General features: G+C 66.3%; 53 protein-coding genes, 2 tRNA genes and 1 pseudogene (1 of these 56 cut by a window edge). 36 read left to right on the forward strand and 20 right to left on the reverse strand.

Translation table 11 applies throughout. The features are described 5' to 3' along the window. Positions 1-6: 6 nt before the first annotated feature. Positions 7-1062: a bifunctional nicotinamide-nucleotide adenylyltransferase/Nudix hydroxylase gene (locus ROV93_RS09345; protein ID WP_088496981.1), complete on the reverse strand. Its 1056-nt coding sequence runs from the start codon at positions 1060-1062 to the stop codon at positions 7-9. Positions 1063-1295: 233 nt separating this feature from the next. On the opposite strand from ROV93_RS09345, the gene ROV93_RS09350 reads away from it, so the two are divergent. Both ROV93_RS09350 and ROV93_RS09355 read left to right on the forward strand, forming a co-directional pair. Continuing rightward, positions 1296-3143 carry a patatin-like phospholipase family protein gene (locus ROV93_RS09350; RefSeq protein ID WP_072167427.1) on the forward strand — a complete coding sequence of 616 codons (1848 nt, stop codon included), beginning with the start codon at positions 1296-1298 and terminating at the stop codon, positions 3141-3143. Between the two features lie 276 nt (positions 3144-3419). Further along, positions 3420-4771, forward strand: a protein-coding gene (locus ROV93_RS09355; RefSeq protein ID WP_312538352.1) for an IS3 family transposase whose coding sequence is annotated in 2 segments (ribosomal slippage) — positions 3420-3867 and positions 3867-4771 — 1353 coding nt in all. Because the reading frame shifts where the segments join, the coding sequence is not laid out codon by codon here. 164 nt (positions 4772-4935) lie between these two features. Here the strand turns inward: ROV93_RS09355 and ROV93_RS09360 are convergent. Then, positions 4936-6303: a short-chain fatty acyl-CoA regulator family protein gene (locus tag ROV93_RS09360; protein WP_072168740.1), complete on the reverse strand. Its 1368-nt coding sequence runs from the start codon at positions 6301-6303 to the stop codon at positions 4936-4938. Between the two features lie 115 nt (positions 6304-6418). Between ROV93_RS09360 and ROV93_RS09365 the strand changes: the two genes are divergently transcribed. The 5 genes from ROV93_RS09365 to mmsB are packed head-to-tail and all read left to right on the forward strand — an operon-like array spanning position 6419 to position 11958. Continuing rightward, entirely contained in the window at positions 6419-7924 is a 1506-nt protein-coding gene (locus tag ROV93_RS09365; protein ID WP_005420657.1) for a CoA-acylating methylmalonate-semialdehyde dehydrogenase, read from the forward strand. Positions 7925-7938: 14 nt separating this feature from the next. Beyond that, positions 7939-9105: an acyl-CoA dehydrogenase family protein gene (locus ROV93_RS09370; RefSeq protein WP_072168739.1), complete on the forward strand. Its 1167-nt coding sequence runs from the start codon at positions 7939-7941 to the stop codon at positions 9103-9105. Beyond that, positions 9102-9899: an enoyl-CoA hydratase gene (locus ROV93_RS09375; RefSeq protein WP_072168738.1), complete on the forward strand. Its 798-nt coding sequence runs from the start codon at positions 9102-9104 to the stop codon at positions 9897-9899. The genes ROV93_RS09370 and ROV93_RS09375 overlap by 4 nt, the downstream gene beginning before the upstream one ends. Next, positions 9896-11071, forward strand: coding sequence for an enoyl-CoA hydratase/isomerase family protein (locus ROV93_RS09380; RefSeq protein ID WP_072168737.1), 1176 nt, complete (start codon positions 9896-9898; stop codon positions 11069-11071). The genes ROV93_RS09375 and ROV93_RS09380 overlap by 4 nt, the downstream gene beginning before the upstream one ends. Next, the gene (gene mmsB / locus ROV93_RS09385; protein ID WP_005420650.1) at positions 11068-11958 is read left to right on the forward strand and encodes a 3-hydroxyisobutyrate dehydrogenase; all 891 of its coding nucleotides are present in this window, start codon (positions 11068-11070) and stop codon (positions 11956-11958) included. The genes ROV93_RS09380 and mmsB overlap by 4 nt, the downstream gene beginning before the upstream one ends. 231 nt (positions 11959-12189) lie before the next feature. Here mmsB and ROV93_RS09390 read toward each other — a convergent pair whose 3' ends face one another. Further along, positions 12190-12615, reverse strand: coding sequence for an organic hydroperoxide resistance protein (locus tag ROV93_RS09390; RefSeq protein WP_004153735.1), 426 nt, complete (start codon positions 12613-12615; stop codon positions 12190-12192). Positions 12616-12726: 111 nt separating this feature from the next. After that, the gene (locus tag ROV93_RS09395) at positions 12727-13707 is read right to left on the reverse strand and encodes a cation transporter (protein WP_072168736.1); all 981 of its coding nucleotides are present in this window, start codon (positions 13705-13707) and stop codon (positions 12727-12729) included. 208 nt (positions 13708-13915) lie between these two features. Here ROV93_RS09395 and ROV93_RS09400 point away from each other — a divergent pair, with 208 nt between their 5' ends. The 7 genes from ROV93_RS09400 (at position 13916) to ROV93_RS09430 (ending at position 23086) form a co-directional block, all read left to right on the forward strand. After that, positions 13916-15370: a SulP family inorganic anion transporter gene (locus tag ROV93_RS09400; protein ID WP_072168735.1), complete on the forward strand. Its 1455-nt coding sequence runs from the start codon at positions 13916-13918 to the stop codon at positions 15368-15370. 421 nt (positions 15371-15791) lie between these two features. Further along, the gene (locus ROV93_RS09405) at positions 15792-16403 is read left to right on the forward strand and encodes a lysozyme inhibitor LprI family protein (RefSeq protein WP_088497261.1); all 612 of its coding nucleotides are present in this window, start codon (positions 15792-15794) and stop codon (positions 16401-16403) included. A gap of 60 nt (positions 16404-16463) precedes the next feature. Next, positions 16464-19166, forward strand: coding sequence for a peptidoglycan-binding protein (locus tag ROV93_RS09410; RefSeq protein ID WP_080376954.1), 2703 nt, complete (start codon positions 16464-16466; stop codon positions 19164-19166). Positions 19167-19260: 94 nt separating this feature from the next. Beyond that, positions 19261-20292 carry a tRNA dihydrouridine(20/20a) synthase DusA gene (dusA, locus tag ROV93_RS09415; protein WP_072168733.1) on the forward strand — a complete coding sequence of 344 codons (1032 nt, stop codon included), beginning with the start codon at positions 19261-19263 and terminating at the stop codon, positions 20290-20292. Between the two features lie 212 nt (positions 20293-20504). Next, complete coding sequence (locus tag ROV93_RS09420; protein WP_005420623.1) at positions 20505-20879, forward strand: hypothetical protein; 375 nt, start codon at positions 20505-20507, stop codon at positions 20877-20879. 73 nt (positions 20880-20952) lie between these two features. After that, positions 20953-21636, forward strand: coding sequence for a response regulator transcription factor (locus ROV93_RS09425; RefSeq protein ID WP_004136763.1), 684 nt, complete (start codon positions 20953-20955; stop codon positions 21634-21636). A 25-nt stretch (positions 21637-21661) separates the two neighbouring features. After that, entirely contained in the window at positions 21662-23086 is a 1425-nt protein-coding gene (locus tag ROV93_RS09430; RefSeq protein WP_065185596.1) for a sensor histidine kinase, read from the forward strand. 85 nt (positions 23087-23171) lie between these two features. Here the strand turns inward: ROV93_RS09430 and ROV93_RS09435 are convergent, their stop codons facing one another. Together ROV93_RS09435 and ROV93_RS09440 are read right to left on the reverse strand one after the other, a co-directional pair. Beyond that, a complete protein-coding gene (locus tag ROV93_RS09435; RefSeq protein ID WP_171956254.1) occupies positions 23172-23963 on the reverse strand; it encodes a M90 family metallopeptidase in 792 nt (263 codons plus the stop codon). Further along, entirely contained in the window at positions 23930-24214 is a 285-nt protein-coding gene (locus ROV93_RS09440) for a hypothetical protein (protein WP_072168732.1), read from the reverse strand. Before ROV93_RS09440 ends, ROV93_RS09435 begins: the two co-directional genes overlap by 34 nt. A gap of 144 nt (positions 24215-24358) precedes the next feature. On the opposite strand from ROV93_RS09440, the gene birA reads away from it, so the two are divergent. From birA to ROV93_RS09460, 4 genes are all read left to right on the forward strand, one after another. After that, on the forward strand, positions 24359-25327 hold the full coding sequence (gene birA / locus ROV93_RS09445) for a bifunctional biotin--[acetyl-CoA-carboxylase] ligase/biotin operon repressor BirA (RefSeq protein ID WP_053498755.1): 969 nt from the start codon (positions 24359-24361) through the stop codon (positions 25325-25327). Further along, positions 25324-26055: a type III pantothenate kinase gene (locus ROV93_RS09450; RefSeq protein ID WP_053498757.1), complete on the forward strand. Its 732-nt coding sequence runs from the start codon at positions 25324-25326 to the stop codon at positions 26053-26055. Before birA ends, ROV93_RS09450 begins: the two co-directional genes overlap by 4 nt. 9 nt (positions 26056-26064) lie before the next feature. Then, positions 26065-26913 (forward strand): SPOR domain-containing protein, encoded by an 849-nt coding sequence (locus ROV93_RS09455; RefSeq protein WP_072168731.1) that lies wholly within the window; start codon positions 26065-26067, stop codon positions 26911-26913. Between the two features lie 40 nt (positions 26914-26953). Continuing rightward, positions 26954-27029, forward strand: a tRNA-Thr gene (locus tag ROV93_RS09460). A gap of 101 nt (positions 27030-27130) precedes the next feature. On the opposite strand, the gene ROV93_RS09465 is transcribed toward ROV93_RS09460, so the two are convergent. Next, positions 27131-27472 (reverse strand): hypothetical protein, encoded by a 342-nt coding sequence (locus ROV93_RS09465; protein WP_312540228.1) that lies wholly within the window; start codon positions 27470-27472, stop codon positions 27131-27133. Between ROV93_RS09465 and ROV93_RS09470 the strand changes: the two are divergent. Then, positions 27411-27674: pseudogene (locus tag ROV93_RS09470) on the forward strand (DNA methyltransferase); the annotation flags it as partial. The gene ROV93_RS09465 and the pseudogene ROV93_RS09470 overlap by 62 nt on opposite strands. Positions 27675-27757: 83 nt before the next feature. Here ROV93_RS09470 and ROV93_RS09475 read toward each other — a convergent pair. Further along, positions 27758-28132, reverse strand: a complete 375-nt coding sequence (locus tag ROV93_RS09475; protein ID WP_005420601.1) for an ASCH domain-containing protein — start codon at positions 28130-28132, stop codon at positions 27758-27760. Next, positions 28104-29171 carry a GNAT family N-acetyltransferase gene (locus ROV93_RS09480; RefSeq protein WP_005420600.1) on the reverse strand — a complete coding sequence of 356 codons (1068 nt, stop codon included), beginning with the start codon at positions 29169-29171 and terminating at the stop codon, positions 28104-28106. Before ROV93_RS09480 ends, ROV93_RS09475 begins: the two co-directional genes overlap by 29 nt. 509 nt (positions 29172-29680) lie before the next feature. Here ROV93_RS09480 and ROV93_RS09485 point away from each other — a divergent pair. From ROV93_RS09485 to ROV93_RS09495, 3 genes are all read left to right on the forward strand, one after another. Continuing rightward, positions 29681-29761: transfer RNA gene (locus ROV93_RS09485), tRNA-Glu, on the forward strand. Positions 29762-29932: 171 nt separating this feature from the next. Next, a complete protein-coding gene (locus ROV93_RS09490; protein WP_005420599.1) occupies positions 29933-30220 on the forward strand; it encodes a type II toxin-antitoxin system RelE/ParE family toxin in 288 nt (95 codons plus the stop codon). 58 nt (positions 30221-30278) lie between these two features. Next, on the forward strand, positions 30279-30581 hold the full coding sequence (locus ROV93_RS09495; RefSeq protein ID WP_005420598.1) for an addiction module antidote protein: 303 nt from the start codon (positions 30279-30281) through the stop codon (positions 30579-30581). A gap of 174 nt (positions 30582-30755) precedes the next feature. Here the strand turns inward: ROV93_RS09495 and ROV93_RS09500 are convergent, their stop codons facing one another. Next, positions 30756-31157, reverse strand: coding sequence for a hypothetical protein (locus tag ROV93_RS09500; RefSeq protein ID WP_072168730.1), 402 nt, complete (start codon positions 31155-31157; stop codon positions 30756-30758). Positions 31158-31743: 586 nt separating this feature from the next. On the opposite strand from ROV93_RS09500, the gene ROV93_RS09505 reads away from it, so the two are divergent. Then, entirely contained in the window at positions 31744-32514 is a 771-nt protein-coding gene (locus tag ROV93_RS09505; RefSeq protein WP_072168729.1) for a DUF3011 domain-containing protein, read from the forward strand. Between the two features lie 74 nt (positions 32515-32588). On the opposite strand, the gene ROV93_RS09510 is transcribed toward ROV93_RS09505, so the two are convergent. Next, positions 32589-33104, reverse strand: coding sequence for a hypothetical protein (locus ROV93_RS09510; RefSeq protein WP_312539532.1), 516 nt, complete (start codon positions 33102-33104; stop codon positions 32589-32591). Positions 33105-33312: 208 nt separating this feature from the next. On the opposite strand from ROV93_RS09510, the gene rocF reads away from it, so the two are divergent. The 3 genes from rocF (at position 33313) to ROV93_RS09525 (ending at position 34963) form a co-directional block, all read left to right on the forward strand. After that, positions 33313-34233, forward strand: a complete 921-nt coding sequence (gene rocF, locus ROV93_RS09515; RefSeq protein ID WP_005420594.1) for an arginase — start codon at positions 33313-33315, stop codon at positions 34231-34233. Positions 34234-34396: 163 nt separating this feature from the next. Continuing rightward, complete coding sequence (locus tag ROV93_RS09520; RefSeq protein WP_005407710.1) at positions 34397-34534, forward strand: entericidin A/B family lipoprotein; 138 nt, start codon at positions 34397-34399, stop codon at positions 34532-34534. 207 nt (positions 34535-34741) lie between these two features. Beyond that, positions 34742-34963: a CsbD family protein gene (locus ROV93_RS09525; RefSeq protein ID WP_004153772.1), complete on the forward strand. Its 222-nt coding sequence runs from the start codon at positions 34742-34744 to the stop codon at positions 34961-34963. Between the two features lie 73 nt (positions 34964-35036). On the opposite strand, the gene ROV93_RS09530 is transcribed toward ROV93_RS09525, so the two are convergent. Beyond that, on the reverse strand, positions 35037-35837 hold the full coding sequence (locus ROV93_RS09530) for a hypothetical protein (protein ID WP_061478774.1): 801 nt from the start codon (positions 35835-35837) through the stop codon (positions 35037-35039). Between the two features lie 108 nt (positions 35838-35945). Here ROV93_RS09530 and ROV93_RS09535 point away from each other — a divergent pair, with 108 nt between their 5' ends. From ROV93_RS09535 to ROV93_RS09550, 4 genes are all read left to right on the forward strand, one after another. Beyond that, positions 35946-37241 carry a tryptophan--tRNA ligase gene (locus ROV93_RS09535; protein WP_072168728.1) on the forward strand — a complete coding sequence of 432 codons (1296 nt, stop codon included), beginning with the start codon at positions 35946-35948 and terminating at the stop codon, positions 37239-37241. A 191-nt stretch (positions 37242-37432) separates the two neighbouring features. Then, positions 37433-37735, forward strand: coding sequence for a hypothetical protein (locus ROV93_RS09540; protein ID WP_032954673.1), 303 nt, complete (start codon positions 37433-37435; stop codon positions 37733-37735). Positions 37736-37891: 156 nt separating this feature from the next. Next, complete coding sequence (locus tag ROV93_RS09545) at positions 37892-38824, forward strand: MBL fold metallo-hydrolase (RefSeq protein ID WP_069138047.1); 933 nt, start codon at positions 37892-37894, stop codon at positions 38822-38824. 105 nt (positions 38825-38929) lie between these two features. Continuing rightward, positions 38930-40582 carry a M28 family metallopeptidase gene (locus ROV93_RS09550; protein ID WP_072168727.1) on the forward strand — a complete coding sequence of 551 codons (1653 nt, stop codon included), beginning with the start codon at positions 38930-38932 and terminating at the stop codon, positions 40580-40582. Between the two features lie 112 nt (positions 40583-40694). Here ROV93_RS09550 and ROV93_RS09555 read toward each other — a convergent pair whose 3' ends face one another. Together ROV93_RS09555 and ROV93_RS09560 are read right to left on the reverse strand one after the other, a co-directional pair. Continuing rightward, on the reverse strand, positions 40695-41030 hold the full coding sequence (locus ROV93_RS09555; protein WP_227836902.1) for a hypothetical protein: 336 nt from the start codon (positions 41028-41030) through the stop codon (positions 40695-40697). A 31-nt stretch (positions 41031-41061) separates the two neighbouring features. Beyond that, on the reverse strand, positions 41062-42396 hold the full coding sequence (locus ROV93_RS09560; RefSeq protein WP_005420583.1) for an MFS transporter: 1335 nt from the start codon (positions 42394-42396) through the stop codon (positions 41062-41064). Positions 42397-42619: 223 nt separating this feature from the next. Between ROV93_RS09560 and yedA the strand changes: the two genes are divergently transcribed. Both yedA and rarD read left to right on the forward strand, forming a co-directional pair. Continuing rightward, positions 42620-43525 (forward strand): drug/metabolite exporter YedA, encoded by a 906-nt coding sequence (gene yedA / locus ROV93_RS09565; protein ID WP_072168725.1) that lies wholly within the window; start codon positions 42620-42622, stop codon positions 43523-43525. Next, complete coding sequence (gene rarD, locus ROV93_RS09570) at positions 43522-44418, forward strand: EamA family transporter RarD (RefSeq protein WP_072168724.1); 897 nt, start codon at positions 43522-43524, stop codon at positions 44416-44418. The genes yedA and rarD overlap by 4 nt, the downstream gene beginning before the upstream one ends. Before the next feature lie 120 nt (positions 44419-44538). Here the strand turns inward: rarD and ROV93_RS09575 are convergent, their stop codons facing one another. Then, on the reverse strand, positions 44539-47364 hold the full coding sequence (locus ROV93_RS09575; protein WP_072168723.1) for a TonB-dependent receptor: 2826 nt from the start codon (positions 47362-47364) through the stop codon (positions 44539-44541). Positions 47365-47808: 444 nt separating this feature from the next. Between ROV93_RS09575 and ROV93_RS09580 the strand changes: the two genes are divergently transcribed. Beyond that, entirely contained in the window at positions 47809-48021 is a 213-nt protein-coding gene (locus ROV93_RS09580) for a YrhB domain-containing protein (RefSeq protein ID WP_231114006.1), read from the forward strand. Positions 48022-48095: 74 nt separating this feature from the next. On the opposite strand, the gene ROV93_RS09585 is transcribed toward ROV93_RS09580, so the two are convergent. The 4 genes from ROV93_RS09585 to ROV93_RS09600 form a co-directional block, all read right to left on the reverse strand. After that, the gene (locus ROV93_RS09585) at positions 48096-49412 is read right to left on the reverse strand and encodes an ABC transporter permease (protein WP_065178983.1); all 1317 of its coding nucleotides are present in this window, start codon (positions 49410-49412) and stop codon (positions 48096-48098) included. Between the two features lie 12 nt (positions 49413-49424). Next, on the reverse strand, positions 49425-50582 hold the full coding sequence (locus ROV93_RS09590; RefSeq protein WP_072168722.1) for an ABC transporter permease: 1158 nt from the start codon (positions 50580-50582) through the stop codon (positions 49425-49427). Between the two features lie 14 nt (positions 50583-50596). Further along, positions 50597-51286, reverse strand: a complete 690-nt coding sequence (locus tag ROV93_RS09595) for an ABC transporter ATP-binding protein (RefSeq protein WP_005420572.1) — start codon at positions 51284-51286, stop codon at positions 50597-50599. Positions 51287-51388: 102 nt separating this feature from the next. Beyond that, positions 51389-52636, reverse strand: coding sequence for an efflux RND transporter periplasmic adaptor subunit (locus ROV93_RS09600; RefSeq protein ID WP_072168721.1), 1248 nt, complete (start codon positions 52634-52636; stop codon positions 51389-51391). Between the two features lie 202 nt (positions 52637-52838). Between ROV93_RS09600 and ROV93_RS09605 the strand changes: the two genes are divergently transcribed. The 3 genes from ROV93_RS09605 to ROV93_RS09615 are packed head-to-tail and all read left to right on the forward strand — an operon-like array spanning position 52839 to position 54786. Next, a complete protein-coding gene (locus ROV93_RS09605; protein ID WP_258012601.1) occupies positions 52839-52967 on the forward strand; it encodes a hypothetical protein in 129 nt (42 codons plus the stop codon). Then, the gene (locus ROV93_RS09610; protein WP_072168720.1) at positions 52964-54187 is read left to right on the forward strand and encodes a sensor histidine kinase; all 1224 of its coding nucleotides are present in this window, start codon (positions 52964-52966) and stop codon (positions 54185-54187) included. The genes ROV93_RS09605 and ROV93_RS09610 overlap by 4 nt, the downstream gene beginning before the upstream one ends. Then, positions 54184-54786: a response regulator transcription factor gene (locus ROV93_RS09615; RefSeq protein ID WP_312539543.1), complete on the forward strand. Its 603-nt coding sequence runs from the start codon at positions 54184-54186 to the stop codon at positions 54784-54786. Before ROV93_RS09610 ends, ROV93_RS09615 begins: the two co-directional genes overlap by 4 nt. A 375-nt stretch (positions 54787-55161) precedes the next feature. Here the strand turns inward: ROV93_RS09615 and ROV93_RS09620 are convergent, their stop codons facing one another. Next, positions 55162-55602: the 3' portion of a cytochrome b gene (locus tag ROV93_RS09620; protein ID WP_072168719.1), read on the reverse strand. Its footprint extends 96 nt past the window's final position; 441 of the gene's 537 nt are visible here — the last part of the coding sequence; the start codon falls outside the window, past its right edge — the gene reads right to left on this strand; the stop codon is at positions 55162-55164.

Raw genomic sequence — 55602 nt, forward strand, 5'->3', positions numbered from 1 at the left:
GGCAGGTCAGCCGCGGCCGAGGAAATACTCCAGGATGTGCAGGTGGTCTTCGAACAATTGCGGGCCCATGTCCAACGCCTCACTCACCGGTATCCAGCGCGCCTTGTCGGCGTCGTCGCCACCGCGCACCGGCGGCAGGTCACCGGCCGGGAATTCGAAGTGGAAACCGTGGGTGATGGTGCGGCCGCGCTGGCTGCGGTCGGGGTGGTCGAATACCTGCTGGCCCTTCAGCGAACCCTTCAGCACCGGCAGCGGAATCTTAAGGCGGGTTTCCTCGCGCAGTTCGCGCAGGCAACTGTCCAGCAGGCTCTGCTCCTGGCCAACGAAACCGCCGGGCAGCGCCCACAGGCCCTTGCCGGGCTCCGAACGGCGCCGTACCAGCAGCACGTGGCCCGAATGCACCACCACCGCATCGGTGGTGACGAAGGTGGGCGCGTAGGGCGCATCCTTCCAGGCGGCCTTGTACTGTTCGATGAAGCGGTACTCGGCCACCAGCTGGGCATACGCAGGCGCGCTTTTGCGGAACGCTTCGAGCATGTCGTACACCGGCGCCGGCACATTGCCACGCAGCATCAGCAGCGCGCCGTGGAAGTCGACGTCGCCGGCTTCGAACAGGTAGCGCCGCAGCTCGGTGGCCGACAGGGTGGCGGTGTGCTGCACGTCCACCAGCGGCCATTGCGGGAACTCCCGCAGGTAGTAGCTGGAGGCATCCTTGTCCATGCCGATCAGGCCCACCTTTGCATCGGCGGCGGCACCGTCGTTGCGCAGGGCGTCGGCCACCTGGCGCTGCACATTGGCGATCCACTGTGCTTCGTTGTACAGGTGGTCACGCAGCGGGCGGATCAGCAGGCGGTCGGTGTGGCCATCGAGGGCGGCCTGGATCATCACGGCGCGTTCGGCCACGGTCCAGGGATTGCGGAGGCTGCGGGGGGTATCGGCAGAGCCGACCAGGAAGATCAGCTTGCGGGCCCGGCTCAGGGCCAAGCGGGCAACGGCGGCGTGGCCGTTGTGGAAGGGCTCGAATCGCCCGATGAAGACGAGATAGTCGAATTCCATGAGAATCCCTCATGTCGTTGTGGCAGCCGCGGGTCTGTCCCTTGGCTTGCTGCAGATGCTACGCCGATGGTGGAGCCGGTCAAGCCTGCAGGCCTGCCATCTGCTGAACGCCGCAGATTCCTGCCCGGACTGCGGTGGTGTTCTCAGGCCCTGAGAAGCCGCTGCGCCATACTGGCATCCACGCGGCGGACGGTAGGCTCGGGGGCAAGACGGTGGCGGACAAGTACTGCGATCTGGTCATGAAAGGCGGCATCACCAGCGGCATCGTGTACCCCAACGCGGTACTGGCGCTGGCACGCGAGTATCGGTTCAAGAGCATCGGCGGCACCTCTGCCGGCGCCATCGCTGCGGCGGTGGCGGCTGCGGCGGCATACGGTGATCGGCGCCAGCAGGCCGGCGAGCACCTGCCCGGTGATGCCGGTTATGGCGGGCTGTCGGCGGTGTCGGCGCAGTTGTCGCGGCGGGGGTTCATCTACAGCCTGTTCCAACCGGCGCGGGGCGCGCGTGCGGCCTATCGGCTGCTGGTGGTGCTGACCGGCAATGCCAGCTTGCCGCACAAACTGCTGTGCCTGGCGGTGGCGGTATTCGAGATCGCGCCGCTGGAAGTGCTGGTGTCGCTGGCGCTGCTGCTCGGTCTGGGCGGGTGGGGCGGTGGTTGGAGCGGCGTGGCCGCGACGCTGCTGCCGTCGCTGCTGTGCGCCTACGGTGCAGGCGTGGCCGGAGCCGCGCTGCGCGTGGCGCGCGTGGCCCGGCGCAACCTGCTGGGCCTGTGCAGTGGCCTCGGTCGCGATGCACGTAAACCGGCATTGACCGAGTGGCTGCATGAATGCCTGCAGCAGTTGTCCGGCAAGCCGCTGGATGCACCGCTGACCTTTGCCGACCTGCATGACGCGCCGCGCTATGCCGGCGAGCCGGACAGCCCGCATGCGATCAGCCTGCAGATGATCACCACCTGCGTATCGCACAACGAACCACGCACACTGCCGCTGGGCGGCGCGCAGTTCTGGTTCCTGCGCGAGGAGTTCGAGCAGTTGTTCCCCGCCAGCGTGGTGCAGTGGCTGGTGACGGAGGCCGGCCCGCCGCTGGAGGTGGAAGGGCGCCGGTACTACCACCTGCCGCAGGGTCCGAAGCTGCCGGTGCTGGTGGCCACGCGCATGAGCCTGAGCTTCCCGTTGCTGATCAGCGCGGTGCCGCTGCATGAGCCCTCGCGCCGCGAACGCCGCTGCGAACCCACTGCACCTGCCGCCGATCAGGAACACAACGTGGCCGACAGCATGGAAGGGCTGACCAGCGCCGGGCAGACCTGCGGCCCGGTGATTACCGCGTTCCGCATCTGCTGGTTCTCCGATGGTGGCATCAGCAGCAACTTCCCGATCCATCTGTTTGATGCCGCGCTACCGCGCTGGCCGACCTTCGCCATCAACCTGGTCTACCCGCAGCATGCCGAGGACGTGGGCCGTGGCAGTGATGGCCGACAGGCGCTGGAACGTGCCGTGTTCCTGCCCACCGAAAACCGCCACGGTTGGCAACGGCATTACCAGTCCATTGCCACGCCGCTCGCCGCAGCCGAGCTGGGGCGCTTCCTGTTCGCAGTCGTGGCGACCATGCAGAACTGGCGTGACCTGCTGCAGGCACGCGCGCCGGGTTACCGCGACCGTATCGTGCACGTCAGCCTGCAGGGCGACGAAGGCGGCATGAACCTGGACATGCCGCAGGAGGTGCTGACCCGCATCGCCGACAAGGGCAGCCTGGCGGGCGCGCGCTTCTGTTCGTTCTCGTTCGGGAACCACTACTGGATCCGCTGGCGCAACCTGGCCTCGGCCTATCAGCGCTACACGCTGGAAGTGGCGCGTACCGACGACCCGGCGCAGCAGGTGCTGGCCTATCGCGCGGCGTACTCGATGGTTGCCCGTGGCGAGCCGGCACCGCCGTCGTACAAGCTCGGCTCGGAAGACAAACGTCGCGGCTCGCAGCAGCTGTGGGCGCAGATGGTCGAGCAGGGCCGCACGTGGGAAGACCTTGGCCCGGACCTGACCGACGGCGCACCGCGCCCGCTGCCGCAGATGAAGGTCACGCCGATCTACTGACCCGGTAGTAGATCCACGCCATGCGTGGATGAACGTCCATCGAAATCGAATATTTCGAACATTCATCGAAGAGCATCCACGCATGGCGTGGATCTACCGCGTCGACCAAGGTCGACACCTACCAGAGCAATACGTCGTTCCGACAGATGGAAGGAAACTGTCGAAGGCGGGGTGGTGTCGGATTGCGGGGTGTCCGCGGCATGGATGCCGCGGCCAAGCCCCCAGGGATGAAGTGACCCCCGGGAGTTGGACATCAGATCCGACCCCGAGGGATACATGAACAGATACGACGCGCGTTTCAAACTGCAGGTCGCCAAACAGGCCTGCAAGACCTCCACATCGGTCAAAGCCGTTGCTCGTCGCTACGGCCTGGAGTTCTCCACGGTCAGGCGCTGGGTGGCGACCTATCGGCTGCATGGTTGGCGGGGATTTCATCGCCAGTCCCAGTCCTATGACCTCGCATTCAAGCTGGCTGTCCTGAAGAAGATGGGCCAGGACGGCATGTCCGGGCGGGAGGCCACCACTTACTTTCAAATTGGCGATGCCGGCGCGGTGGGTCGGTGGCGTCGCCTGTATGCTCAAGGCGGTGCCCAAGCGCTGGCACCACCTCCGCCGCCGCCCCGAAAGCCGATGAAAAAGACCCGTTCGTCCAAGCCACCTGAGGAAATGAGCCGCGATGAGCTGCTCAAGGAAGTTGCCTATCTGCGTGCGGAGACCGACTACCTAAAAAAACTCGATGCCTTGATCCGGGAAGAGCAGGCGGCGCAGGACGCAAAGCGCAAGCCATCCAAGGATTGAGGCAGGTTCATCCGCTGTCGCTTCTGCTCGAAGCGGCAGAGCTGTCACGCAGTACGTTCTATTACCAGAACCATGTCCTGGCCCATCCGGATCAGGATGAGGCAGCCCTGTGCGAGCGCATCCGGGCAATCTACGATCAAAGCCAAGGGCGCTATGGGTATCGCACGGTGACGCTGGAACTGGCCAATCAGGGCCATCGGACCAATCACAAGCGGGTACAGCGCCTGATGGGGGAGATGGGCCTGAAATCACGGGTACGCGTGAAGCGCTACCGGTCCTTCAAAGGGGCCGCCAATGTTGTGGTTGGCAATGACCTCAATCGCCAGTTCCATGCCGAGCGGCCCAACCAGAAGTGGGTGACTGACGTCACCGAGTTCAAGGTGCAAGGCATGAAGCTGTACCTGTCGCCGATCATGGACCTCTACAACGGTGAAATCGTGGCTTATCAGATCAAGCGCCAGCCTGTGTTCGATCTGGTAGGTCAGATGCTGGAGGAGGCCATCAAGAAGCTTTCGCCGGATGAGCGGCCAATGATCCACTCCGACCAGGGCTGGCAGTACCAGCATGAGAACTACCGGCACATGCTGGAAAAGCACTCGTTGAAGCAAAGCATGTCCCGACGTGGCAACTGCTTGGACAATGCGGCAATGGAAAGCTTCTTCGGGACGCTGAAGTCGGAGTTCTTCTACCTGAACAGCTTTGACAGCATCGAAAGCCTGGAGGCCGGGCTGGTGGAGTACATCAAGTACTACAACCAAGAGCGAATCAGATTGAAATTGAAGGGGCTAAGCCCGGTAAAGTACCGGGAACAGGCCCAAGCAGCCGCCTGACCCCACCGTCCAAGTCTCGGGGGTCACTTCAGGACGGGTTCACGGCGTCCCCGCAATCCGACACCGCCCCGCAATCCCACGGAATGCCAGCTTTTGCTGTTGCTTCGGCTTCGGCTTCGGCTTCGGCTTCGGCAGGTGCAGGGCGCAGCCCTGCCGAACCAACCCTACCTGCCCGGCAACTGCGCGAACGCGCGCTGCATGCAGTCCTCGCGCGGGCACACGCGGCAACCCGGCCCGATCGATACCGAATTGCCCGGGCTCTGCACATCCAGCCCCAGTGAATACACCAGCCGCTCGGCATGCTGCAGATCGCAGCCCAGCGCCACCGCGAAGGTCTTGCGCGGCTGGCCATGGCCCACCGGGCCACTGCTGACCTGCCGCGCCAGCCAGAAATGACGGCGGCCATCGGGCATGCGCGCGGTCTGGGTAAGGATGCGCCCGGGCTGGTTGAACGCCTCGTAGACGATCCACAGCGGGCACGAGCCGCCCACCTGCGAGAAATGGAAGTCGGTGGCCGAATGGCGCTTGGACACATTGCCGGCACGGTCTACGCGGATGAAGAAGAACGGCAGGCCGGGCGCACTGCGCCGTGCCAGCGTGCTCAGCCGGTGGCAGACCGCCTCGAAGCCGACGCCGAACTGGTGCGCCAGCAGTTCGATGTCGTAGCTGCTGGCCTCGGCCGCACGCAGGAAGCGCATGTAGGGCATGACCAGCGCGCCGGCGAAGTAGTTCGAAAGACCCACCCGCGCCTGCGCGATGCGCGCGTCATCGGTGAAGCCCGCACGCGCCACCACCGCGTCGATCTGCGGCAGGTAGCCGTGCAGGGCCAGTTCGGCGGCCATCTGGAACGCCTGCTGGCCTGGCTCCAGGTAGTCCGGCAGCCACAACCGGCGCGTGCCGGCATCGTAATGGCGCTTCTCGCGCCCGGCCTGCAGTGCGGCCACTTCCACCAGCACGCCGTGGCGGTCGGCCAGCAGCTGGCGCAAGCGCGGCGCCACATGCCCAGGCGATAGCCCCCACTCGGCGAACAGGCGCTCGGCCAGTTCGTCCAGCTCGGGAATATGGTTGTGCATGCGGTTGAAGAACTCGCGCACCTGGTCGCCGGCCGGCAGGGTGCTGCCGGCGCCGGGCTCGCCCAGCTGGAACTCCAGCGCGGCGGCATGCTCGCGCAGTGCCAGGTGGCGGCGGTGCAGGTCCAGCAGCGCACGGCTGACCTGCGGCAGGTTGCCCGCCAGGGCGCGCAGTTCGGTGGCACTGACTTCGGCCAGGCCCAGGTCGCGCAGGGTCTCGCCCAGCGCTTCCTGCAGCGCGGCGGGCTCATCTTCGTCGAACAGCGCCGAAACATCCCCGAGTACCTGGCCCAGCTTCTTCTGCACGGCCGGGGTCAGTGGACGCTTGTTGCGCTCAATCTGGTTCAGGTAGCTGGCCGACAACCCCAGTGCCCGCGCCAGGTCAACCTGGCTGTAGCCGCGCTGTTCGCGCAGCCGCAGCAGGCGCAGGCCGAGTTGCCGCTGGGGAGCTGAGGGATTCACAGAATTAACAGGAATCGTGGGGCGTGTTGGCCAGATTAAGCGGATTCAGCCCGGAAATCGAGGTGGATGCTGTGAATAATGCCAAGCATCTTTCGCACCCTGTGGGATTGTCGTCATGACTGTTGCAGCGCCCCGTATCCGCATGCTGATCGATGGCCAGTTCGTTGAATCGGCCACCTCCCACTGGCAGGACGTGATCAATCCGGCCACCCAGGACGTGCTGGCCAAGGTGCCCTTCGCCACCACCGGCGAAGTGGACGCCGCCGTCGCCGCCGCCAAGGAAGCTTTCAAGACCTGGCGCAAGACCCCGATCGGCACCCGCGCGCGCATCTTCCTGAAGTACCAGCAGCTGATCCGCGAGAACATGAGCGAGCTGGCCCACATCCTCACCGCCGAACAGGGCAAGACTCTGCCCGACGCCGAAGGCGATGTGTTCCGCGGCCTGGAAGTGGTCGAGCACGCCGCCGCCATCGGCAACCTGCAGCTGGGCGAGCTGGCCAACAACGTGGCCAATGGCGTGGACACCTACACGATCATGCAGCCGCTGGGCGTGTGCGCTGGCATCACCCCGTTCAACTTCCCGGCGATGATCCCGCTGTGGATGTTCCCGATGGCGATTGCGACGGGCAACACCTTCATCCTCAAGCCGTCCGAGCAGGACCCGATGGTCACCATGCGCCTGGTCGAGCTTGCCCTGGAAGCCGGCATTCCGAAGGGCGTGCTGAACGTCGTCCACGGCGGCGAGGAAGTGGTCAACGCGATCTGCGACCACCCGGACATCAAGGCCGTGTCGTTCGTCGGTTCTACCCGCGTCGGCACCCACGTCTACAACCGCGCCTCGCTGGCCGGCAAGCGCGTGCAGTGCATGATGGGTGCCAAGAACCACGCCGTGGTGCTGCCGGACGCCAACAAGGAACAGACCCTCAACGCGATGGTCGGTGCCGCCTTTGGTGCCGCGGGCCAGCGCTGCATGGCCGCCTCCACCCTGGTGCTCGTCGGTGAGGCGCGCAACTGGGTGCAGGACCTGGTCGAAAAGGCCAAGACGTTGAAGGTCAGCGCCGGCACCGTGTCCGGCACCGACGTCGGCCCGGTCATTTCCTGCAGCGCCCGCGAGCGCGTGGAAGGCCTGATCGCCTCGGGCGTGGAGCAGGGCGCCAAGCTGGTACTCGACGGCCGCAACCCGCAGGTCGATGGCTTCGAGAAGGGCAACTTCGTCGGCCCGACCATCTTTGCCGGTGTCACCACCGACATGCGCATCTACCAGGAAGAAATCTTCGGGCCGGTGCTGGTCATCCTCGAAGCAGAAACGCTGGAAGACGCCATCGCGATGGTCAACAGCAACCCGAACGGCAACGGCACCGCACTGTTCACCCAGTCCGGCGCGGCCGCGCGCAAGTTCCAGGAAGACATCGACGTCGGCCAGGTCGGCATCAACGTGCCGATCCCGGTGCCGGTGCCGCTGTTCTCGTTCACCGGTTCGCGCGCCTCCAAGCTGGGTGACCTGGGCCCGTATGGCAAGCAGGTGGTGCTGTTCTACACCCAGACCAAGACGGTCACCGCGCGCTGGTTCGATGACGAGACGCTGAGCCACGGCGTCAACACCACGATCAGCCTGAAGTAACGGCAGGAGCAGCCATGAGCCACTCGATGACGACGGAACTGGAAGAAGCGCAGCAGGCGTACCGCGAGGCGGCGCGCGACTTCGCACAGGCCGAACTGGCGCCGCACGCCGCGCGATGGGATGCGGAGGGCATCTTTCCGCGCGAGGCGATCGCCAAGGCCGGTGAACTGGGCTTCTGCGGTCTGTACATGGACCCGGACGTGGGCGGCAGCGGCCTGAGCCGGCTGGACGCCGCCGTCGTCATCGAGGAGCTCGCCAACATCGATCCGTCGACTGCGGCCTACATCAGCATCCACAACATGGCCTCGTGGATGGTGTCCACGTGGGGCCAGCCAGCACTGCGCGATGCGTGGGGCACTGACCTGTCCTCGGGCAACAGGCTGGCCTCGTACTGCCTGACCGAACCGGGTGCCGGTTCCGATGCGGCCTCGCTGAAAACCACCGCCGTGCGCGACGGCGATCATTACGTGCTGAACGGCTCGAAGGCCTTCATCTCCGGCGCCGGTGCCACCGAACTGCTGGTGGTGATGGCACGTACCGGCGGTGCCGGTGCCGGCGGCGTCAGCGCCATTGCAGTGCCGTCGGACCTGCCGGGCATCAGCTTCGGCCGCAAGGAAGAGAAGATGGGCTGGAACAGCCAGCCCACCCGTGGCATCACCTTCGAAAACGTCCGCGTGCCGGTCAGCCACCTTCTGGGAGAGGAAGGCGGCGGCTTCAAGTTGGCGATGAAGGGGCTGGATGGTGGTCGCATCAACATTGCTGCCTGCTCGCTGGGTGCCGCGCAGGGCGCGCTGGATGCCGCGCGCCGCTACATGGGCGAGCGCCGCCAGTTCGGCAAGGCGCTGGCCGAGTTCCAGGCGCTGCAGTTCAAGCTGGCCGACATGGTCACCCAGCTGGTGGCCGCGCGGCAGATGGTGCACACCGCCGCACGCAAGCTCGATGCCGGTGCCAGCGATGCCAATGTGTGGTGCGCGATGGCAAAGCGTTTCGCCACCGATGCCGGTTTCAGCGTCTGCAACGAGGCGCTGCAGATCCACGGTGGCTACGGCTACATCCGCGAGTACCCGATCGAGCGCCTGCTGCGTGACTGCCGCGTGCACCAGATCCTGGAAGGCACCAACGAGATCATGCGGGTGATCGTTGCCCGTCACCTGCTCAACACCGAAGAGGAACTGCGATGAAGGATTGGCGTACCCAGGAGCACGTGGGCCTGAAGGTCGAGGCCGACGGCCATACCGCCGTGGTCACCCTGAACAACCCGCCGGCGCACACCTGGACCGTGCACAGCCTGTCGGCGCTGCGCGACCTGGTCGGCGCGCTCAACGCAGACCGCGACATCTACGCGCTGGTGATCACCGGTGACGGCGAGAAGTTCTTCTCCGCCGGTGCCGACCTCAACCAGTTTGCTTCCGGCGACAAGGCCGCAGCGCGCGAAGCCGCGCGCCGTTTCGGCGAAGCGTTCGAGGCGCTGTCCGGTTTCCGTGGCGTGTCGATCGCCGCGATCAACGGCTACGCGATGGGCGGAGGCCTGGAATGCGCACTGGCCTGCGACCTGCGCATCATCGAAGAGCACGCCCAGGTGGCGCTGCCGGAGGCCACCGTCGGCCTGCTGCCGTGCGCTGGTGGCACCCAGAACCTGCCGCGCCTGGTCGGCGAGGGCTGGGCCAAGCGCATGATCCTGCTGGGTGAGCGCATCAACGCCGAGACCGCGCTGCGCATCGGCCTGGCCGAAGAAAAGGTCGGCAAGGGCGAAGCCAAGGCACTGGCGCTGGAATGGGCGAAAAAGGCCGGCAAGCAGAGCCCGACCAGCATCGCCGCCTGCAAGACGCTGGTACAGGCCACCCGCACCGGCACCCACGCCTCGGCGCTGGTGGCCGAGCGCGAAGCCTTCGTCGACCTGTTCGACACCGCCGACCAGGTCGAGGGCGTGACTGCCTTCCTGGAAAAGCGCGCCGCGCAGTGGAAGAACGCATGAGCACCGACACCGCTGCCGACGACGCACCGGTGCTGTTCGAGGAGCGCGTGGCCGGTAACGGCATGCGCATCGGCATCGCCACGCTCAACGCGCCGCGCACGCTCAATGGCTTCTCGCTGCCGATGGCACACCTGCTGCTGGAGCAGTTGAACGCCTGGGCCGACGACGACGGCATCGCCATGGTGGTGCTGCAGGGTGCTGGCGAAAAGGCATTCTGCGCTGGCGGCGACCTGCACAGCCTGTACAAGGCCATGGTCGCCTTCCGTGAGGCCGGCCGCAGCGACATCCGCGAGAACGACTACGCCGCCGAGTTCTTCGACGTCGAGTACCGCGTCGATTACCTCATCCACACCTATACCAAGCCGATCCTGTGCTGGGGCCACGGCATCGTGATGGGCGGCGGTATCGGCCTGATGTCCGGCGCCAGCCACCGCGTGGTCAGCGAGCGCTCCAAGCTGGCCTTCCCGGAAATCACCGTTGGCCTGTTCCCGGATGTCGGTGGCAGCTGGCTGCTGCCGCGCGTGCCGGGCAAGGGCGGCCTGTTCCTGGCCCTGACCGGCGCGTTGCTCAATCCGGGCGATGCCATCTATGCCGGCCTGGCCGATGTGCACGTGGCTGAAGAACGCCGCAGCGCTGTGTTCGATGCGCTGCTGCAGGTGGCCTGGTCCAGTGATTCCGCACACAACCACGAACGCCTGACCCATCTGCTGCAGTCGCATGCCAGTGATGCTGCGACCGGTCCGCTGCTGGCCAACGCGGCGCAGGTCGATGCGTTGTGCGAAGGCGATGACCTGCCCGCGATCATCAAACGCATCAGCGCGCTGCAGACCGACGATGCCTGGCTGCAGGCGGCACAGAAGACGCTTGCCGCCGGCGCGCCCGGCTCGGCACGTCTGGCGTTCGAGCTGCAGCGCCGCAGCGCCGGCCAGGACCTGGCCAGCGTCTACCGGCTGGAGTACATCACCGCGCTGCACTGCGCCGCCCACGGCGATTTCGCCGAAGGCATCCGCGCACTGCTGATCGACAAGGACCGCAATCCGCAGTGGAACCCGGCCACCCTGGCCGAGGCCACCGGCGCGTGGGCCGACACCTTCTTTGCTTCCCCCTGGGCCGCTGCCGCGCATCCGCTGGCCGACCTGGGCACTCCCCTTGTTGAAAGGAGCCTTGCATGAGCCGCATTGCATTCATCGGGTTGGGCAACATGGGTGGCCCGATGGCCGCCAATCTGGTCAAGAACGGCCACACCGTGCGCGTGTTCGATCTGGTCCCGGCTGCGGTGCAGGCCGCCGTCGATGCCGGTGCCAGCGCGGCGTCGTCGGCACGCGACACCCTGGCCGATGCGGAAGTCGTGATCTCGATGCTGCCGGCCAGCCGCCACGTCGAAGGCGTGTACCTGGGCGATGACGGCATCCTCGCCGCCATCCCAGCGGGTGCACTGGTCATCGACTGCAGCACGATCGCACCGGCCAGTGCCCGCAAGGTTTCCGAAGCGGCCGCCGCGCGTGGCCTGCAGATGATCGACGCGCCGGTCTCCGGCGGTACCGCGGGCGCCCAGGCCGGTACCCTGACCTTCATCGTCGGTGGCGAAGAGGACGCGCTGGAACGCGCTCGCCCGGTGCTGCAGGCGATGGGCAAGAACATCTTCCATGTCGGCGCCAGCGGTGCCGGCCAGGTCGCCAAGCTGTGCAACAACATGGCGCTGGGCGTGATCATGGCGGTGACCGGTGAAGCCATCGCGCTGGGTGTTGCGCACGGGCTGGACCCGAAGGTGCTGTCGCAGATGATGGCGGTCAGCACCGGCCGCAGCTGGGCCACCGAAGTGTGCAACCCGTGGCCGGGCGTGCTGGAAAATGCGCCGGCCTCGCGCGGCTACAGCGGCGGTTTCGGCAGCGATCTGATGCTGAAGGACATGGGCCTGGCGGTGGAAGCGGCGATGAGTGTCGGCGCCTCGATCCCGCTGGGCGAAGTGGCCCGCAACCTGTACTCGATGAACCACCAGGCCGGCCGCGGCAAGCTGGATTTCTCCAGCGTCGTGCAGCTCATCACCAGCGACCGGTAACCGGTCGCTGGTCCGCGCATTCCACCTTATCCCCGCGCCGTTGGCGCACCCCCTTGAACAACAAGGGGGCTCTCCTCCAGAAGGATGGATGCGCGCCGTAGCGAATGCGTCCCCGGCCACGTGCCGGGGCCCACCCGAGGTGGGATGGGCGGATGCTCGGTTTCGACCGGCATCCGCCCATTTTTTTTCACCGCGCGCGGGTAGTGCCGGCCGTTGGCCGGCAGCACCGCATCAGGCAACGATCAGCGTCACGTCGATGTTGCCGCGGGTGGCATTCGAGTACGGGCACACGATGTGCGCCTTCTGCACAAGCTCTTCGACCTGCTCGCGCGGCACGCCCGGCACGTTGATGGTCAGCTCGGCCTCGATGCCGAAACCGGTCGGGATCTGACCGATGCCGACCTTGCCGGTGACGGTGGTGTCGGCCGGCAACGCGACCTTGGCCTGGCCGGCCACGAACTTCAACGCGCCCAGGAAGCAGGCCGAGTAGCCGGCGGCGAACAGTTGTTCCGGGTTGGTGCCCGGGCCGCCGGCGCCGCCCAGCTCGCGCGGGGTCGACAGCTGGATGTCCAGCACGTTGTCGGAGGAGACGGAACGGCCTTCGCGGCCGCCGGTAGAGGTGGCCTGGGCGGTGTACAGAACCTTTTCGATGGACATCGGGATGCTCCTGGTCAGTGGGTGGGTGTTGCGTTGGAGCCTACTTTGCCCGCTTTCCGCGTACGTTGGGTTGCAACGCGTACGAAAAACTTGATCGATCGTCCTGCCGGCCTAGATCGTCCACTCGCGGTCGGTGGTGAACATGATGGTCAGCCAGCGGTCCGGCGAGGCCTCGCCCAGCGCTTCGCCGATCTCGTCGCGCAGCCGGTCCCATTCGACCAGGGGCCGCGGCGGGTCGTCTTCCGGCACCACAAAGAACAGCTCGATCTGCTCGCCACGCCCCACCTGCGCGACGTAGCTGCGGTGCTCGACGAAGCCGTGCCTGGCCACGATCGCGCGTGCCACCGCATCCACATGCGCCTGCAGTTCCGGCGGGGTGACCAGCAGGATGCCGGCCAGCGCCCGGCGCACGGTGCCGAGCGGGGCGATCATCACCAGCACGCAGACGAAGGCGAGGATGGCCGGGTCGATGTACGGCCCGACCCACGCCAGCGAGGTGCCCTGCACCAGCACGCCGCCAAGGAAGGCCAGCAGATAGCAGGCCGACATGCTGGCGGCGATCACCCAGTTCTTCGCGTCCAGTGCGATGAACTCCGAACCGATGCGGCGGTTGGCGCGCAGCACGAACCAGGCCAGCGCACCTTCGCCGACGATCGACAACCCGGCGAAGGCGATGGCCGGACCGAGCGCGATGTGGCGACCGCCGGACATCAGCGCGTCGACCGCATTGACCAGCGCATACAGCGCCGCGCCGATCATCAGCGTGCCGCTCACCCCCAGCACGATCGGCTCCAGGTGCCAGAAACCCATGGTGAAGCGCTGGTTGAGCCGCGACTGCAGCGCGTCGGTGCTGGTGGACAGTGCGATCAGCCGCGCGACCAGCAGTGACAGCCAGGTCATCACCACATCGATCAGGCCGTAGATGCCGTCGAAGATGATCAGCGAGGAATTGGCCAGCAGGCCGAACACCACCGCTGCCGCGGCCAGCAGCAGTGAGGCGGCGATGGACAGGCGCAGCACGCCTTGTTCGGTGGCGGGATCGAAGAACTGTGCGTGGTCGGTGGCCATGGCGCGATTGTAGAGCGGAGCCATGCTCCGCTGCCGTTGCGGACTGTCGACGCTGTCCCTTGGCAGCCCTGTGCCGTAGACTGCGTCCCCCCCACGTACCGATTCCCGCCTGCAGTGATCACGCCACCCTGACCCTTGCCGCACCTCGGCAGCCGGCCCGCCCGGCTCAGGAACCCGCGTCTTTCCACTGCAGCGCCATGCGGCCACGCCCGCGTGCGCGCGGAGTTTTTCCATGCAAACGTCCTACCCCCTGCGCCAGCAATGGCTCGGCAACATCCGTGGTGATCTGCTGTCCGGCATGGTCGTCGCCCTGGCCCTGATTCCCGAGGCCATCGCCTTCTCGCTCATCGCCGGCGTCGACCCCAAGGTCGGCCTGTACGCCGCGTTTTCCATCGCGGTGGTCACCGCCATCGCTGGCGGCCGGCCGGGCATGATCTCCGCCGCCACCGGTGCAATGGCGCTGGTGATGGTCGACCTGGTCAAGGACCATGGCCTGCAGTACCTGTTCGCCGCCAGCATCCTGGCTGGCCTGCTGCAGGTGCTGGCCGGTGTGTTCAAGCTTGGGTCGCTGATGCGATTCGTCTCGCGCTCGGTCATCACCGGCTTCGTCAACGCGCTGGCGATCCTGATCTTCCTGGCGCAGATGCCGGAACTAATCGGCCGCGGTCCCGCCGTCTACGTGCTGTGTGCCGCCGCACTGGCGATCATCTACCTGCTGCCGCGCCTCACCCGCTCTGTGCCTTCGCCGCTGGTGGCAATCGTCGTGCTCACCGCCGTAGTGATCGGCTTTGGCGTGGACGTGCGCAGTGTTGGTGACATGGGCCAGTTGCCGGACAGCCTGCCGCAGTTCCTCATCCCCGATGTACCGCTCAGCTGGGAAACGCTGCGCATCCTGCTGCCGGTGTCGGCCACGCTGGCCGTGGTCGGCTTGCTCGAATCGATGATGACCCTGCAGATCGTCGAGGACATCACCGAGACGCCCAGCGAGCGCAACCGCGAATGCGTCGGCCAGGGCGTGGCCAACACGGTCACCGGGTTCCTCGGTGGCATGGCCGGCTGCGCGATGATCGGTCAGTCGGTCATCAACGTGACGTCTGGTGGCCGCGGCCGCCTGTCCTGCCTGGTGGCCGGCGTGCTGCTGCTGGTGCTGGTGGTGTACGGCAGCGACCTGGTGCGGCAGATCCCGATGGCTGCGCTGGTGGCGGTGATGATCATGGTCAGCATCGGCACTTTCAGCTGGCGCTCGCTGCGCGACCTGCGCACGCATCCGCGCAGCTCGTCGGCAGTGATGCTGCTGACCGTGGTGGTCACCGTGGCCACCCACGACCTGGCCAAGGGTGTGCTCAGCGGCGTGCTGTTGTCTGCCCTGTTCTTCGCCCGCAAGGTGGGCCGCATGCTGGAGGTGCAGCGCGAGGATGCCGGAGACACGCAGGTCTACCGCGTACGCGGGCAGGTGTTCTTTGCGTCCGCCGGCCAGCTGGGCGCGGCGTTTGACTACCAGCACGTCGCGCCGAAGGTGCAGATCGACCTGCGTGACGCCCACCTGTGGGACCTGACCGCAGTGGCCGCGCTGGAACGTGCGCAGGAAAAGCTGGCCGCACATGGGGCGGAGGTGGTGGTGGTGGGCCTCAATGTGGCTAGCCAGACGCTGATCGAACAGGTGGGCGGGCGCGCGGGCGGGCATTGAGGCTTACGCTTCCTGCTTCTGCGACGAGGTGCACGCATTCTGAATCCGGTCAGGCACCTGAAACCGGCGCTGTCGTAGCATTGCCCGCGTGATGGGGGTCGATGGACGGCCCCTCCCTGCCGGCACCCGCTGGCGACACGCAAGGGAGAAACAGGCAATGCAGGCAATGGACGCGCTTGGGCGCAACGAACGGGTCGGCGTCGGCCGTGGGTGTTGGAAGGTGTTGGCCCTGTGCCTGGCGCTCACCGCATGCCAGGCGCCTTCTTCCCAGGCATCGACCGAAACGGCGGCCCCCGCGTCGATTGCTGCGGCATCGCCGACAGCCCCTTCCGGCCCGGCATCGGCAGAATCCCCCCACTACCCGGATGCGTCCTATACCGAGGGTCGCCTGCGCCCAGCCTATGGCTGGTGTGTGGATGGGGTGGAAGATGCAGGCAAGCTCCAGGCCTGCGGCAAGGACGAACTTGCCTACCAGGAAGCGCGTCTCGAAGCGGCGGCCAGCAAGGCGCTGGCCGGGCTCGACGCTGCTGCCCAGATGGCGTTCCAGGCCAGCCAGGCGAGCTGGCGCAGCGATACAGACCGTTATTGCCGCGATGTTCCCAACGGCAGCGTGCAGCAGCTGCAGGGCGCGCAGGAATGCCGCCTGTACCGTGTTGCCAACCGTGCCGACCAGTTGCTGGCGCAGAGCGCGCCGCCGGATACCTCGTTTACCCAGGCAACGCTGCGTCCGGAATACACCCGTTGCGTGCAGGACGCCCGCGGCATGGACGACCAGCTGGAAGCCTGCGATACGGCCGAGCTCGCCCACCACAAGGCGCTGCTGGAAGCACAGGTCGCGCGACTGATGGACGGCCCCGACGGCCCGGCCAAGGACCGCTGGATGGACGAGCAGGCCAACTGGGCTGCAGATACCGAAAAGCGCTGTGCACCTTCCAGCGACCATGTGGGGCCGATGCTGGATGCTCAGTCGTGCCGCATCAACCGGTATGCCAACCGCGCTGTCGAGCTGCACACGCGGGTGCTGACGCCCTGATCCACGGTCGCCAGCAGGCAACTGCAACCGGTCAATCCTCCACGGACAAGGAAGTAAGACATGCCAAACAATATTGACACCCGCAACCTGGACGCCACTGCCGGCGCGGTGTTCTTTGCTGTCGGACGCGGCACCGAAGGTGGTGGATCGTCGTACCACCTCAGCATTGCTGGCATCACCAAGCACCTGAACGAGCCGCAATGGGGCACGGTCAGTGCGGTAAGGGACAACAGCGGCTATTCACTGGGCACCATTCAGGTGGATTTCGGCCAACGTGGCGAGTGGCCGCTGGGCGCGACGCAGGCGCGCAAACTGAAGCCGGGCGAGACAACGTATGTCGATGGGGTCATTGACCAGGCCAGCGCCTACGCCAAGGCACACAACCTGCCCTTCACGCATGATCGCACTGACCTGCGTGCGGATCTGCTCAGCCACGGCAATGGCGAGGGAAAGCGCTCATCCATCCGCTTCATCGATGCACCAACGCGTGACAGCATCAATGCTTGGGCCGGCTCGGCGGAAGGCAAGCAGTGGATTCACACCCACATCGATTACCCGCAGGTGCGCAATGCCACGAATATCGCCATGACCATGCTGGACAAGCATGGCAGCGGCATTGCCGAAGACAAGCGCTTCGAGGCCATCGCATTGATTGCCAAGACCGCCAACCAGCTGCCGGGTCGTCTGGATAACCTGGAAGCGGTGCTTAAGCGCGGTGGTGACTACCAGGAACTGCGCGACCAGGCCGCTGCCATCCGCCAGCGCACCCCTTCCTATGCCGGGTTGGCTGCTGCCGATGTCGCTGCCAGGTATGAAGATGCCTATGCGCAGCATTCCGCCGAAATGGATCGCGCGCACCTGAAGGTGGGGCGCCGGGATTTCGCGCCCGCCACCGAAGGCAGCGACCCGGATATCCAGGTGGCGCTGCAACAGGCGCGAGCGCACGGGCACGGTGGTCCGCAGGTATTGAAGGAGGGCTCAAGCGGCCGCGCGGTGGAAAAGCTGGAACACAACCTGCACACACTGGGCTATGGCGGCGCAGGCGCGCAGGCCATCCATCCCGACCGACAGTTCGATGCCACTACCCGGAAGGCCGTCGAAGCGTTCCAGCGCGATCATGGCCTGACCCCGGTGGATGGCAAGGCCGGTCCGGCAACGCTGGGTGCGATCGATCGCGAGGCACGCGCGCTGCAGGCTGACATGGTGGCGTTGGGGCTGACCGATGCACAGGGCAAAGCGATTACCGCCGATGGTTACCTGGGGACAGGGAGCCAGCACGCCATCAACACGTTCCAGCAACAGCACCATCTGCCGGTCACTGGCATGGCCGACGCAGGCACACGCAGTGCGATCCAGGCCGAAGCGGCACAGCACCGCCCTGCAACGCCGACACCGTCCGCACCCGCTGCGCCTGCTGCACCGGCCGCGGCACCTGCACCCGGCGGCGAGCGCATCTCGGTGGTAGAGCCGTTCGGCAATGGCGGCAGTAACCGCATCCTGCGCCACGGTATCAGTGGCGAAGAAGCGTTCCGCGAACTGAAGATCCACCACCCCAACACCAACGCGGCTGCCGTTCGCGCGGGCGATGCCAGCCGGGTCGACCGTAGCGCGGAGATGGTCGAGGGCGAGCTGGAGGCCGTGCGCCGGCGTGGTGACGTCAACAACATTCCGCTGGTGCAGAAGGACCTGATCCTGACCGACCGGTCAGGCGGGCGCAATCTGATGGTTCCCAGTCCGGTCGCCGGCTACGTCCAGCTCAACAACGACGGTACCAACTCCATCAGCATCTACAGCCATCCGGTCGGCGACGCGCGCCGCGAACTGGTGGGCCAGGTGCTGCACGGCGCGCGCGGGTCCATTCCATACAAGACCGGGGATTTCGTCGAATACGGTGCGCCGCTGGTGCGGCAGTCGGACGTGGGCTCGCCGGGTGCAGTGCACGCGCACATCGAAGTCGAGCCGGACCAGTACCGTCGCTATCTGGGCGACATCCTCAACGACCGCATCACCCTGGGCGGCAAGGTCCACGCGCAGGGCCCCGAGGCCGCGCAGGCGGCACGCAGTGCACAGCAGGCGCCGATGGCCGATGGCGTGCTGAAGCAGGGCGAGCGCGGCGATGAGGTCAAGGCCTTGCAGAGCAAGCTGGCGGCGCTGGGCTATGCCGGGGCCGATGGCAAGCCGCTGCACGCCGATGGTGTGTATGGCAAGGACACCTTTGCGGCGGTCAAGCAGTTCCAGGCCAACAACGGCCTGGACGACGATGGCAAGGCAGGCCGCAAGACCCTGGCGCAGGTCGATGCCCCCAACGCGGTCAAGGCCGGTACCGCGCCGGCGGCACCGGCCCGGGCCGAGCCCGCAGAGCCGGCCAGCATGCGCGACGCCGGGCACGCCGACAACGCGCGCTTCGGCCAGGCGCTGGGCAAGCTGCAGGCGCTGGAGCAGCAGCGTGCCCAGGCCGGCCTGAAGCCACTGTTCGCCAACCCGCAGGAGGTTGAGCGGGCGGCCGGCCAGCTGGCGTACGAAAGCAAGGTGTCCGGGATGCGCCAGATCGACCATGTCGTGGCCCGCCCCGACGGCACCGGTCTGTTTGCGGTGCAGGGCGAGCTGGGCGACCCGGCGGCGCAGCGGACCTTCGTCGACCGCCAGCAGGCGGTATCGCACTCGGTCGAGGCCAGCAGCCGGCAAAGCGAAGCGCTGGACACCCAGTTCAACCAGCGTGCGCAGGAGCAGCAGCAGGAACAGGTGCGCAACCGCGGGTTGTAGGCCACGCGGCGACCCCGGGGCCGGTCGAGCGGCCAGTCCCGGCGCCACCCGCCGCCGTTCAGCCGTCCGGTGTAAACTATTGATCTCACTGGCAATGCCAGTCTCCCCGATCAACACCCCGATGACGTCCGCCACCGCCCGTTACGCTGATTCCCTGCGCCTGTCCGTCGCGCCCATGATGGACTGGACCGACCGCCATTGCCGGGTGTTCCACCGCCTGCTGGCGCCGGGTGCGCGGCTGTACACCGAAATGGTGCACGCCAATGCGGTCATCCATGGCGATCGCCAGCGCCTGCTCGGTTTCGATGTCAGCGAACAGCCGCTGGCGCTGCAGCTGGGCGGCAGCGATCCGGCCCTGCTGGCGCAGGCTGCGCGCATTGCCGCCGAGTGGGGCTACGACGAGGTCAACCTCAACTGCGGTTGCCCGTCCGACCGCGTGCAGGCCGGGCGTTTTGGCGCTTGCCTGATGCGCGAGCCGGCGCTGGTGGCCGACTGCGTGGCGGCGATGGTCGACGCGGTTGATATCCCGGTGACGGTGAAGTGCCGCCTGGGCGTGGACGAGGACAACGACTACGACGTGTTCGCCGCCTTCGTCGACCGCCAGGTCGCCGCCGGTGCCGCAATGGTGGTTGTGCATGCGCGCAACGCGTGGCTGAAGGGCCTGTCGCCGAAGGAGAACCGCGAGGTTCCGCCGCTGAAGTACGATTGGGCCTACCGCCTGAAGCAGGAGCGCCCGGGGCTGCCGGTGGTGCTCAATGGCGGCCTGGCCACCATCGAGGCGGTGCAGGCGCAGGCCGCGCACGTCGATGGCGTGATGCTGGGCCGCGCGGCCTACCACGACCCCTACCTGCTGCATCAGCTGGAGGCGCTGCAGACCGGCGCCCCGCTTCAGGCCCGTGGCGACCTGCTGCGCACGCTGCGTCCCTACGTGGAAGCGCGCCTGGGCGAAGGCCTGGCGCTGAAGCACATCACCCGCCACCTGCTCGGCCTGTTCCACGGCCAGCCCGGTGGCCGCGCGTTCCGCCAGGTGCTGAGCGAGGGCGCGCACCGCCCGGGCGCCGACTGGAGCCTGGTCGAGCAGGCGCTGTCGGTCACCGAGCGCGAAGCCGATCGTGCCGCAGCGTGACCGCAGTCACATTCCTGACTTGACAAGGGACGGCGATTCGTCCCGAATGTTCACCTAGCTGAACATCGCAGGGCTGCGGCCGGAAAAGTTCAGACCGGATTCACTGCCCCAAACCAAGAATTTGCAAAGGAATTGTAAAGGCCGGGTCCCGCACCCGGCTCCCGGATTTACGACTTTTGAACGAATCGCCGTGCTCGGCTAGGATCGCATCGATGTCTTCCGCTCCCTTCCATTGCCGCATTGCCCTGGCCACCTGCGTGGTGCTGTCGGCTGCGCCGCTGTCGTCGGCGCTGGCGCAACAGCCGCCGCGCGGCGAGCAGGCACGGGCGGAAATGATGGATCGGGGAGAGCGCGGCAACCGTGGCGACGAGCGTTCGCTGTCCGATGCCGTGCGCCGCGTGCAGCGCAGCACCGGCGGCCACATCCTCGGCGCCGAGCGCGTGCCGTTCGATGGTCGTGATATCAACCGGGTGAAGTACATGGACGACCGGGGCCGGGTCCGCTACATGGACGACCCCGCCCCGTCGCGTTCACAGCCGCGCACGCCGCGGTCGGATATGTCATCACTACGCGGCGATAACCCCTGAACAGGGATAGTCGTCGCTATCAACCCGTACCCCACAGGCCTCCGGGCCACACCCAGGACACTAGGGAGAGTTCATGCGTATCCTTCTGGTCGAAGACGAAGCCCCGCTGCGTGAGACCCTGGCAGCCCGGCTCAAGCGCGAAGGCTTTGCCGTCGATGCTGCGCAGGACGGCGAGGAAGGCCTCTACATGGGGCGCGAAGTTCCGTTCGATGTCGGCATCATCGACCTCGGCCTGCCCAAGATGTCGGGCATGGAGCTGATCAAGGCCCTGCGTGACGAAGGCAAGAAGTTCCCGGTGCTGATCCTGACCGCGCGTTCGAGCTGGCAGGACAAGGTCGAGGGCCTGAAGCAGGGCGCCGACGATTACCTGGTCAAGCCGTTCCACGTCGAAGAGTTGCTGGCCCGCGTCAACGCGCTGCTGCGCCGCGCCGCCGGCTGGAGCAAGCCGACCCTGGAATGCGGCCCGGTCGCCCTGGACCTTGCTGCCCAGACGGTCAGCGTGGCCGGCAGCAATGTCGACCTGACCAGCTACGAGTACAAGGTGCTGGAGTACCTGATGATGCATGCCGGTGAACTGGTCTCCAAGGCCGACCTCACCGAACACATCTACCAGCAGGACTTCGACCGCGACTCCAACGTGCTGGAGGTCTTCATCGGCCGCCTGCGCAAGAAGCTGGACCCGGATGGAGAACTGAAGCCGATCGAGACCGTGCGCGGTCGCGGCTACCGTTTCGCGATCCCGCGCAACGAGGGCTGAGCCGGCTCACCCTGGCGATAACACGATGTCCGGCCGTCTGTGGTTCTTCCGACGCTGGCGGCCGCGCTCACTGCAGGCGCGCCAGATGCTCGCCGCGTCCGTGGGCCTGGTCGCGTTCCTGGCGCTGGCCGGTTACGCGCTCGACGCCGCCTTCGCCGATACGGCGAAGGCGAACCTGCGTGAGCGCCTGAAGAACTACGCCACCTCCTACGCGGCCGGCATCGACTTCACCCGCGACCGCTCGCTGTACATCCGCGAGCAGCCGCCGGATTCGCGCTTCGACGTACCCGGCAGTGGCCTGTACCTGCAGGTGGTGATGCCGCACGGCAAGGGCAATTCGATGTCCGCCGAAGGCCCGATGCTGCCCACCGTGGGCGGCGGCCTGCTGGCACCGCGCCAGGAAGTGTTCGAAGGCCCGCTGCCGATGATCCAGATCGATGGCAGCCAGGGCTCGGTGTACCGCTATGGCCTGGGCCTGGTGTGGGGCGCCGACGCCGACCCCGCCACTGAATTCCCGTACACCATCTACGTGATGGAAGACTCGCGCGCGCTGGGTGCGCAGCTGCGCGTGTTCCGTGGCCGCGTCTGGTTCTACCTGGGCGGCATCGGCCTGATCCTGCTGCTGCTGCAGACCGTCATCCTGCAGTGGAGCCTGCGCCCGTTGCGCCGAGTGATCACCGAGCTGACCAAGGTGCAGCGCGGCGAGACCGAGCGCATGAGCGAGCGCCACCCGCGCGAGCTGGAACCGCTGACCGACAGCATCAACGCCTTCATCGAAAGCGAGCGCGAGAACCTCGAGCGCCAGCGCAATACCCTTGCCGATCTGGCGCACAGCCTGAAAACGCCAATCGCGGTACTGCGCACGCAGATGGACAGCGGCGCCGGCGACGGTGCGCTGCGCGAAGAACTGGACGTGCAGCTGCAGCGCATGAACAACCTGGTTTCGTACCAGCTGGCACGCGCGGCCTCGTCGGGCCACAAGCTGTTCTCCGCGCCGCTGCCGATCGAGTCCAACGCCGAGGAAATCGTGCGTGGCCTGGAAAAGGTCTACGCCGCCAAGGGCGTGCTGTGCGAATTCGATATCGACCCGGCCGCGCGCTTCCACGGCGAGCCGGGTGACCTGCAGGAACTGCTCGGCAACCTGCTGGAGAACGCCTTCAAGTGGGCCAACCGCCGCGTGCTGCTGACCGCGCAGCCGCTGCCGGCGCCGAACGCGCGCCGTGCCGGCCTGCTGCTGGCGGTGGACGACGATGGCCCGGGCATCGCCCCGGATGACATCGGCAAGGTGCTGCAGCGTGGCGTGCGTGGCGACGAGCGCGTGCAGGGCCACGGCATCGGCCTGTCGATCGTGCAGGACCTGATCAAGGACTACCGCGGCGAACTGAGCGTGGGCCGTTCGGCCGAACTGGGTGGCGCCCGCTTCGAAGTGCGCTTGCCGCCGGGGCCGTAAACCTCGTTGATCGGTAGTGCCGGCCGCTGGCCGGCAACCTCATGATCTTCGATGGCATTGCTTGGTTGCCGGCCAGCGGCCGGCACTACGGCATTTCGATCTTCGGCGGCTCGCCGTAGAACCGCCGCAGCTGCGCGGCGACCTCCGGCAACGCCTGCTGCAGCAGATCCGGTGCCGAGAAGTGGTACTCGCTGCTCACCGCGAAGAACTCCTCCGGCGCCTCGGCCGCATACGGATCGATCAGGGTCTCTTCGCCGGCGTCCACCTGCGCGCAGAAGGCATCGTAGGCGCGCTGGAACGTGGCCGCCCACTCGCGCTGCCATTGCCGCGGCAGCGGCGGTGTGCCGTCCATCGCACCATCCAGCGCATCGAGCTTGTGCACCATCTCATGCACCGCCACGCAGTAGCCGTCGTGCGGCGCGGCCAGGTCGGCCTGCACGTCGGCCCAGGACAGGATCAACGGACCACTGTCCCACGACTCGCCGATCAGCTCGTCATCCCACTCGTGCAACACGCCGGCCGCATCCATGTGGCTGCGGTGCACGCGGAACGCATCCGGGTAGACGATCAGCTGCGACCAGCCTTCCAGCCCCACTTCGCCGAATTCCAGCAGCGGCAGGCAGCACAGTGCGGCCAGCAGCACGCCATCGCCAGCCTGCAGTTGCAGTTCACCGACAGGGGTAATGGTCTTCTCATGCAGGAAGCGCGTGGCCAGCACGCGCAGTCGCGCGCGGCGTTCGTCGTCCAGTCCGTGCAGCCAGGCCGCACGGCGGCAGGCGTCTTCCCAAAGCGCATCATCGATCGGCCGCGGCGAGGGCCGCAGCCACTGCAGCAACGACTTGATCAGCGGAACATTCCCGGCAGGTAGCTGTGCCACTTCGGCGCACGGATGCGCTGCAGCACGTCGTCGTCGCTGCCGCCGCCCCCGGTGCTGGTGGCACTGCTGGCCGCAGGGCGTACCGGTGCCGGCTTGGTGGTCGCAGCCGAGGCGGTCGCGGTCGGCGCGCGCTGCGAGGCGGCATCACCGTTGGAGGACACGCAGGCGCCCCGGCTGTCGTCCAGCGCTGCCGTTGCAGACGCCGTGAAGGGCATCATCAGCAGGATCAGGCAATGGGCATAACGGCGCATTGACGACATCCACGTTAAGGGAGGGTGAGTTCCCGATTCTAGCCCGAACCCGGCGCCCCGTTGGAAGCCCCTGCGGAACCCAGCGTGGCAGGCGTCGCTGGCGGCTTTCCCGCATAATTCCTGCCTGACTTCGTGGAAGCTGCCGTGGACGATCGCCAATTGCTGGCCAAACTCGCTGCCGGTCGCCTGTCCGGCGACGCCCTGGCCCGAGAGCTGGGCCAGACCCGGGCGGCTATTTGGAAGCGTATTCAAGGGCTTAGGGCCGCAGGTGTGGACATCGAGGGCCGTGCTGGCGAGGGCTATGGCCTGACCCGCCCGGTCGACCTGCTGGACCCGGCGGCGATCCGCGCCGGCCTGCCCGCCGATGCCCAGGCCCTGCTGCACGACCTGCAGGTGGCCTGGACGGTGGACTCCACCAACGCTGAATTGCTGCGGTGCAGCGCGCCCCAGCGCGGGGTCAGCGTGCTGCTGGCCGAACGCCAGACCGGTGGCCGCGGCCGTCGTGGCCGCACCTGGGCCTCGCCGCTGGCCGCGCATATCTACCTGTCGGTGATGCGCCTGTACTCCGGCGGCCTGGGCCGCCTGGCCGGGTTGAGCCTGGTGGCCGGCATCGCCGTGGCCGAAGCGCTGCACGACCTGGGCTACACCCAAGCGCAGTTGAAGTGGCCGAACGACCTGATCGTCGATGGCAAGCGCAAGCTGGTCGGCCTGCTTGCCGAGGGCGGTGGCGAATACGCCGGCCCGGCGCGCGCGGTGATCGGCATCGGCATCAACACCCACATGCCGCCGTCGTTTGGCGAGCAGATCACCCAGCCGTGGGTGGACCTGGACACGTTGGCCGGCAAGCCGGTGGACCGCAATGGGGTGGTTGCTGCCGTGCTGGCGCGCCTGCTGCCGGCGCTGGAAGAATTCGATCGCGAAGGCCTCGCTCCGTTCCTGCCGCGCTACGCTGCCTTCGACATGCTGGCCGGCCGCGAAGTGCGCGTGGAACTGGATGGGCAGTGGCAGCACGGTACTGCGCTTGGCCTGGCCGATGACGGCGCATTGCGCGTGCGCATCGATGGCCAGGAACGCCTGCTGCACGCCGGCGAAGTCAGCGTGAGGGCGGCATGAGCGATTGGTTGTTCGACCTCGGCAACTCGCGCTTCAAGTTCGCGCCGTTGCAGGGTGACCGTGCTGGTGACGTACAGGCCTGGGCGCATGGCGCCGAAGGCATGGCCGGGCAGCCGCCGCACAGCCTGCCCAGCGGCCGCACCGCGTTCGTGGCCAGCGTGGCGGCACCGTCGCTGACCAGCGCCATGCTGGACCAGCTGCAGCGTCGCTTCGAGCATGTGCATGTGGTGCGCACCAGCGCCGAATGCGCCGGCGTGCGCATTGCCTATGCCAGGCCGGAAAAGTTCGGCGTCGACCGCTTCCTCGCCCTGCTGGCTGCGGCCAAGGCGCAGCGCCCGGTGCTGGTGGTCGGCGTGGGCACCGCACTGACGATTGATCTGCTCGACGCCGACGGCCAGCACCACGGTGGCCGCATCTCCGCATCGCCCACCACCATGCGCGAAGCACTGCACGCCCGTGCCGTGCAGCTGCCCGCGACCGGTGGCGGCTACAGCGAGTTCGCCAACGACACCGCCGACGCGCTGGCCTCCGGCTGCGATGGCGCCGCGGTGGCGCTGATTGAACGCAGCGCACAGCACGCGCACACGCTGCTGGGCGTGGCACCGTCGCTGCTCGTGCACGGTGGCGGCGCACCGGCGCTGATGCCGTTGCTGCCCGCTGCCGATTACCACCCCTCGCTGGTGCTGGATGGCCTCGCCCGCTGGGCGGTGCACCAGCCCGCGCGCTAGTATCCGCGCATGCTCACCCGTGCCCTGATCGTCGTACTGGCCATTCTCAATCTCGGCGTCGCCTGCTGGTGGCTGCTGCGCGAGGCGCCGCAGAAGCCTGCGCCTGCGCCGCAACCGGCTGGCGTCGCCGAGCTGCGCTGGGTGCCCGGTGGCGTGGATGCCAATGCCGCAGCCGAGGCCACTGCGGCCGCCCCGACCGCATCGCTGATGGAGCGCGAACCGGCGGCGAAGACCGCGATGGCTGCGACACCCGCGCCCGTTGCGCCGGCAAAGCCGGAGATCGCCAGGCCGCAGGTGGCTGAGGCTGCGCCGGTTGCTGACGCTGCCAAGCCGGGAACACCGCCTGTACCCGTTCCGGCACCGGAAAAGCCCGTCACCCCGCCCGCGGCCGCCGAGCCGCCGCGCTGCGTCGCGCTGGGCCCGTTCGCCGACCGTGCCGCCGCGACCAGCGCGCAGGGCAAGGCCGGCACGCTGCTCAGCCAGGTGCGCCTGCGCGAACAGCCCGCTGCCAGCGGCAGTGCCCGCTACCGGGTGATGCTGCCGGCCGCCGCCAACCGCGACGAAGCACAGGCCACCGTGAAGCGCATCGTCGCCGCCGGCCTGAGCGACTACTACATCATCAGCCAGGGCGAGGAGGCCAACGCCGTGGCGCTGGGCCAGTACCGCAACCGCGAAGGCGCCGAGCGGCGCATGGCGGCGGTGCAGGCTGCCGGGTTCCAGCCGCGCCTGGTGACCAGCGGCGACGCCGGCCAATGGTGGCTGGAAGGCCAGCTGGCGGCAGGCACGCAGCGGGCCCAGGCCCAGCAGCGCAGCGGGGCAGCACAGAGCCGGTCGCTGGAATGCGCAAGGTTGCGCTAGAATCCCCGGACCGCGGCCCTGCCGCCGGTGATCCACCCATGCCGCTTTAGCTCAGTTGGTAGAGCAACTGTCTTGTAAACAGTAGGTCATCCGTTCGATTCGGATAAGCGGCACCACTCGGGAAGCGCCGAAACGCCTTGAAACTAGGGGTTTCAACGAATAAGGCCAGCGCGGTGCGCTGGCCTTTTAGCATCCACCGGTAAAATTGCCGGTAAAATTAGCCCCTCTTTTCTGGTTTCACGGCCGCTTTCACCACCGGTACGGAATGGTCGTACAGCTGACGCATGGCCTCGGTCACGTGGCCGCCAGCGCTCTTATCCTCGCTGTCGGTAATTCCCCGATGTTCCAAGCCATGGAGCGCGAACCGCTGGTCCTTATCGATCACGTCTTCCACAACCGCGCGGCGGACCAGGCGTTGCCAGGCGCTGTCGAAGGCTGATTTCGTGAGCTGGGTGCCGGACTGCGAAACCAGATGGCGTCGTTGCTCCGGTTTGATCGGTATGCCGCTGGGCCGAGCGGCGCCCACGCTGCCGGGTGTGTTCCGCGAGGCGGTGCGCAAAGCGGCACCATCTGACGGCAAACCGACCGACCTGATGCGCCAGTTGGTGCGCATCCGCGAGCAGGGCGGGCACATCCTCGATCCATTCGTCGGCTCCGGTACCACGCTGGTGGCTGCGGAAGCTGAAGGATACAACTGGACTGGCGTAGGAATAACCAGCGACTACTATCAGGTCGCTCACTCAAGACTTGCAGGCGCTTGACGGGTGCGCAAAAGCAGCAAGGCCGCTCGAAGCGGCCTTGCTGCCTTCATCTCATCGAAAGATGCAGTTGGGCCAGCAATCGTCTATGTCAAATAGCGAAAGGACTGCGGAGCAGCGGTCGTGCCAATCAGTTCTGTCAAGGTAATTGGAGAGTCGTAGCGCTTGGCGGACTTTACCTTGAAAGCATGCGCTGTGCTCCGTCCCTTAAAATACGAGTTGAAGAAAGTCTTTGTAATCCCAGAAAACTCATGAGTCATTGCCCACAGATCCTTTGGGCGATGAGACATGCATCTATCGACTTCAAATTCACCGATGATCTTTCCAACTGGCATCGTGGCGTAGATCACGACAGTGGTGACACCCTTCGCCTTAGGAAGTGCCTTCCGAAACTCAAAGCGCTTTCGTCCGTCGAGAATCTTCTCTGCGTACTCAGGCTTGATTGACAATAAGACTTTCATCGATTTCGCCTAGTTGGGCAATGTGGTGTAGCTGCTCAAAGGTCAACTGCATGAAGCCATAGTACGCATCTCTCGAGAGACCGACTTCCTCGATCAGTCGAGCGCGATTGGGTCGCTTCTTCAGCGCGACATTGTATGTGAACTTGAAGATGTTCGGATACCTGCCCGTGCGCCAGAAGCCGTCTAGTTCCGCTTCAGTGAAGATGCTGTAGGGGCTGCAGTACGCTTTGAATTCCTCCTTTGTCTTGAAGGTGCTGATATGTCTCGATTCTTCCACAACACCTATGCTCGTTGCGACTGACTCGAACCAAGCTTTGCCTTTGTTCGGTGCAGGGCGGTAGATGACCAAGACATCGTTCGGCTTCAGGCCTTCCGTGCCCTGCATCGCTGTTAAGTACACCTTATGGATGCTGTTGGTATGAGACACATCCTGCACCAAGTCCTGATTTTCCGTTCGCAGAATGGAGTCCGGAAGCAACCGCGTGTGCCACTCCGGATAGAGAGACAGCAAGTAGCATCGGTTGTTTCCCACGGGGATGCTGGGATAGCTCGTTACTGCGTCGGTGTAGGCCGCTTTGAAGTCCTTCTGCAGGACCAGTTCTTCACCGTTTTGGGATGTCTTGCTTGCGACGTTGATGAAACCATGCCGCTCAAATAAGCGAATCAAGCCGTCGTGCTTGGCAAACACCGTCACATAGATCAAAGCTATGCCATGGTGGATGGCATGGTCGAACACCTTCTTAAGAAAGCGCTCGCCCAAGCGAGATCCAATTGAATTGAGCTTGAATGTGCCGACTTTGATCCGCCGTTCAGCTGGCAGGGGAGGCGACACGTCATCTATCGGTCCATCCTCCGTCTTGAGGTAAAGGAACCCGTCGATCCCGCCCTTGTCACGCTTGAAGATATAGGCCCGTTCTTCTGATTTTTTCTGAAACCACGTCGGAAATTCTTCGTAGTCAGCCTTGAGGCTGTCAAAGAACGGATCCGACAGATCTATGTTCTTAAACTGCTCGTAAGCCAGTTCCGCACTTTGAGACATTCCTTTCTCCTATGAGTGACTCGCGCAGCACGATCAGTTCCTGCGCCCTTAAATCAGGATCATAGCCGAGCGGTGCTGAGGTGCGTCAGGCGGGGCGCCAAAGCTCCTGAGAACAGGCACAGTTCAAGGGAAAGCCTGGGTTACGGTCGAGGCCAGCTTGCCAGCCTGCCAGCCCAGCGCCCTCAAGCACTTCCGGTCATGTCCTCCGTGGGCTGTGCCATTGACAGACTCTGGCAACAAGGCAGGCGGTTGATGACGGTTCTAGCTGGTGGAGGCCGAAGGAAGCGACTGGGACCTGGGCCTCGCAGCCCCGGTCTAGACCCCGGCGCGCGCGCTCCCGCTGGAAATGCGACCCCATAAATTCATGCAGTGAGGGGACTGAGGCATGGACACAACGCCGCCGGCCGCCGGGCTAGGTATAGGCAGCTCGATCAGAGCCGCTGGCTGCTGCGCTGGAAGTACCGGGGAAATTGGCCTGAGCGTCTAGCAACTGCAAGTGTTCCACGTCAGCGACCGGGCAAATGGTGCCGCCGAAGCCCAACTATCTCTCAAACAGTAGGTTATCCGTTCGATTCGGGTAAGCCGCACCATTGGGCATCTGCTAATCCCTCTCTGCAGACGCCGCGCGTTGGCCAGTCGGGCGCCGATCCCGGCCCACTCCTTCCTCCTTCGCTGCTCTTCCTCGCGACGCGTGATGCGTCGCTGTGCGCTTCTCTGCCCGCGATCCTCATGGTTGAAAGCATGTAGCCAGTAGGCTACATTTGAAGATCCAGCGTACCCGTCAGTTCGCGACATGGATTGACGCTCTCAAGGACGTAACCGCACGCGCTCGCATCCTGGCCCGTATCGGTCGGCTCGCTGAAGGCCATCCCGGTGATCACCGCTATCTGGCGGATGGCGTTTCAGAATTGCGTATCGATGCAGGACCGGGTTACCGCGTGTACTACACCCAGCGCGGCAGGCAGTGGGTGATTCTTCTGGTTGGAGGCGACAAGGGTTCGCAGCGGCGCGATATAGAGACGGCCAAGGAGATTGCGCGTTCCCTGTGAGCATCGAACTGGCTGTAGGCGAAACGACTCAATACCGAAGTACCGGAGCTGTCCCATCATGGCCATCAAGAGAAAAGTCGAACTCAAATCATTTGATGTGGCCGAGCATCTTCGGACGCCGGAGGAGATGGCGGCTTATCTCGACGCCTGCATCGAAGAAAGCGAGGGCGATTCTGCCTTCATCGCCAAGGCGCTTGGCGATATCGCTCGCGCTCAGGGCATGAGCAAGGTTGCGCGTGCGGCGGGCCTGTCGCGCGAGAGTCTGTATCGCGCACTCTCCGGCGAGCGCAGCCCTGATTTCGCGACCATCCTGAAGGTGACCCGGGCCCTGGGTGTGCGATTGCACGCCAGCGCAGCATAAGCACATGCGCCGATCATGATGCGTCGGCGCGGCGCCGGTCGCAAAGGCGATGGAACGAAAATGAAGAAACCGCCATTCGCTGGTTCTTTCGTCCCAACCCGGTGAGTCAACTCACTGTATGGCGCGGGCAGATCCTTCGATCAATGCCGCACACACACTGCGACCGCAGCAGCCTCAGCTACGCACCTGCAACGCCACATACTCCGCCAGCCCTCGGCAGGCCAGCATCAGCCCCTCGCGCGTGCCGTCGCCGATGTCGTCTTTCTCTTCCCCGTCCACGCGCACGCGCTCGGCGGCGTGGTACAGCTCCAGCAGTGACACCAGGCCCACTGCGGCGCGATCCCGGCGCGCGGCAGCCACCGCTTCACCAGGTGTGCCTGCCGGCCCCGGCCACGGCTGTCCATCGGCGGCGTCACCGGCCAGGATGCGCTGCAGGCAGCCGGGCAGGTTGATCGGCGCGGGCGCCTCGTTCGCGGCGGCGAAAGCGGCTTCCAACGGCTGCGCCAGTTCAGGTGGCAGGCGCAGAGCCGCCTCGCCGAGGGTGGCGGTCAGGTACGGGTGAGGGGTTCTGGACATGCGGGCATCCTCGTCAGGAACAGAGGTGCCGCCACGGTAAGGTGGCGGGCGATACGTGGTTTCCAATCCCGGGACTGAATTAGCCGGTGGGCACGAGGCCCCCACGCACCGCCCGCCGTCGATCGGCGAACGGATTGCCAGCCGGCGCCGCACCTGGAAAGGACGACGCCGGCTGGCAAGCGTATACAGCTTTCAGTCTTCGGGTTGGAAATCCCGGCCACCTCGCTGAAGGTGGCGATTCATCATGCGCACGTGAAATCACCGCCTGCCAGTCGTTTGTTTCGATGGCATCGGGAGATCTGAAAGGAAAAATGAATTATCGCGTTTGGCCCGTTTCGGGCATCGCAATGCCAGAAGCGACAGATTGCGCAGTGGCGCCATCAGCGAGAAATCTGCCCGAACCATCGCTGCCGCATGCCCTGAGCTGGCCCACGAAGTAAAGGTGACTTAACAGCCCGGGCAAGGCTCCACAGTTACCATAGCAAACACAAACGCCCGAATGCGCTGCCGGCTTTTTGATTCTCCTCACAGACCATTTGCAGACCTCCGACACATACTGGGGACACATGCCCTTCGGAAGCCGCACATGCGTCGCCATGCCCTGTCGCTCACCTCCGCATTGTTGTCCGCCGCTTTCGTGGCTCCGGCCATGGCCGCCGTGCCGTTCTTCAACGCCAGCTGCCCGGGCGACATCGATGTTCACGCAGACGATGGCGGGCCGGTCTATGTGCAGGGCCGCGAGGTCACGCTGAAACGTTTCAACGACCGCTATTTCGAAGCCCGCGACGCCAACAGCGGCATCACCCTGTCGATCAGCCGCAGCGATGACGGTACGCCGCAGATCAGCTATACCGGCCGTGGCGGCGCCAACGGCATCTGCCAGGTCAGCGCCAGTGGAACATCTGCGCCCGCCGCAAATGGCGCACACCCGCGCGAGGTTGCTACCGGCGACGCCGCGCTACCGCGCGAAGTCACCTGCGAATCCACTGACGAGCAGCAGGTGTCGTGCGATCTGAATACCCGCGGCAATGTGGAAATCGTGCGCCAGCTCAGCCACACCCGATGCGAGGAAGGTAAGAACTGGGGCCTGTCGCGGCACTCGGTGTGGGTCAATGGCGGCTGCCGCGCGGTGTTCCGCAATGTGTCTTCGGTGACCACCCCGGCGCCGGCAGGCGATACCGCGTTGGGCGCCTGCAACATGCGCAAGGGCGCGCAGGGCACCTTGGTGACCCAGATGCCGGTGGGCAGTGATTACCAGGAACTGATCATCGATTATCCCGATGGCCGTTTCCTGTGCATGATGCGCAACAACGGCCAGGTACAGAGCCTGACGCCGGTTCGCCACCGCGGCGGTTGAGGTGCCGCGGCAGCGAAACCGCCGTCGGCCGCGCGTTCGAAGGGGGCAACGCAGCACGCGTTGCCCCCGTCCCGCTACTGCTGGTTCACCGGGTCATTTCCCTTCTTGTAGGTGTAGCCGGTTACGTCCCAGCCGCCGCCATGGCCGGATGAGGGTTCCACCCAGGTGAATTCCCACGTCTGGATGGAGCCGTCGGGAAGCAGGTTTTCCACCCGGTAGATCTCACCGGGAATGCCCTGGTCCGGCAGCTTGCCGGGAATCGATTCGTCCGAGCGTGCAGACGCACGGCCTACGGAGACTGCCTGTCGTTCCACCTGTACGTTGCCGTAGCCCTGCGGGGCGAACGACGGCTTCACCCGCTGCGCAACCCAGTCGAGTACCTGGCGTGCGCCCGCCGTCTGCATGGGATACGCATCGGAGGTCACCGTATGCGTGATGCGTTGCGAGGGTGCACTGGCAGCGGCGGGAAACAGTCCGCCCAGGGCAATTGCCAGTACCGCAAGTCCATTGAGTGCATGTTTTATGCGCGTGGTGCTCCATGATTGAGGAAGTGAGGCGGCACCTTCAGGGTGCCTGCGCAGCGTGGACACAACAACAGCCCTGCGTAAGAGGCAAAACCGACCGGGATGTGAGGTGGATCGCGGAAGGTCCAATTCCTGACGACCCAGCGCTGGAAAGCCTGACCGGAAAGGGCCACCGTTCCTGGCGATCTTACCTTCGGCCTGCTGCACCGCCGCGAGTGGTGTCACACAGCTCTGGCTAGACTGTGCTTCTTTTTCCGCACCGCAGGAGGCACCCATGGCCCATCCCATTTCCGTATCCCTGATTGGCGTTCCCACCGATGTCGGTGCGGGCCATCGCGGCGCACGGCTGGGGCCGGAGGCGCTGCGCGTGGCGGGCCTGCCGGAGGCGCTGGAAGCGCGCGGCGTGGACGTGCGCGACGTGGGCAACCTGGATGGCCCGCGCAACCCGTGGACCGCGCCGGTGGAGGGCTACCGCCACCTGGATGAGGTGGTGGCCTGGAACCGCGCACTGATGGAAGCCAGCTACGCCGAGCTGCAGGCCGGGCGCATGCCGATCATGCTCGGTGGCGACCATTGCCTGGGCATCGGTTCGATCACCGCCGTCGCGCGCTGGTGCCGCGAGCAGGGGAAGAATCTGCGCGTGCTGTGGCTGGACGCGCATTCGGACTTCAACACCAGCGATGTCACGCCGTCGGGCAACATCCACGGCATGCCGGTGGCCTGCCTGTGCGGCCTCGGCCCGGACGCGCTGACCCGTCTGGGCGGCAGCGCACCGGCGATCACCCCGGCGCAGATGCACCAGATCGGCATCCGCTCGGTGGACCCGGAAGAAAAGCGCCTGATCAAGACCCACAAGGTGGATGTCTATGACATGCGCTACATCGATGAGAACGGCATGAAGCGTGCCGTGGAAGCGGCGCTGGCCGGCATCGATGAGAACACCCACCTGCATGTCAGCTTCGATGTCGACTTCCTCGACCCCAGCATCGCGCCGGGCGTGGGCACCACGGTGCCGGGTGGGGTGAACTATCGGGAGGCGCAGCTGGTGATGGAAATGATCGCCGACACCGGGCGCATGGGTTCGCTGGACATCGTCGAGCTCAACCCCTTGCTGGACAAGCAGAATGCCACCGCCGAACTGGCCGTGGACCTGGTGGAAAGCCTGTTCGGCAAGTCCACCCTGATGCGCGACTGACCGTCCCCTGCTGAACGGATCGCCGAACCGTTCACGCCCGCTCCACGCCCCTGCCGCCAGATTGCACTTCACGCGGCGGCAGTGGGCATTGGTGCCCTCCCGCCGAGCGAAAGAATCCCATCCGCGAATGAAGCGGTATAGCGGCGAACCCAAGGAGAAGCCCATGAAGCGCGTAGTTGCCCTGATGCTGTTGTCGATGTTCTCGGTGGCCCTGCTGGCCGGTTGCAACACCGTGGCCGGTGCCGGCAAGGACGTGCAGAAGGCCGGTGAAAAGGTTGAGGATGCCGCCAAGGGTCGTTGAGCCTGAAGTGGAACGGAAAGCAAAAAGGCCGGGGGGATCTCCCCGGCCTTTTTGCTTGCGCGTTTCCCTGCAGCGTACGTGTCCAAGCGTAGTGAACCATTCAAGCAGGTGAGCGTGTATTTCATTGGCGGTTGACCGGCATTCAACAGCTGCTGCGCGAAGCTGGAGCCACGGTAAGAACGCCGTTGCAATCAAGGACTCCCAGCAATGAACAAAGACATCATTTCCGGCAAGTGGTCGCAGCTGAAGGGCAAGGCGCAGGCCAAGTGGGGCGATCTGACCAACGACGATTTCGATGTGGCCGAAGGCAACGCCGAGTATCTGGCCGGCCGCCTGCAGGAACGTTATGGCTGGGCCAAGGATCGCGCGGAGAAGGAAGTGCGTGAGTTCCAGGACGCGGTGAGCAAGGACTACCCGGACTACAAGTAAGCGCTTCGATTTCCCCCACAACACGACGCCCGCACCGTGAGGTAGCGGGCGTCGTGTTGTTTGCGCGGGACGATCAGCGGGCCGGCGGGTCCGGCACGTAGCGGTTGGGGAACGCCTGCGGTTCGCGCGGCAGGCGCGAGGGCGCATCGACCAGGATGCCGCGCGCACGCAGGTTGCGGGCGCTGTCGTAGCGCAGCTGCAGAACCTGCGCCGGGCTGCGGCTGGCCCGTTCGAAGTCGGTATCGCGCACCGAAGAGTGTTCACGTGCGCCGTGGCCGGTGCCCAGCGCTGGCGCCTGTGACTTGCTGGCATAGCCCTCGATGCGGCTGGCACTGGCGTCGGCGGCAGCCTCGGCTTGCGCGGTCGGTGCCGGCAGCGGCACGCCACGTCGCAGGATCGGCTGCGGGTACCAGCGACGCGCCTCCTCGAACACCGCCACCCCGACCACGCCGATGTTGTCCGGGCGGCCGGTGCGACTGGCATAGCTGCCGCTGGGGCTGCTGAACACGAACTGCGCCACTTCGTCCTGGCTCTTGCGCCAGCCGGTGATGTCGGCGCGCTGGCCGGGATTGAGCACGTAGCCGGTCTGCGAGGGATCGGCATCCTCGCCGGAGATGGCGTTGACGCCGTCCACCGACAGCACTACCAGCACCCGGCGCGGGCTGTCGTTGTACAGGCGCACGGCGTAGCGGTGGCCGCGCTCGCCGGCCACCCAGCGCTGGCCCTCGGCGGAGTAGCTGCGCAGTTCGGTACCGCGGTCGCGGTCGACCAGGGCCATGCGTACGGGGCCGCCGTCGTACACCGGTGGCGGCATGGGCGCCGGGCGGAAGCCGGCCAGGGGCAGGATCAGCAGCAGGGGCAGCAGGCGTTTCATCGGGCGTCTCCAGCGGGGTTGGGTGAATGAACGCGCCGCGGGCCCTGACGGGGTTGGTGGCGTGCAAGGTAAACTGGCCCCGTTCATCGAAGGTTACCCCACGCAGTCATGACGACCCGAGTCCTTACCGGCATCACCCCCTCCGGCACGCCCCACCTGGGCAACTACGTTGGCGCCATCCGTCCGGCCATCGCGGCCAGCCGCGCGCCGGGGATCGAGAGCTTCTTCTTCCTGGCCGACCTGCACAGCCTGATCAAGTCGCAGGACCCGCAGCGCACCCAGCGCGCGACCCTGGAGATCGCGGCCAGCTGGCTGGCCTGTGGCCTGGACCCGGAACACGTGTGGTTCTACCGCCAGAGCGACATCCGCGAGACCACCGAGCTGATGTGGTTCCTGACCGCCATCGCCAGCAAGGGCATCCTCAACCGCGCGCACGCCTACAAGGCGGCGGTGGACAAGAACCGCGAGGAAGGCGTGGACGAGGACGCAGGCGTCAGCGCCGGCCTGTTCATGTACCCGGTGCTGATGGCGGCCGACATCCTGATCTTCAAGGCCGACCAGGTACCGGTGGGCCGTGACCAGATCCAGCACATCGAGATGGCGCGCGATTTCGCCCAGCGCTTCAACCACGTGTACGGCAAGGAGTATTTCCCGCTGCCGGACGTGGTGATCGACGAGCAGGTGGCGACGCTGGCGGGCCTGGATGGCCGCAAGATGAGCAAGAGCTACCACAACACCATTCCGCTGTTCGTGCCGCGCGAGGAGCTGAAGAAGCTGGTGTTCTCGATCCTGACCGACTCGCGCGCACCGGGCGAGCCGAAGGACACCGAGGGCTCGGCGCTGTTCCAGATGTACCAGGCGTTCGCCACGCCGGAACAGACCGCGGAATTCGCCAGGGCCTTCGCCGCCGGCATCAGTTGGGGCGACGCCAAGCAGCAGCTGTTCGAGCGTATCGACAGCGAGCTGTCGCCGCTGCGCGAGCGCTACAACGCGCTGATGGCCGAGCCGGAGAAGATCGAAGCGTTGCTCAAGCGCCGTGGCCAGCAGCTGCGCGAGCAGTTGGCGGCACCGCTGCTGGAAGAACTGCGCCACGCCGTGGGCCTGCGCGACCTGTCCACGGCGGGCGACATCGCCAGCGAAGATGCCGGCGTGGCCCGCGTGGCGCCGCCGCAGTTCAAGCAGTACCGCGAGAAGGATGGGCGTTTCTACTTCAAGCTGACCGCTGGTGACGGCACGCTGCTGATCCAGAGCGAAGGCTTCGATTCGCCACGTGATGCGGGCCAGCTGATCGCGGTGATCAAGCAGGCAGAGCAGGGCGACCAGCTGCAGAGCGAGCTGTTCAAGCTGGGCGCCGAGGTGGACGCGGTACTGGCCGCCCTGGCCGCGCTGCGCGAAGCGGCCTGATCGCCGGGCGTAGAGTCGAGCCATGCTCGACTCGGCTCCGCCTCTGTAGAGCCGAGCCCATGCTCGGCTGGGTAGCAAAGCAGCCGAGCATAGGCTCGGCTCTACAGGGAAGCCCCCCGCCGGCACGACCGTGGCACAGCACCCATGGCATGATGTCCGCGCGCCTCTGGCGCGATGACATGGAGTCTGCGATGGCCTGGTTGTCGCTGCTGCTGTTCCTGCCCTGGTTCCTGCTGCTGGGCAGCCTGTACTGGCTGTTTCCGCGCCAGCCGCGCAGCGCGCGGCGGCGCCTGTTCGATGGCACCACCCTGGTCGTGGCGTTCGCGCTGAGCATCGTGTCGATGCTGTGGGGCTACCGCATTGGCGTGGTGCAGCCCGGCGCCGGCCCGATCTGGCCGCAGGTGCTGGCGGTGCTGTACGCCTACGGCGCGTTCCTGGCGGTGCTGGTGCTGGCGTTGCTGCTGCGGCCGCGGTTCGGATTGCGCTCTGGCTGATCGGTAGTGCCGGCCGCTGGCCGGCACATGCATTCTCCCGGCCATCCCGAGGTTGCCGACCAGCGGCCGGCACTACCCGACCAAAGCCGCATCGAACCCGGGCCGCCTGCGCGCCTACCATGGGCGTCTGTTCACGAGACTGCCAGGTGCGTGCCGATGACCGCCGACCCCAGCATCCACACGATCGATACGGGCTTCCAGCGCCCGGACTTCGACGCGGCCTACCTGATCGTTGAAAACGGCCGCGCGGCCTTCGTCGACTGCGGCACCGGCCTGTCTGTGCCGGCGATGCTGCAGGCGCTGGCGGATGCCGACCTGGGTGTGGAAGCGGTGGATTGGTTGCTGCTCACGCACGTGCACCTGGACCACGCCGGTGGTGCAGGCCTGCTGATGCAGCAGTTGCCGAATGCGAAGGCGGTGCTGCATCCGCGCGGTGCGCCGCACATGATCGACCCGACCCGGCTGATTGCGGGTGCGACGGCGGTGTACGGCGCCGAAGAGATCGCGCGCAGCTACGGCCGCATCGAGCCGATTCCCGAACACCGCGTGGTGGTTGCCGAAGACGGCCACCGCATCGATCTCGCTGGCCGCGAGCTGGTGCTGCTGCACACGCCGGGCCACGCACTGCACCATTATTGCGTGTGGGATGCGCGCAGCCGCAGCTGGTTCACTGGCGATACGTTCGGCATCTCCTACCGCGAGCTGGACAGCGCGCAGGGCGCTTTCATCTTCCCGACTTCCTCGCCGGTGCAGTTCGACCCGGAGGCGATGAAGGCCTCGATCCGACGCATGCTGGGCTACGGCCCGCAGGCGATGTACCTGACCCACTATGGGCGCGTGGAGCAGGTGCAGAAACTGGCCAACGACCTGTTCGAACAGATCGATGCGATGGCCGCGATCGGCCGCCAGTGCGATGGCCGGCCGGACCGCCACCGCTGCCTGCTGGCCGCACTGCAGGCGCTGTACCTGGAACGCGCACAGCTGCATGGCTGTGCGCTGGACGATGCGGCGGTGATCACTGTTCTGGCGATGGACATCGAACTCAACGCGCAGGGCCTGGCCTGCTGGCTGGACCGCATCAGCAGGTAGAGTCACGCCCTGCGTGGATGACGTGGGCCCAGGCTGCGCCGTGATGTCACGACCACGTTACACTCTGGTGACTTCCAAGCTAGCCGTGGTACTGCCGTGAATCCGATGCGCGTGTTGCTGCTGTCGTCCTGCCTGTTCGTCGGGGGCCTGGCCCATGCGGCCAACGACCTGCCGGGTGGCGGCATCGATCCGCAGGCACTGTCGCGGCATGTGCGCGTGCTGGCGTCGGATGAGTTCGAGGGCCGCGCACCGGCCACCGAGGGCGAAGAGCGCACGGTGCAGTACCTGATCGAGCAGTTCCGCAGCTATGGCCTGCAGCCGGGCGGCGTGGACGGCAGCTGGGTGCAGCCGGTGCCGCTGGTGCGCGCGCAGCTGGAGGGTGAGGCCAAGGCCAGCCTGTCGCTGAAGCAGGGCAAGCGTGCGCTGGCCAATGGCGTGGACGTGACCCTGCAGAGCCTGCAGCCGCGCAAGCGCGTGCAGATCAAGGATGCACCGTTGGTGTTCGTCGGCTACGGCATCGACGCACCGGAACGCCACTGGAACGACTACAAGGACGTGGACCTGCACGGCAAGATCGCCGTGGTGCTGATCAACGACGCCGACTTCGAGGCCGATGCGCCGGGCGCGTTCGATGGAAAGGCGGTGACCTACTACGGCCGCTGGACGTACAAGTTCGAGGAAGCCGCACGCCGGGGTGCCGAAGGCGTGCTGATCGTGCACGAGACCGCGCCGGCCGCGTATGGCTGGGCCACGGTGAAGAGCTCGGGCACTTCTCCGCTGTTCGACATCGAGCGCGGCCAGGCCGAAGCGATGGCGCAGCACACGCCGCTGCGCGGCTGGATGCAGCGCGAGCTGGCCGAAGCGATCTTCGCCGACGCCGGCCTCGACTTCGATGCGGAGAAGCGCAAGGCGATGCGTGCCGACTTCCGCCCGGTGGCACTGGACAACGCCAAGCTGAGCGTGGATTTCGCGCTCAAGCGCGAGCAGGTGGTGACCCGCAACGTGGTCGCCAAGCTGCCCGGTGGTGAACATGCTGACGAGGCCGTGATCTTCTCCGCGCACTGGGATGCGTTCGGTATCGGCCAGCCCGACGCCAAGGGCGACCGCATCCGCCGTGGTGCGATCGACAACGCCACCGGCGTGGCCACGGTGCTGGAACTGGGCCGTGTGTTCGCCGCTGGCCCGCAGCCACAGCGCACGCTGTACTTCGTGGCACTGACCGCCGAAGAGAAAGGATTGCTGGGCGCCAGCTACTACGCCGCCCATCCGCTGGCGCCGCTGGACAAGACCGCTGCGGTGCTGAACATCGAGATGTTCAGCCCGGATGGCCCGACCCGCGACATTGCCTCGTGGGGCAAGGGCCGGGTGTCGCTGGAAGGCGATCTGGAGCGCGTGGCCAAGGCCCGTGGCCGCAGCTACAGCCCGGACCCGAACCTGGAAGCCGGCTTCTTCTACCGCGCCGACCACTTCGCCTTTGCCCGCCTGGGCGTGCCGGCGATCACCATCGGCCCGGGCCTGGACAAGCTGGACGGTGGCGTTGAAGCCGGCCGCGCGCTGCGCGAAAAGTACTTCGCCGACTGCTATCACCAGACCTGCGATGCCTGGACGCCGAGCTGGGACCCGAGCGGCCACGCTGCCGACACCCTGCTGGTCTACGACCTGGGCGCCGAGCTGGCCAACAGCCGCCGCTGGCCGACGTGGGAAAAGGAATCGGAGTTCCGCGGCGCGCGCGACAAGAGCGAAGCGGCCCGCCGTTGAGTAATGCCGGCCGCTGGCCGGCAACTCCCTGCTCTTTCCGGAGGTTCATGAGGTTGCCGGCCAGCGGCCGGCACTACCGAAAGACGGCGGCTTTGCCGGCCAGCGGCCGGCACTACCCGCGCCGTCGCAGCAGCTTCCACGCGCCCCAGCCGCCGGCGGCGAGCGCGGCCAGATAGCACGCCGCCATCGTGCGCAGGCCGACCAGCGGCCCCGCGTTGACGCCGCGATGCAGCCGCAGGTGCAGCGAGCTGTGGCCGCTGCCCAGGTCCATCGCCAGCTGCAGCGCCAGCGCGGCGCAGAACACCAGCAGGGCGACCCCGAACCCCGTGCGCGGCCACGTGGCCTGCGCGTTGGGGCGGCGCAGCACCCAGGCCAATGCCGTGGCTGCGGCCAGCGTCACCGCGATCCACATCAGCGCGGTGGCGGGAGACGTAGCGGCCACCGGCATTGCACCAGTGGCCGCGATCAGGGCAACGCGCTTACTTGCGGGTGCCGTCGAGCCAGTTCGGGCCCTTGTTGGTAAGGAAGAACACATAGACCACCAACGATACCGCGATCGTGGCGGTCACGTAGATGGCGAACCAATCGACGTGGCCGGTCTTCAGCGCGCCCTGGTACAGCAGCGGGGCGGTGCCGCCGAACAGCGAGTTGGCCAGCGCATAGCCCAGGCCCACGCCCAGTGCACGCACGTGGGTGGGGAACAGCTCGGCCTTCACCACCGCGTTGATCGAGGTGTAGCCGGTGAGGATGACGAATGCCAGCGCCAGGGTCAGGAAGGCCAGGGTGGCGTCATGCTGGTGCGGCAGCTGGGTGATCAGGTACCAGCTGTACAGCACGCCGCCGACGCCGAAGAACACCAGCAGGGTCTTGCGGCCGATGATGTCCGACAGCCAGCCACCGACCGGTTGCAGCACCATCAGGAAGGCCAGCACGCCCAGGTTGATCAGGGTGCCGGTCATCGGGTCGTTGCCGGCGAAGGCGCTCTGGATCATCTTCGGGCCGTTCACCGAGTAGGTGTAGAAGGCCACGGTGCCGCCAGCGGTGATCAGGAAGCACAGCAGCAGCGGCCGCCACTGGTGCACGAACAACTCGTACATCGAACCGGACTTCTTTGCCTTGCCCTCGCGCGCGGCCTCGATCGACGACTCCGACAGCGACTCGTCCATGCCCCGGCGCAGCCAGAACACCACCACCGCGGCGATGCCACCGATGCCGAAGGCGATGCGCCAGCCCCACTCGGAGATCTCCGGCTTGCCCCAGAAGGTCAGCATCAGCAGCAGGGTCAGCTGGGCCAGCACGTGGCCGCCGACCAGGGTGACGTAGTGGAACGAGGACAGGAAGCCGCGACGGCCCGGAATGGCGGCCTCGGACATGTAAGTGGCGCTGGCACCATACTCGCCGCCAGTGGCGAAGCCCTGCAGCAGGCGCGCGAACAACAGGATCACGGCGGCCCAGATGCCGATGCTGGCGGCGGTGGGGGTGATGGCGATGAGGAACGAGCACAGCGCCATCAACGTGACCGAGACGGTCAGCGCCAGGCGGCGGCCGTGGCGGTCGGCGAAGCGGCCGAAGAACCAGGCGCCGATCGGGCGCATCAGGAAGGTCGCCGCGAAGATCGCCCACACGTACAGGGTGGAGTTCTTGTCGTCCGGCGAGAAGAACTGCGATTCGAAGTACACGGCGAACACCGAGTACACGTAGACGTCATACCACTCCACCAGGTTGCCGGCGGAGCCTTTGAGGGTGTTGGAGATCGACCGCCGCAAGGCGGCGCGGTCGTTCGCGGGGACAACAGGTTGGGACGTGGTGCTCATCTGGGTGGAAATCCTCGATGCGGCGCGTCCGTGCGCAGGGAAAACGGCGTCCGGCCGTGGGGCGGCGCGGCCGGGCAGCCTTCTTGGTACTGCATCGGCCGTCAACACGGGGTAGCAGACCAGAGCAGGGTGCATGGATGGATGACAGCGTGCCACCGTATGGGGTCCCGGACCATACTCAAAACGTCCTAGAATCCGCCTTCCCCCGGCTCCCTGGTGTGTCATGTCGGCTCCCCCCTCTTCGTCTGCGGCTGCCCCCCGGGGTGGCCTTGTCGCGCTGGCACTGCTGCTGGTCTACGTGGTCTGGGGCTCGACCTATCTGGGCATCGCCAAGGCCCTGCACGGCGGCGCACTGCCGCTGACGATGGTCTCCGGCAGCCGCTTCATCATTGCCGGCGGCCTGATGTTCCTGGCCTTGCGCCTGTTCTGGAAGCTGCCGAACCCGACGCTGCGGCAGTGGCGCAACCTGGTCATCATGGGCGTGACCATGCTGGTGCTGGGCAACGGCATGGTGGTGCTGGCCGAGCGCGAGGTGTCCTCGGGCCTGGCCGCCACGGCGGTGGCCTCGGTGCCGCTGTGGATGGCGCTGTTCTCGGCGCTGCGCGGGCAACATGCCAGCCGTGGTGAGTGGCTGGGCATCGCCATCGGCTTGCTCGGCGTGGTCTGGCTCAACGCCGGCAGCAGCCTGACCGGCTCGCCGACCGGGCTGGTGCTGCTGCTGATCGCGCCGATCGGCTGGGCGTTCGGTTCTGTGTGGGCACGCGGCCTGGACCTGCCGGGCCCGTTCATGACCGCGGCCGGGCAGATGATCTGCGGCGGCGTGCTGCTGGTGCTGATCGGCCTGGCGGTGGGCGAGCGCCCGACCACGCTGCCCGATACCGGTGGCCTGCTGGCAATGGCTTATCTGTGCGTGTTCGGCTCCATCGTCGCGTTCACTGCCTACGTGTGGCTGCTGCAGAACGTGCGCCCGGCGCTCGCGGGCAGCTACGCGTATGTCAATCCGGTGATCGCGGTGCTGCTGGGCGCGCTGCTCAACGGTGAGCGCTTCGGTTGGCGCGACCTGCTGGCGATGGCGGTGATTCTTCTGGGTGTGGTGGTGCTGACAATGGCAAGGACGAGAAAGAAGTGAGCATGGACGAGAAAGAACAACGCCGGGGCCTGCTGGTCACCGCATCCACCTTCGTGATCTGGGGCCTGGTGCCGGTCTATTGGCACCTGCTCAACGAGGTGCCCTCGTTCCAGATCATCGCCCACCGCATCATCTGGAGCACGGTGCTGGTGCTGGGTTGGCTGTTGATCAGTGCGCGCCTGGGCTGGTGGCGGAAGATCGCCGCGCAGCCGCGCGCGCTGCCGATCCTGCTGGTGTCGAGCCTGACCATCGCGTTCAACTGGGGCCTGTACATCTGGGCGGTCAACGCCGGTCATGTCATCGAGACCAGCCTGGGCTACTTCATCAACCCGCTGGTGAACGTGCTGCTGGGCGTGCTGGTGCTGAAGGAACGGCTGCGCCGGCTGCAGTGGGTAGCGGTGGCAATGGCGGCGGTGGGCGTGGCCTGGCTGACCATCGATGCAGGTACGCCACCGTGGATCGCGCTGGGCCTGGCCTGTTCGTTCGGCCTGTATGGCCTGCTGCGCAAGCTGGTCTCGGTCGACCCGGTGGCCGGCCTCGGCGTGGAGAGCATGTACCTGTTCCTGCCGGCGCTGGCGTTTGCGATCTGGGCCGAGAACGGCCACGGCGGTGCGTTCTTCCATGGTTGGGGCTGGCGCAACGACCTGCTGCTGATCTTCGGCGGCGCGGTCACCGCCGTACCGCTGATCGGCTTCGCCTATGGCGTGAAGCGCATTCCGCTGTCGCTGGTCGGCATCCTGCAGTACATCGCGCCGAGCCTGCAGCTGCTGCTGGGTGTGTTCTTCTTCCATGAGGCATTCGACACTGCCAAGGCGATCGGGTTTGCAGCGATCTGGGCCGGCCTGGTGCTGTTCGTCGGCGACAACCTGCGCGCGATGCGCGCCAAGCGCTAGCGCCGGCGGGGATCCGACCCCGCTTCCACGAAAAAAAGAACGGCGCCCCGAGGGGCGCCGTTCTGCTTCCATCCACGGCCAGGAGAGAGGGATGGCCGTGGCGGGAACGCGGTTGCAGGCTTAGAAGCGCTGCTGGTACTTCATGTACATGAAGCGGCCGATGTCGAAGCCACCGTAGTAGGTGAAGCTGCTGTTCGGCTGGCTGTACATGATCGGGCCCTGGTGGTTGAACACGTTGTTCACGCCCAGCGACACGGTGCCATCCCACGGCAGGCTGTAGCGCACCTGCAGGTCGTGGAAGGTGTTGGAGCCCACCCTGTTGGTCGGCGAGGCGCTGGTGTACGACGAGTTGAAGCCCGGCATGTTGCACTCGTCCATGTACGAGCACTTCTCCTTCATGCTGGAGTAGTAGCGCGCGGTCCAGCCGATGCCGAGGTCGCCATACTGCCAATCCAGGTTGAAGGTGGAGCGCACGCGGAAGTCGCCCGCCCAACCGGTACGCTGTTCCACCGGGGTGGTGGCGGCGCTGTCGTTGCGCTGCTCCAGGTAATCGGTGTAGGTGGTGTTCCAGTTGACGGCGAACTTGCCGAACGCGGTTTCCGGCAGGCGGTAACGCACGTTGATGTCATAGCCGGCAGTTTCGCGGTAGCCCGCGTTGACCAGCGAGCGGTCCAGCGAGTTGACCTGGCCGTTGCTGCCACGGGTGAAGCGGCCACAGGCAGCATCCGAACCCTGCACGTAGCACTGTTCCAGGATGTTGGTGGCCGACTCACCGACGATGGCGTTGTCGATGCGGATCTTCCACCAGTCCAGGCTGACGTCCAGGCCCTGCACGAAGTCCGGGCTGTAGACCAGGCCCACGGTCCAGGTCTTGGCGGTTTCCGGCTTCAGGTCCGGGTTGGAACCCGAGCTGAAATCGGTGGTGGCCTGCTGGCCGGGCTTGGTGGCCACGCTGCCATCGCTGTTGAGCTGGCGGAAGTTGGCCGGCACCTTCAGCGCCTGGCAACGGGCAGCGACGGCCGGGCTGGTGGCGGCGGTGCCGAAGGAGGTATCGCACGGGTCGGTGAACGAGTCGCGGCTGCTGACGGTGCCGCCGTACAGGTCATCCACGGTCGGCGCACGGAAGCCGGTGCCGTAGGTGGCGCGCACCAGCAGGCTGTCGATCGGCTTCCACTTCAGGCCGAACTTGCTGTTGGTGGTGGAACCGAAGTTGTTGTAGTCCGAGTAGCGACCGGCCACGTCCAGCGACAGTTCGCGGGCGAACGGCAGGTCGGCCAGCAGCGGCACCTGCAGTTCCAGGTAGACCTCGTTGAGCGAGTAGTTGCCGCGGGTCGGCTGGCCGCTGGTGCCGGCGATCTCGCCTTTCTGCACCTTCATGTCCGGCGTGTAGCTGGCCTCCTCGCTGCGGTGCTCGAAGCCCATCGCGGCCAGGATGTCGCCGGCCGGCAGGGTGAACAGCGAACCGGAGATGTTGCCGCTGGCAACCTTGGTGGTGCTCTGCATCTTGTCGACGAAGCGGGTGAACAGGTAGTCCTGCACGTCCTGGTTGCTCAGCGAGCCCGGGCCGGTGTAACCCATCGGGGCGGCCGGGTTCCACGGCACGCAGCCGGTGATCACCGCGCCCGGCGCACCGCAACGGGCCACGTTGCCGTCCATGAAGGACGGGCCGACGGCCAGGTTGACGTGCGGCTGGTACATGCTGCCGGTACCGATGCGCTCGCCTTCGTTGCGGTTGTACATGTAGTTGATGTTCCAGTCCCAGTACCGCGAACCGGTTTCGAAGCTGCCTTCCAGGCCGATGCTGGCGCGCTTGGTTTCCAGGTTGTTCTCGGTGCCGCGCGGCAGTTCCTCGGTGCGGTGCGCGAACAGCGCATCCTGGCCCCACAGGTTGAACGCGCTGTCCTTGGACAGGGCGGCACGGCTGCCATTGCGGGCCTGCGCGGCGCTGACCGAGTACGGGTAGCCGGCCAGGTGCTTGGTCGACTCGCGCTTGCTGTACAGCGCGTCGGCGACGATGCGCAGGTTGTCGGTGATCGAGAAGCCACCGTTGGCGAACACCGAGGTGCGCTCCAGGCCGGTCAGCAGGCTCATGTTCGACTTGGTGTTGGCACCATCGGCCGGGTCCGGCGCATGGAAGTTGCCGGCCTTGCTCGGGTCGCCGCCCGGACCCACGGTCAGGTTCTTGCCACCGACGGTGACGTAGCCCCACGGCGTGTTGCCGTTGAGGCCATCGTTCGGGTGGCGCGGGCCGTTGGTGTAACGGCTGAACTCGCGGTCCTTGCCCAGCACCTCGTCTTCCTTGGTGCGCTCGGCGCCCACGCTGAACCAGCCGCGCTCGAAGGTCTTGCCGAAAGTTGTACTGTATGCGCGCTTCTGGCCGTCACCCTGGCCGTACTGGCCGACATAGACGCTGGCTTCGCCACCATCGAAATTCTTGCGGGTGATGATGTTGACCACACCGGCGATGGCATCGGAGCCGTACAGCGCGGAGGCGCCGTCGGTCAGCACTTCCACGCGCTCGACGATGGACGACGGGATCGAGGCCAGGTCGGAGTAGCCGCCGGCGCTGACGCCCATGCGGCGGCCGTCGATCAGCACCAGGCTGCGTTCCGGGCCAAGGTTGCGCAGGCTGACGTACATGCCGCCGAAATCGCGCGAAGAAGTCAGCGACGAGGCGCGGCTCATGCTCGGCGCCCCGGCGGCAGGAATGTCCTGCAGGATGTCGGCGACGTTGACGTAACCCTTCTTCTCGATCTCGGCGCGGTTGAGCGCGACCACCGGCTGTGCGGTTTCGACACTGGCCTGGCGGATGCGCGAGCCGGTGATTTCGATGCGGTCGAGGTTGGTCGGGGTATCGCCGGCGCTCTGTGCGAAGGCGGGGGTGGTGCAGCTGGCGGCCAGCGCGATGACGATCGCGTTGCGCAGCGGATTGGTTTTCAGGGACATCCGTGAAATCTCGTGTTTCAGTAAAAACATGCGCCCGTTCTATGGGCGCGTGGGGTGCTGCAAACCAACGTGGGGGGCGCGATTCTAGAATGTTTCCATTCGTAACTGTTTGTCTCGACGCCGCTGGAAGTGCGCGAAGATGAATCGCAACCAACAATCCACAGATGCACTGTGCGCAGCGTCACGCGCGCTGCGTTTGCGATGAGTAGAGGCATCGATAGCGGCACAGAACCGCCACGCTTGAGCGGTTGTGACAACACGCCGCAGTGCGCACTTGTACGCAGGTGCCTATCCGTTGCGATGCATCCACCCGCATGAAATGCTCTTCGCGCTGTCATCGAAAACAAGAGACGAAGGAATGATCCAGCTCGACGAAGCACGCCGTCGCGTGCAGGCTGCACTTGCCAGCGACGATGAGCCGGTTGCATCACGCACGAGCATGAGATGGTCGAAGGCTGGCTGTTCTGCTTCCAGTCGCTGCGCTACCTGCAATCCGGCGAGATCTCGGACGCACTGGCCGGCAATGGCCCGATCTTCGTCGACAGGCATACGGGTGAGCAGCACGCGCTGGGCACGGCGTACGCGCCGGAGGAGGCTGTTCGCCGGCATTTGGCCCTGCGGCACCCACCATCCGATGTTGCGGCGATGGATGCCTGAGTTCAGCAACGAAAAAGGGACGGAGCCTTCGCTCCGTCCCCCTGCGTGATGCGCAGTCCACCGCTGCATGATGCTCAGGTTTCGCGCAGCGCCGTAGTGATCGGCAAACGCGCCGCGCGCAGCGCCGGGAACAGGCCGCCGACCAGGCCGATGCCCAGTGCCCATTTCAGGCCGGTCCACAGCAGTTCCGGTGATACGTGGAACTTGAACACCACCGCGCTGAAGTTGCTGCCGATGGTGGACACGCTGTAGCCATTGAACAGCAGCCATGCAACCGCACAGCCGAGCAGGCCACCGAGCAGCGCCAACAGCATCGTTTCCAGCATCACCGCCGTCACCACCGGCAGGCCGCGGAAGCCGATCGCACGCATGGTGGCGATTTCGCGGGCGCGCGTGGCCACGGCCGCATACATGGTGTTGAGCGCGCCGAACACCGCACCGACCGCCATGATCGTGCCGATCACCTTGCCCAGGATGTCGATCAGCTTGGTCAGCCCGCCGCCCTGCTTGCTGTAGTAGACGCGGGTGGTTTCCACGTCCAGCTTCAGGCGTGGGTCGGCAGCGACGGCCGCCTTGAACTGATCGAAGCCGGCCTTGCCATCGGTACGCACGCTGATCGACTGCCAGGCACTGCGCTGGTAGGTGGTGGCCAGCGTATCGGCGTCGGTCCACAGTTCCGAATCATGCGCATCGCCAGTGGCGAACACACCGACCACGGTCCAGGTCTGGTTGCCCAGCGTCAGCGTCCTGCCGACCTCCATGTCGCGGAACTGGCCCTTGGCGCCCTGGCCGACCACGATCTCGCGCAGCCCGGTGGCGAACTTGCGGCCCTCGACGATCCTGACCTTGTCATGCACCGCCCACGCCTGCGGGCCGACGCCGCGGAACTGGGCGTTGACGTCGGTGCCATCGGACTTGGACACCAGGTTGACCACCTGCGACAGCTCTGGTGACAACAACGGCCGGCCCTGCGCATCGCGGCTGATGCCGGGCAGGGTGGACAGCATCGGTACCTGCTCGCGGGTGATCACCGAGTTGGTCTCGGCCTGCGAGCCACCGCGCAGCACGATGGCAGTGGTGTCATCACCGGTGTTGTTGAGCGTGGCCTGGAAGCCTTCGCCCATCGCCAGCATCGCCACCAGCACGCCGACCACGCCGGCAATGCCGACCACGATCACCGAGGACGCGCCCCAGCGTTGCGGCAGGCTGGCCACGCCGATGCGGGTGGCGGCCAACGCCAGCCGTCCACCGCGGGTCAGCAGCAGCCACAGCGTTACCAGCACGGCCACGGCCAGCACGCCAAACCAAGGCAGCCCGATCCACAACACCAGGCCGATCGCAAGCAGCAGCACGGTTACGCCGTTGCCCAGCCACTTCTTGAGCTTGTTCATCTGCAATCCTCCTCAGCGGCCGGCCAGTGCATCGACGATCTTCAGGCGCTTGGCACGCAGCGCGGGCAGCAGCCCGACGATGATGCCGATCACTACGATCAGGCCCAACCCCATCAGCCAGGTCGGCGTTGGTACGTGTGGCGGCAGCATGCCCATGCTCTTCGGGCCGATCGCCGGCAGGATCAGGGCGGCCAGGCCCATGCCGATCAGGCCACCGAGGCCGATCAGCAGCACCGATTCCACCATCACCAGGGTCAGCACGGTGCTGTCCTTGAAGCCCAGCGTTTTCAGCGTGGCCAGCTCCGGCACGCGCTCGCGCACGGCCTGCGCCATGGTGTTGCCGGTCAACAGCAGCAGGGTGAAGAACACCGCGCCCATGATCGAGGTGACGATCATGCCGATATCCGCGAACTGCTTGACGAAGGCCTGCTGGAACGCCGATTCGGTCTGGGTCTTGGTCTCGTGGTCGGAGTTCGCCGAGATCGCATCGATCGCCTGTGCGACCCGCGAAGAGTGGTCCGGGTTGTCCAGCGTCACCGTGTACCAGCTCACCTGGTTCTTGATGTAGTCGTTGGATTCGTCGAAGTACTTCCAGTTCATCATCAACTGGCGTTCTTCGTTGGCGGCCAGCGCGCGGTCCTTGGAGCGGTAGATGCCCTTGAGCACCAGTGGCCAGTCATTGCTGCCGCCACGCGGGAAGATCGTCGCCTGCAGCGGGATGGTATCGCCGATCTTCCAGCCGAACTGCTTGGCCAGGGTTTCGCCGACGATGGCGCCAGTGCGGGTCTGCTTCCAGTCCTCCAGTTGTGCCGGATCGATCTGCAGCTCGCGGTAGACATCGAAGTAGTTGGGTGACACCGAGAAGTTCGGGAAGAAGTTCTTCGGGTCCTGGTAGATGCCACCAAACCACATGCCATAAGCCACGTCACGGACACCGGCTACCTGGCGCACCTGTGCTTCCAGCCGGATCGGCAGCGACTGGGTGATCGACAGCCGCGAGGCCACGATCAGCCGGTTGGCACCTTCCACGCTGCCACCCGACGAGAACGCCACCCGCACCGAATCGAGCATGCCGAACAGCAGGAACGCGGCCACCACCGAAAGCAGGGTCAGCAGGGTGCGGGTACGGCTGCGGAACAGCTGTGCCCACACCAACGAGAAGTATTTCATCGCTGTGGCCTCCGTCAGTGGGCCAGCGGCGCGTCGGCCAGCTCGCCCTTGTCCAGGTGCACCGTGTGCGTGGCGTACTCGGCGGCCTTCGGGTCATGGGTGACCATGATGATGGTCTTGCCGTGCTCGCGGTTGAGCTGCTGCAGCAGGCCGAGGATCTCCTCGGCCGATTGGCGGTCGAGGTCGCCGGTCGGTTCGTCGCAGATCAGGAAGGTCGGGTCGGAGACGATCGCGCGGGCGATTGCCACGCGCTGCTGCTGGCCGCCTGACAGTTCATTCGGGCGGTGGCTGCGGCGGTCGGCCAGGCCGACCAGGGTGAGCGCGATCTCGGCATTGCGGCGGCGCTGCGCCGCGCTGAGGTGGGTCAGCAGCAGCGGCAGTTCCACGTTCTTCTGCGCGGTCAGCATCGGCATCAGGTTGTAGAACTGGAACACGAAGCCGACATGGTGGCTGCGCCAGGTCGACAGCTGGCCGCCACTCATCTGGTCGATGCGCTCGCCCTCGATGCTGATCTCGCCGCCAGTGGGGCTGTCCAGGCCGCCGATCAGGTTGAGCAGGGTGGTCTTGCCCGAACCGGACGGGCCCATCAGCGCAACGAAGTCGCCGCTGGCGATGTCCAGGTCGATGCCGTGCAGCACCTGCACTTGCTCGGGGCCACGCTGGTAGGTCTTGGTGATGTTGCGCAGTGAAACCAGGGTCGACATGGGTGGTTCTCCACGGGAAGCGGGAAACGGGGAAGCGCACCTGCGGTGGCCGCAGGCGTGCGTCGAGCGATGCTGCCGGCCGCGCCCACGGGCGCCAGGCCGTTACTGCGCTTGTTTCTGTTGCACCTTGGCGCCATCGCGCAGGGTGTCGGGTGGGTTCACCACCACCGGCTCACCTGCGCTCACGCCCTTGAGGATCTGGCGGTCCTTGCCCATCGCCTGGCCGGCCTCGACCGTGCGCTGCTGAACGCGGTTCCCGTCACCCAGCACGAAGGCCACCGAGGCACCGTCGCGCTGGACCACGGCGCCGCCCGGCACGCGCACGCCCTGCGGCTTGGCGGCCGCCTGCGGCTGCGCCTGTTCCAGGAAGCTGACCCGCACGCCCATCTCCGGCACGATGCGCGGGTCTTTCACCTTCAGCGCCACGCGCACCTTCACCGTGGCCTTGCCGCGGTCGGCGGTGGGGATGATGGCGATCACCTCGCCGGGAATCTTCCATTCCGGGTAGGCGTTGAGCGTGGCTTCCACCGGCATCTTCGGCTGCACGCGGCCGATGAAGGCCTCGCCGACCTCCACTTCGATCTCCAGCGAGTCCATGTCCACGATGGTGCCGATGCCGGTACGGGTGAACCCACCACCCGCCGACAGCGGCGAAACGATCTCGCCGGGCTGCGCCGCCTTGGCGGTGACCACGCCGGAGAACGGCGCGCGCACGATGTTGTTGTCCACGCCCAGATCGGCGATGGCCAGCTGATCGTTGGCAACCTCGACGTTGCGCTGCGCGGTATCCAGCTGCGCACGCAGGCTGTCGCGCTGGGCCACGGCCTGGTCGTACTGCGAGCGCGAGACCAGCTGCTGGCCAACCAGCGCCTGCAGGCGGCTGGCTTCGGCGGCGGCCTGCCTCTGCTGCGCCTCCAGCCCGGCGACCTGGCTGCGTGCGGCCTGCAGCTGCGAGGCGTACAGGCTGCGCTGCGCGTCGGCATCGATCGGGTCGAGCGTGGCCATCACCTGGCCAGCCTCGACCCGCATGCCTTCTTCGATCATCACCTCGCGCACCTTGCCGGTGATCTTGGCCGATACCGTGGCCATGCGCCGGGCGACCACGTAGCCACTGGCGTCGAGCACCGAGCTGCTGGCGCTGCCCTGCTGGATGGCCACGGCGGGAGCGGTTTCCACCTCTACGGCCGGTGCGCGGCCGAACAGGTAGGCCACGGCCGCGGCGACCAGCAGCACGACCACGATGATCGCGATCCACAACCCGCGGCGGCCACCGCCATTGCCTCCGGAGGCCGGCGGGGGAGATTTGCGGTCGATACGGAGTTCCTTCAACAGCTCGGCAGAAGCGTTCATTCGTTCCATCACATGCGTTCGGGCGGGTGTGGCCGGAAGCGCGGACGACGGCGGTTCCGGCGGTGGAGCGTGCGGCACAGCATGAAGGCAGGCACAGCGAAGACGGCAGTGACAGCTGTCATCCGATGACACTGACGGCGGCAACTGCGAAATGTGACCACGGCGGCACAGGATGGCAACGTTCCCGCTACCGGTACTGCCCATGGATCCGATCGCCCCATTGCCGGCCCGCCGCAGCGGCGCCGCCAAGCGTACCGTGATCTGCGCCCGGTTGCGCCGGTGCCGCCCAGCCGACGGTGGCGCCTGCGCGCAGGCGGCTGAACTGGCATGATCGGCGGCGATCGTCCCCGCCTGGAACCGCCCGTGCCGTCCATCTGGCTTGCCTCGCTGCTGCGCCCCGCGCCGGACTCGGCGGTGGCCGAGACGCTGCGCCGGGGAAAGTCCCCCTGGGGCGAGGTAATCCACCTGCTGTGGTCAGTGTGGATCTTCCTGACGCCCTTGCTTGGCCATGGCTTCACCCTGCGCTGGCTGCTGTTGACGCTGGCCAGCTATCCGGTGTTCCTGCTGCTGTACGCCAAGGTGATGGTGGCGCCGCGCCATCACGCCCCGCGTTATGCCCTGGGCCTGATCGCGATGTCGCTGGTGCTGCTGCCCTGGTACCCGTCCGGGCTGACCTACTTCGTGTTCGGCTGCGTGCTGCTGCGGGTGAGCGGTCGCGGCGGCTGGTGGCAGTATCTGCTGCAGCTCACTGGTCTGAACCTCCTGTTCTGCAGCCTCGCCCTGCTGTTCCAGTACCCGTGGCAGAGCCTGGTCTGGATCCCCGCCGTGTCCTATATCGTCGGCCTGGTCGTGAACGTGGAGGCACTCAACCAGCAGAAGGATGCGGCACTGCAGCTTTCACAGGACGAGGTGCGGCGGCTAGCAGCCACCGCCGAGCGCGAACGCATCGGCCGCGACCTGCACGACCTGCTCGGCCACACCCTGTCGCTGATCACGTTGAAGCTGGAACTGGCGCGCAAGCTGCAGGACCGCGGTGATGCACGCGCGCGGCAGGAGATCGGCGAGGCCGAGGCCATCGCCCGCGAGGCGCTGGCGCAGGTCCGAAGTGCGGTCACCGGTATCCGCGCCAGCGACCTGGCCGGCGAGCTGGCATCGGCGCGGCTGCTGCTGGAGTGCCAGCAGGTCCACCTTCAGTACGCACCACCACCGGCGATGCCGGTGGATGTCGAACGCGGGCTGGCACTGGTGCTGCGCGAGGCCGCGACCAATATCGTGCGCCATGCACAGGCGACGCAGGCACGGGTGGAGTTCATGCTGGAGGGAAGCATGCTGGCGATGCAGATCCGCGACGATGGTCGTGGCGGCGTGCAGGCCGAGGGCAATGGGTTGTGCGGCATGCGCGAACGCGTGGCCGCCCTGGGTGGAAGCCTGCAGGTGCAGTCCGCAAAGGGCGAGGGCACGGTGTTGACCGTGCGCGTGCCGCTGGCCGCTGCGACCACACCGCTGCCGCCAGGCGTGCCGCCGTCGCTGGTGCAGGACGGTGCCGCATGATCCGCATCCTGCTGGCCGAAGACCAGGCGATGGTACGCGGCGCACTGTCGGCGCTGCTGGGCCTGGAAGCGGATATCGAAGTGCTGGGCAGCGCCGCCGACGGCGAAACCGCGTGGCGCATGCTGCAGCAGCTGCAGCCGGACATCCTGGTGACCGACATCGAGATGCCGGGCCTGTCCGGGTTGGAGCTTGCACAGCGCATCGCGCGTCACGAGCTGCCGATCAAGGTGGTGATCGTGACCACCTTCGCCCGCGCAGGTTTCCTGCGCCGCGCGCTGGAAGCCGGCGTGCTGGGCTACCTGCTGAAGGACGCACCGGCTGAGAACCTGGCCGAGGCACTGCGCAAGGTCAAGCAGGGCATCCGTGCGATCGACCCGCAGCTGGCACTGGATGCGTGGTCGCAGGCCGACCCGCTGACCGACCGCGAGCGCCGCGTGCTGCGGCTGGCGGGCGAGGGCCGTACCGCCAGCGAGATCGCCGAGCAGTTGGGGCTGTCGCACGGCACGGTGCGCAACTATCTGTCCGAGTGCATCAGCAAGCTGGGCGTGGCCAATCGCATTGAGGCGTACCGGCTGGCGCGGCAGAAAGGGTGGTTGTAGGGGCGTGCGCCGACGCACTGGTAGCGCCGGGCGCTGCCCGGCGGATCATTTCCGCGCCTGTGGAGAGGTGTCACTTTCTTTGCGCGCAAAGAAAGTAACCAAAGAAACGCTCCGCCGGCCGCGAGCCGGCGTGCTTCGCACGCCGGTGCCCTGCGCTCCTCGGTCCGTCGAGGTACGGCGCGGGAACTCGCTGCGCTCAAACACCGGCGCCTCTTCGCCCCTGATTCACCGAGAAGCACAGGGCACCGGTGCGCAGCACCGGCTCGCGCTCTGGCGGCGCGTTTCTTTTGGTTACTTTTCTTTTCGCGCGAAAAGAAAAGTGACACCCCCCCGCGGTCGCGGAAACAATCCGCCGGGAACGCCCGGCGAATCCTTTCAATCCTTCCCGCGCGCCATCGCCTGGAACACCCCGTCCCGCCGCACCCACAGGTGGAACAACGCCGCACCCACATGCATCAGCACCGTGGCGAACAACACATAGGCCAGCAGGCTGTGCGCATTGCGCAGCGCGGCATACAGCGCCGGGGTGTGCGGAACGATCGATGGCAGGTGGAATCCACCCCACAGCACGATCGGGTATCCGCCGGCCGACAGCATCGCCCAGCCGATCAACGGCATCGCCAGCATCAGCGCGTACAGCACCCAGTGCGAGGCCTTGGCCGCTACCCCCTGCCAGACCGGCAGGTCGGCAGGCAGCGCCGGTGGGCGATGGCGCAGCCGGTTGTACAGGCGCAGCAGCGCCAGCAACAGGATCGCGATGCCCAGCGGGCGGTGCAGGTCGATCAGCGCGGGACGCAGGTGCAGCGAGGCGACCAT

Source organism: Stenotrophomonas maltophilia group sp. msm4 (assembly GCF_032025605.1).
Classification (GTDB): Bacteria; Pseudomonadota; Gammaproteobacteria; order Xanthomonadales; family Xanthomonadaceae; genus Stenotrophomonas; species Stenotrophomonas sepilia.

Excerpts from the sequence above, each read along its gene's own strand:
- ROV93_RS09370 (WP_072168739.1), top strand. The coding sequence starts at position 7,939 with ATGAGCCACTCGATGACGACGGAACTGGAAGAAGCGCAGCAGGCGTAC.
- ROV93_RS09525 (WP_004153772.1), top strand. The coding sequence starts at position 34,742 with ATGAACAAAGACATCATTTCCGGCAAGTGGTCGCAGCTGAAGGGCAAG.
- ROV93_RS09380 (WP_072168737.1), top strand. The coding sequence starts at position 9,896 with ATGAGCACCGACACCGCTGCCGACGACGCACCGGTGCTGTTCGAGGAG.
- ROV93_RS09425 (WP_004136763.1), top strand. The coding sequence starts at position 20,953 with ATGCGTATCCTTCTGGTCGAAGACGAAGCCCCGCTGCGTGAGACCCTG.
- dusA (WP_072168733.1), top strand. The coding sequence starts at position 19,261 with ATGCCAGTCTCCCCGATCAACACCCCGATGACGTCCGCCACCGCCCGT.
- ROV93_RS09400 (WP_072168735.1), top strand. The coding sequence starts at position 13,916 with ATGCAAACGTCCTACCCCCTGCGCCAGCAATGGCTCGGCAACATCCGT.
- ROV93_RS09610 (WP_072168720.1), top strand. The coding sequence starts at position 52,964 with ATGATCGGCGGCGATCGTCCCCGCCTGGAACCGCCCGTGCCGTCCATC.
- ROV93_RS09545 (WP_069138047.1), top strand. The coding sequence starts at position 37,892 with ATGACCGCCGACCCCAGCATCCACACGATCGATACGGGCTTCCAGCGC.
- yedA (WP_072168725.1), top strand. The coding sequence starts at position 42,620 with ATGTCGGCTCCCCCCTCTTCGTCTGCGGCTGCCCCCCGGGGTGGCCTT.
- mmsB (WP_005420650.1), top strand. The coding sequence starts at position 11,068 with ATGAGCCGCATTGCATTCATCGGGTTGGGCAACATGGGTGGCCCGATG.
- ROV93_RS09430 (WP_065185596.1), top strand. The coding sequence starts at position 21,662 with ATGTCCGGCCGTCTGTGGTTCTTCCGACGCTGGCGGCCGCGCTCACTG.
- ROV93_RS09585 (WP_065178983.1), bottom strand. The coding sequence starts at position 49,412 with ATGAACAAGCTCAAGAAGTGGCTGGGCAACGGCGTAACCGTGCTGCTG.
- ROV93_RS09605 (WP_258012601.1), top strand. The coding sequence starts at position 52,839 with ATGGATCCGATCGCCCCATTGCCGGCCCGCCGCAGCGGCGCCGCCAAG.
- ROV93_RS09540 (WP_032954673.1), top strand. The coding sequence starts at position 37,433 with ATGGCCTGGTTGTCGCTGCTGCTGTTCCTGCCCTGGTTCCTGCTGCTG.
- ROV93_RS09480 (WP_005420600.1), bottom strand. The coding sequence starts at position 29,171 with ATGTCTCAAAGTGCGGAACTGGCTTACGAGCAGTTTAAGAACATAGAT.
- ROV93_RS09450 (WP_053498757.1), top strand. The coding sequence starts at position 25,324 with ATGAGCGATTGGTTGTTCGACCTCGGCAACTCGCGCTTCAAGTTCGCG.
- ROV93_RS09500 (WP_072168730.1), bottom strand. The coding sequence starts at position 31,157 with ATGTCCAGAACCCCTCACCCGTACCTGACCGCCACCCTCGGCGAGGCG.
- ROV93_RS09555 (WP_227836902.1), bottom strand. The coding sequence starts at position 41,030 with ATGCCGGTGGCCGCTACGTCTCCCGCCACCGCGCTGATGTGGATCGCG.
- ROV93_RS09530 (WP_061478774.1), bottom strand. The coding sequence starts at position 35,837 with ATGAAACGCCTGCTGCCCCTGCTGCTGATCCTGCCCCTGGCCGGCTTC.
- ROV93_RS09395 (WP_072168736.1), bottom strand. The coding sequence starts at position 13,707 with ATGGCTCCGCTCTACAATCGCGCCATGGCCACCGACCACGCACAGTTC.
- ROV93_RS09550 (WP_072168727.1), top strand. The coding sequence starts at position 38,930 with ATGCGCGTGTTGCTGCTGTCGTCCTGCCTGTTCGTCGGGGGCCTGGCC.
- ROV93_RS09420 (WP_005420623.1), top strand. The coding sequence starts at position 20,505 with ATGTCTTCCGCTCCCTTCCATTGCCGCATTGCCCTGGCCACCTGCGTG.
- ROV93_RS09535 (WP_072168728.1), top strand. The coding sequence starts at position 35,946 with ATGACGACCCGAGTCCTTACCGGCATCACCCCCTCCGGCACGCCCCAC.
- ROV93_RS09580 (WP_231114006.1), top strand. The coding sequence starts at position 47,809 with ATGGTCGAAGGCTGGCTGTTCTGCTTCCAGTCGCTGCGCTACCTGCAA.
- ROV93_RS09600 (WP_072168721.1), bottom strand. The coding sequence starts at position 52,636 with ATGAACGCTTCTGCCGAGCTGTTGAAGGAACTCCGTATCGACCGCAAA.
- ROV93_RS09590 (WP_072168722.1), bottom strand. The coding sequence starts at position 50,582 with ATGAAATACTTCTCGTTGGTGTGGGCACAGCTGTTCCGCAGCCGTACC.
- ROV93_RS09595 (WP_005420572.1), bottom strand. The coding sequence starts at position 51,286 with ATGTCGACCCTGGTTTCACTGCGCAACATCACCAAGACCTACCAGCGT.
- ROV93_RS09410 (WP_080376954.1), top strand. The coding sequence starts at position 16,464 with ATGCCAAACAATATTGACACCCGCAACCTGGACGCCACTGCCGGCGCG.
- ROV93_RS09575 (WP_072168723.1), bottom strand. The coding sequence starts at position 47,364 with ATGTCCCTGAAAACCAATCCGCTGCGCAACGCGATCGTCATCGCGCTG.
- ROV93_RS09350 (WP_072167427.1), top strand. The coding sequence starts at position 1,296 with ATGAAAGGCGGCATCACCAGCGGCATCGTGTACCCCAACGCGGTACTG.
- ROV93_RS09455 (WP_072168731.1), top strand. The coding sequence starts at position 26,065 with ATGCTCACCCGTGCCCTGATCGTCGTACTGGCCATTCTCAATCTCGGC.
- rocF (WP_005420594.1), top strand. The coding sequence starts at position 33,313 with ATGGCCCATCCCATTTCCGTATCCCTGATTGGCGTTCCCACCGATGTC.
- ROV93_RS09615 (WP_312539543.1), top strand. The coding sequence starts at position 54,184 with ATGATCCGCATCCTGCTGGCCGAAGACCAGGCGATGGTACGCGGCGCA.
- ROV93_RS09560 (WP_005420583.1), bottom strand. The coding sequence starts at position 42,396 with ATGAGCACCACGTCCCAACCTGTTGTCCCCGCGAACGACCGCGCCGCC.
- ROV93_RS09505 (WP_072168729.1), top strand. The coding sequence starts at position 31,744 with ATGCGTCGCCATGCCCTGTCGCTCACCTCCGCATTGTTGTCCGCCGCT.
- ROV93_RS09520 (WP_005407710.1), top strand. The coding sequence starts at position 34,397 with ATGAAGCGCGTAGTTGCCCTGATGCTGTTGTCGATGTTCTCGGTGGCC.
- ROV93_RS09495 (WP_005420598.1), top strand. The coding sequence starts at position 30,279 with ATGGCCATCAAGAGAAAAGTCGAACTCAAATCATTTGATGTGGCCGAG.
- ROV93_RS09365 (WP_005420657.1), top strand. The coding sequence starts at position 6,419 with ATGACTGTTGCAGCGCCCCGTATCCGCATGCTGATCGATGGCCAGTTC.
- ROV93_RS09375 (WP_072168738.1), top strand. The coding sequence starts at position 9,102 with ATGAAGGATTGGCGTACCCAGGAGCACGTGGGCCTGAAGGTCGAGGCC.
- ROV93_RS09440 (WP_072168732.1), bottom strand. The coding sequence starts at position 24,214 with ATGCGCCGTTATGCCCATTGCCTGATCCTGCTGATGATGCCCTTCACG.
- ROV93_RS09390 (WP_004153735.1), bottom strand. The coding sequence starts at position 12,615 with ATGTCCATCGAAAAGGTTCTGTACACCGCCCAGGCCACCTCTACCGGC.
- ROV93_RS09475 (WP_005420601.1), bottom strand. The coding sequence starts at position 28,132 with ATGAAAGTCTTATTGTCAATCAAGCCTGAGTACGCAGAGAAGATTCTC.